Below are 57,671 nucleotides of genomic sequence, written 5' to 3'. Positions count from 1 at the left end.
AAATCATTACTTTTAGAAAATATTTTAAACCAAAAATCTCTAGTGAATACTCCTTATATACAAGTTTACTCCCTAAGCGATATTACAAATCGCTATAAGAATGTCCTTACAGACAAAAGATTGGCTATTTTGGATATTGGTCCGAAACACAAACAGTACTTTGTAGTGGACAAACCTTACCAATTTACAACCTTTGGATTGATATTAGTAACAGGAGGTAGATGTGAAATAACGATTAACCTAGAACCTACTATAATTAAAAAGGACGACTTATTAGTAGTGCTTCCCAATCAATTCTTTGAAATCAAAAGATTGACAGAAGATTTTTCTGTTAAGGCTGTTTTTATAGATCCAGATTTATTCTCAGAAGCTGGTTTTCATGTCAAATCTCATAGTTTAATCTCTTTCTTATCTTCTGAATACCCAAAGGTTATTACCTTAACAAAGGATGTTTTTAGAGTGATTAGAAATACACTTAAGAGATTAACACAACTGAGTTATAACAGTGACAACATTTATGGAAAAAACCTCATCATACATCACTTTTCTATCTTGATGTATGAATTAGGCAATTACTATAGTAAAGCTGTTTTAGAAAAAAATGACATTAAGCTACTGCGCAAAGAAGAGTTAGCCAAAAAGTTCATTTATTTAGTATCTACTCATTTTAAAAGAGAACGAAGTGTACAGTACTACGCAGATGCTATGTTTATCAGCAGAAAGCACTTAACGAAAATCATCTCTGAAGTATTCCAAAAAACACCTAAACAAATCATCTCTGACACTATTATTCTAGAAGCTAAGATCTTACTTAAGAATCCCAAGTCTTCTATCACGGATATTGTTAGTGAATTAAATTTTGCTGATTTATCTGTATTCAGTAAGTTTTTTAAAACCTATACTGGAATTTCTCCTACAGATTTTAAGAACAACTAGGTTAGACAAGAGTCAGTGTTAACCTAATACTACAAAGCAATTCTGTATCATAGTTCTTTCATTAGTTCCTCAACAATACCATGCTTTAATCAAATTCAAACCTATTTTGTATAATTACTTCTCGTCTATATGTATATGACTTGTTATGGGCTAATTTATTTAGAAGGTTTTGGTATAAAAGCGTCTTTTAAACAATTTTAAACGTTTAATTATCTATTCAAAAGTGTCATAATATTCGGATATTTGGACTGTAAACACTAACAACAATAAGAGTTGAGGCAAAACAACTCACTTGAAATAAAGACGCACAACAATATGAATAAAGCGACAACTCAAAAAAACACATACGCTAATATCACCGCTATTGGAGGTTATGTCCCTAAGCAAAGAAGAACAAATAAAGATCTTGAGAAAGTAACAGATACAAATGACGAATGGATAACTAAACGCACTGGGATCAAAGAACGTAGAATATTAGAAAAAGGACTTGCTACCTCCGACATGGCAGTACACGCGATAGAAAACCTACTTGTCAATTACAATAAAAAACTTACAGATATAGATGCAATTATCGTGGCTACTTCTACCCCAGATATGCCCATGCCAGCGACAGCAAATATCATCTGTGAAAAATTAGGCATTGATCATGTATGGGGATTCGATATAAATGCTGCATGTTCAGGATTCTTATATGCTCTAGACTTAGGAGCATCTTTAGTAGAGAGTCAACGTTATAAAAATGTGGTAGTAATCGGTGCTGATAAGATTAGTGCTTACGTGAATATACAAGACCGTTCTACGAATATTTTATTTGGAGATGGAGCTGGTGCCGTATGGTTAGAGCCTTCTAAAGAAACTGGAGTAATAGATGCTTTAATGCAGAGTAATGGACAGGGAAGAGCCTTTTTAAATATAGAAGCTGGAGGTTCATTACACCCCTATTCTGAACTAGAAGAAGATGACGATAAAAAATACATCAAGCAAGATGGTAAAGTCGTTTTTAAACAAGCCATACAGTCGATGAGTGAAGCTTGCTTAGATGTTCTAAACCGAAACCAGCTTACTATAGAAGATGTAAATTGGTTAGTTCCTCATCAAGCAAATAAACGAATTATAGATGCTGTAGGTAAACAGATCAACATACAAGAGGATAAAACGCTAGTAAATATTGCTAACTATGGTAATACTATAGCGGCAACAATTCCATTGTGTATCTGGGAAAACACAAGTAAAATAAAGAAAGGAGACTTAGTATTGTTAACAGCTTTTGGAGCAGGTTTCTCATGGGGAGCAAGCTTACTGCGTTGGTCAATCTAAAGTACATCTAATTAAAAAAGTCCTCAAAGTAATTACTCTACTTTGAGGACTTTTTTTTATAATTTCTTGAAATATTAATTAACTCCCTATAATCTCAATACTTATACTTCTAGTTAATAAATATTAAGTTAAAGAAACTTTGCAGGATAGTCAATTCCCTTAGCATCTAAAAAAGCTAAAAGCTCTCTGTGTTTACTCTCTATATCAGAGATACATTCACATGATATAGGGCATATCAGAGCAGGTGATATCTCTAATATCTTAGCTATCTCATGTAATACTTCATTCTTTAAACGTGTCTTTCCACTTTCTATATCAGAATATGCCTTTTGTGATATCCCTAATCTCTCAGCTACATATTCTTGTGAATATCCTGAGTTTTTTCTAATACTTTTTATCTTATCTGCATCCATAGCCGTGTACTTTAAATCCGACATTCTTCTAAACTACTAAATTTCAATTTAATTCTTAAACAAAAGTACCACTTTTCTACGTATAAAGTAAAACATATCAAAATATTACTTAATTTTGTTCTACAAATTTTCATAAACAACAAGCCAAGTCTAGCTCAAAATGATTATAACTTCGATTTGAATATAATTAGTCATATAAACTAGTCTTAGAAAACTGCTTTCCCCAAGCAGTTTTTTTTTATTTCTATACCTCCCTATTTTTCAATATTGTTCATTTTTATAAAAAACACTGTTCAATATCGAACAGATCTTTTTTTTACATATACATAAACATCTGTAAAACAATGATTTACATCTTTTAATTTTAATTGGCACGCAAATAGAATTATCACTTACAACTAACAAAGTAATGATAACAATGAAAGCACTATTTATAACAACTGCATTATTCTTAACAGCTTTAAGCGTAAGTGCTCAAAATAATATAAAAGGTATAGTACAAGCAGCAGATAAAACTCCTGTAGACTTAGCAGAGGTTTATCTAATAGATACTAATGGAAACTTAGTACAGTCTGCTCTTACCAATGAAAACGGTTCATTCGAGATACACGATATAGCTAATAATACATACTCTTTCCAAATCCATAGCTATGGTGTTAAAGCGTATGATAAAAATATAGAAGTTAACAAAGATCTAGATCTAGGGGTATTATCTATAGAACAAGATACTAAACTAGATGAAATAGTAGTAGAATCGACAAAAAAAGTATTTGAACGAAAAGTAGACCGTACAGTATTCAATATCGAGAACTCTGTACACGCTACGAATAACGATGCTGTAGATTTATTAAAACTAACACCTAGCCTTAAAGTAGACAATGAAACAATCTCTATAGTAGGTAAAAGTGGTGTGCGTGTAATGATCAATGATAAACTAGTTCAACTATCTGGTGAACAATTACTACAGTACTTAAAGAGCATCCCTTCTGACAATATCAAAAAGATAGAGGTAATCACTACTCCACCTGCTAAATATGAGGCAGAGGGAGACAGTGGGCTTATTAACATTGTACTGAAAGAAGCGTTACCTGATGCATGGAGTAATCAAATCAGTGCTGGGTATAAACAAAGTACTAAGAATTTGTTTAGATTAAGTAATAGTTTTAGTTATAACAAAGATAAAGTATCTATTAAAGCTGGGGTAACTGGTAGTAAAGGAGGCTATAATGTTGTAGAAAATTCTAAAGTATACTACCCTACTGAGATTTGGAATGGTGAGAATACTCGTTATAACAATAACGACTATATCTCTGGTAATTTCCAAGTTGACTATCAACTGACAGAAAAGACTTCTATGGGTGGTCAGTATAATGGAGGGAGCGGAAGTCCTAAATTTGATGATGGAGGACTTATAACTGTTAATAACCTTGTTGATAACCCTGTAAAATATATCAGAAGTCAAGCTAAAAACGACGGAGTTGATAACACACATTCAGCTAACATAAATTTTATGCATAAGATTGATACTCTAGGAACTAAATTCACTGCAGATGTAGATTATTTTAAATATGTAAACAACAAAGAGAGACTTTTCAACACAAAAACAGAGGCTGTTGATAACTCTATTAACAAGCTGTTTATAGCTGAGTCCACAGGAGATCAAAAAATAGAAAACTTCAGTACTAAAATAGACTTTGAACAACCACTAAAATGGGCTAAATTATCATATGGTGCAAAAGCGAGTTTCGTAGTAACAAAAAATAAAACAAACTTCGTTGACTACTCATCAGGAGTAGCCATAGAAGACTTAAAACAAAAAGACAACTTCGAATATAAAGAGAATACACAAGCACTGTACTTAAATGCGTCTAGAGAATTTAATGATAAATGGACAGTACAGTTAGGATTAAGATTAGAGAACACTCAGACTACAGGTACTTCTGTAGTTTATGATACAGAGAATAAGAAAAACTATACCAAGCTATTCCCTACAGTATATATAGCATATAAAATGAATGATGACAACACATTCTCTATTAACTATAACAGACGTATCTCTAGACCGGCATTTTGGGAATTAAATCCTTTTAAATGGTATATCACAGAGTACAGTGTAGCACAAGGAAACCCTTCTATCACTCCAGCTTTTACAGATAAAGTAGAGTTTAACTATAATTACAAAGGAAAACTTGACTTCAGTGTATCATACTCAGATACAAAAGACAGCTTTACTCAGTATCCTGTAATAGATGTGGCTAATAATAAAACGCTTTACCTACGAGATAACGTAGCAAATCCTACTAGATATAGTGCTAATTTAAGCTACACATTTAATACTTTCCCTTGGTTACAATCTCAAAGTGGTATCTATGTATTCTATGCAGAATCTAAACTTAGCAAAGATGTGAACTTAGATATGAATAGTGGAGGGGGATATTACTTCTCAACTAATAATACATTAAACTTAAATACGTCTAAAACATGGACCGCTCAAATAGACTTCTGGTACCAACCGAGTGTAAAAATGGGTATATGGGAAATAACTCAAGTTTATGCATTAAACTTAGGAATGAAATACGCTATGCTAGATAAAAAGCTAAACCTATCAATATATGCTAATGACATATTAAAGACTGGTTCGCATACAGCTACTACAAATACAAATAATATACGTCAAGAATATTATAACTACTATGACCAACGCTATATAAACATAGGTGTTAGCTACTCATTCGGAAATAGTAAGATTAAAGTAAGAGATCACCAAGGTGGTAATACTGAAGAAAGAAACAGAAAATAATACAATACAACTAACTAACGATGAAAAAACTATTTACATTACTATTAACGATCCTGTGTAGTCAGATTATACTACCACAGTCTTCTATAAAGGGGACTGTGCTAGACCAAACGAGTAAGCCTGTGGACTATGCTGAAATACAGTTACTACAGTTTGATGAAACTTTTGTAAAACAGAGTTTTACTGATGAGACTGGGTTATTCGTCATAGAACATGTAATACATGGAGATTATATATTAAAAGTCTATTACTTAGGTAATCTAGTGAATGAACAGAAGCTAACAATAAATAGCAATATTGATCTTAAGAACATTCAAATCAAGAATGAACAACAGTTAGACGAGATTGTATTAACTGCTGAAAAGAGATTAGTAGAGCGAAAAGTAGATAGGCTCGTGTACAATACAGCTAATAGTGTGGCTTCACAAGGAATGGATGCGCTAGAAGCATTAGCTACTACTCCTATGGTCAAAGTACAAAACGATAAAATCAGTATCAGCGGGAAAAACAATGTACGTATCATGGTAGATGATAGAATGTTAGAACTGCAAGGTGATGCACTAACAAACTATCTGCGTACACTGCGCTCTGATGATATCGAAAAAATAGAAGTAATAACAACTCCCTCTGCTAAATATGAAGCGAGTGGAAATGCAGGTATTATCAATATTATCTTAAAAAAGAATAAACGCATGGGAGTGTATGGAACTGTAAGTTCTAACTACTCACATAACAACTATAACTCTGGCGGTGGTAATGGTAGCTTAAACTATCAGAACAAGAAATGGAGTGTGATGCTAAAAGGCAATATAAATAATAGTAATAATGCCAACACAAATGATAACACTTATCTAGATGACAAGAGATACTTAGGCAATAAATCTTTAAATGAATCTTCTTATAAAAATAGAGGAGCTAGTATAACAACTAACTATCAGTTAACAGACAATGCTGTTATAGGTGGTTCATATAATTATACTAAATTCTCTGGTGATCCGAGAGCATTTACAACTTCTACTTATAAAAGTTATCCATTTGCAGAAACTGATTCTATTATTAATTCAGTCAACCAATCTTATACTAAAAATAACTATCATACAGCGAATCTCTTCTTTGATCAGAAACTAGATACACTAGGGAGTAAAATAGCTATTGGTGCAAACTATTTTTCTAATTCACCTGATCAATCATTCGATATTAAAGAATATGATGCAAACTCAATTCTTAATAGGTATAATACTTATACCAACACGCTTAAATATAATGTATATAGTATAAATGCAGACTTAAACTATCACTTACCTTGGGCTGAGATAGAATTTGGGGCAAAATACACTACTTATGACAATAAAGCTCAAGTAATCTATTTTAATATAAAGGAGGGGAATACTTTATTAGATCCTCGTAGGAGTAACCGCTTTACCTATACAGAAGATAACTACGCAGGATATGTAAGTTTAACTAAAAAACTTTCTTATAAATGGAACGTTAAAGGAGGAATGCGTTATGAGCAGACAGAAGCTAAAGGCGATCTATTAGACACGAATGAACAATTTACAAAATCTTATGGTAAATGGTTCCCTACTGCCTATATATCGTTTACCCCTAACGAGACACACTCATTTAGTTTTAATTACTCTAAACGTATTAACAGACCATATTCTAATGTTTTAAACCCGTTTAAGTATTATTCTAATAGTTATACGTATCATCAAGGTAATCCAGAACTAAACCCCTCTTATACAAATAACTATGAATTAAGCTACGTATTTAATGGTGCATTATCAGTTAATCTTAATTACTATCATATGACTGATCAATTTGATTATATGAATAAGTACGTAGATGGTGTATTCATGAGTTCGACATATAATATGTTGAACAGTGATAACTATGGTATCGATATCTCTTATAACAATGCAATAACAGCTTGGTGGGAAACAAATACAGGATTAGAATACATCCTATCTTCTCCATACTATAGAAATGCTGAGGCTACACAAATAGGTCTAAAAGGAAACCTATTTGATTACTATTCACAGAATACATTCTCTGTAAATAGTTCAAAGACCTTAAAACTATTGCTTAACTGGTATCACCAAATACCACATAAAGAAGATAATACAAAATATGGTTCTTACAGTTCATTAACATTAGGAGCCAAACTAGCATTACTAGACAAAAAGCTAAATATTAATATAAATATGCAAGATATTTTTAATACCGGAAAAAGTAGAGGTACTTCATATTACAAAGACAATTTACAAACATTCAGTAACTCATGGAATTCACGTAGATTCAGTATTAGTGCATCATACACATTCGGTAACTCTAAAAACAAAAAAGCAATAAAAGAAGCAAACTTCGAAGACAAAAATAGAAGCAATTAGTTAGTTAAATTCAATTATTACGAAAAGGCTAGTATCTCTTCAATACTAGCCTTTAGTTTTTAATAAAAAAAGAGTACCTAAGTACTCTCTCTTATCTTATAATTCTGCATTTCTGCCTTCTATCTTATTATTCGCCTTGAATTGCTTAACATTGTCTAAAGTCACATAAGCGATCTGAGATAAAGCTTCATCTGTAAAGAAAGCTTGGTGAGCAGTTACTAGCACATTTGGAAAAGATGTTAACAATTGTAATCGTTCATCTTCTAAAATTGTACCTGAGAGATCTCTAAAGAATACTTTTTCTTCTTGTTCATACACATCAATTCCCAATGCTCCGATCTTCTTACTTCTCAAAGCTTGTATAACAGCATGCGTATCAATCAACTTACCTCTACTTGTATTAATCAACATCACGCCGTCTTTCATTTTATTGATATTCTCTTCGTTAATGATATGAAGTGTCTCTGGAGTCAATGGACAGTGTAGTGATATGATATCAGATTTAGAGAATAACTCATCTAACTCTACATAACGCACAATATCATCTTTAAGCAAATCTTCATTTTTATAGATATCGTATGCTAGCACCTCAGTACCTAACGCTTTCATCATTCGACAGAATACCGCTCCAATATTACCAGTACCAATAATACCAACTGTTTTCTTATAAATATTTGTACCCAATAATCCATTCAAAGAGAAGTTCTGCTCTCTCACACGATTATATGCTTTGTGTATTTTTCTATTAATTGTAAATAACATCGCAAGAGTATGTTCAGCAACAGCTTCTGGAGAATAAACAGGTACACGACATACTTTTATATTGTGCTTATGTGCTGCTTCTAAATCTACATTATTAAATCCTGCACAACGAAGTGCAATATACTTTACCTTCTTAGCCACAAGGCTTTCTATCACCTCAGCATCTACCTTATCATTAACAAACACACAGACAACTTCTGTACCTTCTGTGATAATGTTTACTGTTTGTTCATCTAAACCTGTTTCAAAGTATTCAAATTCAAAACCAAATTGTTTGTTCTCTTTATTAAAGAAAGTTACATCATAAGGTTGTGTTGAAAAAAAAGCAATTTTCATATCTTACTTGTTTTACATTATTATTCTTAATTTCCAAAATCAGCTAAACTGATTTCACTTATTAAAGTTACGGATAAAAACTCGCTTTAACACAATATGCGACTTCCTTTCGTCCAGAATTTTACAATAATCATACAAATCTCTAATATTTAGTGCCAAATCTTCTAAATCTCGTTATTCACACTATATAAACTTTGTAAATAAAGTGCGTTTAGCAAACAATCAAACCTTTTTTATGTCTATTATTTATAGTTGTTCTACACCATATTGTAAGCATCCATAATCATATCCTTTTCCAAATAATATTTTCAATTAAACGCTTAGTACTTACAATATTTTTTCATTATTTTGTGTTCTTTCTCTAACCCTAATAAAATAAGCCTTTTCGCTAGTATAATGATTGCAAAAATTCAACTTAAATTAAATAACGACGTTCTACTTACTGTCATAAAAATGGTTAAACATACAGATGATTATGTTGTAGAAAATGTAACTGATGCCCTTCTAATAAGCATCAAAGAAGATTTAATCTATAAGTTAGAAGACAAAGCCAAAACAATACAAAAACAGGTATCCATATTAGACCATAATAAAAAACATTCTTTAGTTTTAAAATATCACGAAGCATACTCATTATTCAAACTGCTAGATGCAGTCTACGAAAAACAATTATTCAATGAGAATCTACATATTAAAAAGATAAAAAGACTCATTACTGAACTTAATACTAAATTAGACATCTTCGCTAAAGAGGAAGATATTACTATTATAGATGAAGAAATATTAGATGATATCCATACAGAAGAAGGTAATAATGGTCAAATAAACACAAAATTAATAGTAGAAGAAATAGAAAGTAGTCACAATATTGAACAAATTGAGATTCCTATTCTTTTTGATTTTACAGAAGCTTTTGCTGGTGAGCAGATTGATGAAGATTCTCTTGAGATAACAAAAGAAATTAAAGAAATCGAACCTGTTCTTAACACAGAAGATTCTATTAATCATTCCAACATAGGTTCTGAAACTCTAATTTCGATTGATGAGACAGAAAGTATGAAACAAGAAGCGATTGAAAAAATAGCTATTACGAGAGAACAAGAGATTATCTTAGAAGAGAGTGTTACTTCTATAGAACATTTTCCTACTCAAGAAACAATATACGATACTGAAAGTGATTTATTCTCAACTAATATTCCTAATAGTCAACCTAAACTTGATTGGGAAAGAATAACGACAGAAGATGGTATCGAAACAAAGGAAGGCAAAATTACAGGCGAAAAAGTTGCTTTTAGCAATCCTAAATACAATGAATTATTCTCTATTGCAAAAACAGGAATCAATGTAGAAGCCTCAGACTTAGTTAACGCACCAGCAACTATAGGAGATACCCCACCTACTTCAAGAGATGTTATGCAAATAGAAATATTTGATTTAGAAATTGTAGAAGCCGATCCAGTAGATAATGATAATAAGTCAAAAAAGAAAAAAGAAAAAAAAGTAATCGATAATGAGCAAGCTGGTCAAATCAGTTTATTTTAAGCTTTTATCAAATGAAGTTATCTTGATTTTCTAAAATTCCATATACTACAACATTAAAAGTCATGGGAGACTGAACAACACAATTAATGGTAGGTATGTCAATTCTATGGAGCAAATAAAGTTAAGATAACTCAGAAGGGTTTAATAAAATAATTGGTTTGTTTTCAAGGTATTGAATACCAATATTCTTTCATTTTCTTTAGGCCAATACTCTAGATCATTGTTTTAAAATAAAGTCATCTTGACTTTATAAATATAAAATTACAGCAAAAAACAAAGGTGTGACAAAATCTTCAATTACTACAATATGTCTTTGTAAAATATTGAATATTAGTGTTCAATAGTTTTTCTTCAAAACATATCTTAATAAGAAAGAAACAACATCTTTATGCATACAAAACAACACCGAAACATTACTAATAGAGATTGATAAAAAAGGATTTTGAATTAAAAACACAAAAAAAGCAAGAACTACATAAAGTAGTCCTTGCTCTAGCTATCTTGTTATCTTGTATTTAAAAGACAAGATCTTTAACTCAAAACCTTATCTACTTCTTGTTTAAAATTAGTGTTGTTATTACGCATATCGAAACGCGCTGCATACTCATAAGCCGTTTCTTTAAAATAAGCATACAAATCAGCTTTTTGATACACACCTGACTCTCGATAATAAGGCAATAGTGGTGATAGGTTTAATTCTATTTGTCCCGCTTCTTTAAATAAAGGTCCCATAACCTTAGCAAAGTTATAAATATGCACATCCTCTGCTCCTATTTGCCATTCAGCTACACGGCTAAAGAATGTCCAGACTTCAGGATAATTAGTCTTATACATATATGATACTAATTGCCCCATAGAATAGCCTACAGAACTATCATATTGATCGTGAGCATGGTATTCTTCTAATGCTTTCTCAAAGTATATACTCGCTCTATCATCTCCTTCATCATATAATTTATTAGCAAAGCTACAGAATGTTTGAAACGGCATAGAATAGCAAGTAAGTTTCTTATTGATTAGATCTTGTGCTTTAATCAATGATTCATCAATAAACCCTAAATCAAGTAATGTCTCCACTTTAGTGTCTAACTCACAAGCAGGACAGTTAGCCATATCATCTACAATCTCAGCATCTGCCAACTCTATATACTTCTGAGCTAACCCATAATCCCTTAAATGAAGTGCATATCCAGTCACTACATTATAATAAGCTCGATCACTATATCCGTTCTTTTTAAGACGTCTTCGTAAGTCATCCCCTATTTCTTTAATCTGTTCCGTTGAAATAGCCGCATTGCGATAAGCAGAACAGTACATCCATTTATACTCCCATAAGAACTCAGATTCATCAAAGTAATCCTCATTAGAGTCACTCGCATTTAATATCCATGCAAATGCTGGAAAACTCTCTTCACACTTAGAAGTATTTCTCTCTTTTTGAATTAACGTCAATCTCAGATCAAATCCCCAATCCAAATCATTGTGTTTATCAGCAATGCCAATGGCCTCTTTTAAAGCCTTTACTTTGTCTGTAAAACTAGGTAATTCCTCTACTTTAAGTAGTATTTTCTGTATCTCTAGATTATAATTCATATCTATACTATTATACCATTCATAACTTTTAATTCCATATATTTTTTTGAACAGAAATCACTGCCATTTCGCGCATCGAATCTGTGCCCTAGCTCTGTCGCTTTAGTATCAAAATAAACAAACAACTTATTCATATCATAAATGCCATTAGGCTCATAATATGCTACTCGTGGAGATAGCTTTAGTTCTTTTGTTTTAATTTTTGAACAAATAATAGCAGCGTGTCTAGTCAACATAAAGTGTAAATCATCCTCTGCCCCTATCTCCCAATCAGCAATGCGCTCAAAAGTCTCCCATAGCAAATCATCTTCTAACGCATACATCGTATACATAAAACGAACCATACTATAAAGCATCGAACTATTGACCTCTTTTAAAGTTTCAAAAGAAGCTTTAGCTTTATCTAAATATATTTGCGCTCTAGCATCATTAGCTTTAGCCATGCAATATCCCATCGCACAATATGTCTCAAAAGGTAATGCGAAGTTTCTCAACTTCTTTAATTCTACTTGCTCCATTAAAATAATCGCTTCATCAAATCTCTTCATTAAGACTAGATTCTCAATGCGATAATCATACTCCATAATCTCTACATTCTCCTCGTCAAAAGGTTCCTGCATAGCAAGTTTAATGTACTCCTCTCCTTTTTGATAATCTCCTAAGTTCTGCACATACTCCGCCATAGTGAAGTAATATCCTCTTTTAGTAATCTGATTTCTATCTAATCTCAAATACAAATCATCAGCAATAGCTTGAATTTGTTCTGTAGAAAGAGCTGCATTACTATAAGCAGAACAAAGCATCCATTCATATTCTAACAAGAACTCTGATTCATCAAATCTCTCAGGGTATTGATCACACAGATTTAATATCCAAGCAAAAGCCATTACACTCTCACCACAACTAGAGGTAGCGCGCTCTTCGTGTATTAAACTATATCTTAAGTCTACTCCCCATTCTAAATCGTTATTCTTATCAGCTATCTGTATACCTTGACGTATTAAGCTCATACATAACTCTGCATCCTCTATATTCTCGTCAATTTGTAACAGTAATCTTTGTATCTCTAAACGGTACATCATTTATTAAAACTTAGGTAAGAAATTAGACATCCCTAATATCATAAACTGATATAGTGCATCATTAAAAATATCCATTTCTTTCTTATTGATTGTATATCCACCTAACATTAGCGCCTGTACATACACAACATTAATCAAAGCCTCAAACAACTCTTCATCATCTATCAGCATCACCTTCTCTACTAACTCACTCTGTTGATTAAAACACAGTGTAGGCATTACTTCCTCTTTCTTTTTAAAGTGTTGTAATGTACTCGCGAATGGATTAGCTGTCTGTGATAAACTCTGAATATTCTTAGAAGTCAAAGCATCCTCATTCGCTATATAAATAGCTGTAGTATCCTTAGGTTCGAACCTCTTCACCTCAGCTCTACAGAAGTTTCTCTTCAGTATTTTATTAGCCTTCTCTATAAAGCTATCGATACGTTGACTATCATCTATCGCATCTTCAAACTCTTCTAAGATATCATTAGGAGCAATGCGCTCTAAACTCAACTCTGTATGAGATCGCTTTAACTTCTCAATTAAATCTGTCTCATAGCTATAAGCAGCGTTAATCACTAGCTTATTCTGAGAACCTGCGATACGGCGTATCTGTCTATAATCATCTAAAGATGGTGTATAATATATATTCTTATATGAACTCTTAATCTCTCCGAATGCCATCATACCATGATTGGTCTCAAATGGCAAATAGTCTTCGAACATTGTCATAATCTCATTATCAGAAGCAGCTAATGCTTTAATAAACATATGGTGAATACTGATAATCTGCTCTAACACTTCTGGATTAGTAATAGACAATGTCTTTAAGTAGTCTTTAAAACATTCACTTAGCTCTTTCTTCGCTTCCTGAAGAACAGTATTGTTCATAAGTGATTCGCGAGAAGCAGTAGGCTGTAATCCATTCGAATTAAATATACAACGCACAAAAGAAGTCCACTCAGGCAATAGATTAGTCGCCTGATCACATAAATACATCTTCTTCAGGAATATCTTGTGCTCCTTAGTAGCTGTAGTATTCACTTTATTAGGAATAATATAAGCTACCCCTTGTATCTCACCTGCTTCAGAATAAAGTCTAAATGCGTCTAAGAACTTAGTCTTAAACACATCCTTACCATACGCCAATAACTCTTCTTTAGAACTATTAGTATCTAACCAAACGGGATTGCCATCTAAGCATTGCTCTACCACTCCGTTCTCTATTAAGTTGACTTCGATTGGTAATGCACTTCCATAGAATAATACATTTTGCTTTACTTCATCACGCTTAAACAAACTGCGCCAAGCCTTCTTAGCATCTAAAATCACTTTAGTGCCCACCTCATCTAATAGCGGTATGATCTCTACATCATACGTACCATCGGCTCTACCTGTCCATCTTACAGATTCATCTTTATACAGTGATCTAGATTCCACTACGATTGCTTCACTCACCACTAGACAAGATAGTAAGCCTATACCGAACTTACCGATCAAATCTTTATCTGCTAATTCTCCGCGTTTAGAACTCTGCCCGATCACAGATAAAAACTGATGTACATCATCTTGAGTAAGACCCACGCCATTATCTTTAAAGATAAGGCGTTCTCCTTCAAATGTAATATCTATTTTTCCTTTGAAGCTTTCGTCGATTCCTTTGCGAACCGTTACTGCATCCATTCCATTTTGTAGAAGTTCTCTGACGAATACTGTTGGTGAGCTATAAATATGCTCTGACAACAACTCTATCATTCCCTTCATATTAACTTGAAACTGGTATTGTTTCTGATTTTCCATTATCTTCTTCTTTTACGAGGACCTCCTACGATCTTCTGTGCATCCTCATTTCCATTTTCAGCTGCCTGTTGATACCATTGCATTGCTGATTCATCACTTTGAGGAACTCCTTCTCCTTTTAAATAGCAGTTTGCTAATTCGTATTGAGCCATATCTAAACCTGCTTCAGCTGCTTGCAATAAATAACTTACTCCATACTCGGCATCCTTCTCAGTACCTTCTCCTTTTACTAACATCGCCCCTACATATCCTACAGCCTCCATATTTCCTCTATCTGCTACTTGTTTTAAATAGAAGAAAGCCTCTACTAAATCTCTTTCCGTACCATTGCCATAGAAATAACATAATCCTAAGCGGAATATAGCTGAATCATACTGTCTATCTGCTGCTAGTTTATAATAATGAAATGCTTTAACATCATCTGTCTCTACCCCTAATCCGAACTGGTAACAGATACCTAATCCCTCAGATACGTAATTCCTCTCTTCTGCCATCATATAATATTCGAATGCCTTATCATACTCTTTTTCTTCTCCATATCCATATAAATAGTAGTCACCAAGAGAAAGCATCCCTAAAGGAGAGCCATTTTCTACAGATTTCTCAAACCATTCTTTTCCTTGTACCACATCTGTTTCGGCTAAGTATCCATAAGAATAATATACCCCTATTTTATACTGAGCATAGTTAAATCCAGCTTCAGCACCTTGCATCATATATTCAAATGCTTTTTCATAATCTGGTTCTCCACCATCTATTCCTTCTTCATAAAACAAAGCAATATCCACATTAGCATCTATGAAACCTAGTTCAAGCGCTTTAGTAAACAATGCAAATGACTTCTGTAAGTTTACATCTCCACCCACTCCATATTTATAAAAACGAGCTAAGTTATATACTCCTTCAGACATATCTTGTTCTGCTGCTATCTCGATATAAGATCTAGCTTTATCATAATCTGCTTCTCCTAATGTACCATCCTCATAGATCATTCCTAAGCGAATAGCCGCATAAATATACCCATCGTTTAAAGCCTCTTCATATAGAGTCACTGCAGCAGGTACATCTTGCTCTACACCTTCACCGCGTTCTAATAACATCGCCATCTCTACTTTACAGTAGTTAGAGTTAAAGTATTCGATACCTTTCTCGTAATACATTATTGCTTTTTCTAAATTAGGTTCTCCTGCATACCCAAAACGATAGTAACGTCCTGCAACCTCGACACCTGAAGCATTATTACGCTCAGCTGCAAGTTCAAATAAATACAACGCTTTCTCATAATCAGACTCTTCTTCGAACTCTGCATTTTGATATCCTAATCCTAATCGATAAGGAGCATAATCATTACCCAGCGCCATTGCTTGCTCTAATAAAGACTTAGCCTCTACTACATTTCGCTCTACCTCTTCAGAATCTAATAAAACAAAACCTTTCTCAGACATCGCTCTATCATATCCATACTCTATACCCCTGTCTAATAAACTTATTCCCTCAGCGATATCTTTATAATCTGTATTATATAAATAAATAATAGCAAGCTCTAAAGTAGCTTCATTCGAGTAATATGAAATTGCGTTATCAAACATTTCAATACCCTTGTTGTAATTAGACTCTACCCCTTCAGTACGTGGATAGAAATAAGAATATCCTAATACATATCCAGCATGTGCTATACCATAATCATAAGCGTCAGCAAGTAATTCTCTACCTTGGTCTTCCGTATATCCTAGTCCTTCAAAACGACCATTACACGCCATCATTCCTAGTAGATATTTACTATATGCACTATTATTAGCGACACCATCTTTTAATGCAGCTTCTGCTTTCTCATTATCATCCTCTCTTAAATAGTAATCTGCTAATATATATAAACCACGTTTTTGGTTATTAATCAGATCGTCATACTTCGCTAACACATTCTTTCCTTCTTCTGCTGACTCACATCTTCTAAACTCTATATTAAGTAAGAATAAATTAGCGATATTAGCTCTCTTACCATGTGATGCTGATTCTATTAATGCTATAGCTTCTTCTTCGTTTTTCTCATATCCATTAGTACCATAGTACATTGCATATCCTGTATAGCATTTACATAAATCATCTCCTAGTGCCAGCCCTATACTTAAGAATTTAGCAGCTCTTTCCTCATCTCTATATCCATATCTTGAATTGATAAACAACTCATACTGATAAGCGTATGCTGCTGCATATCCACGTTCAATAAAGATTTCATTCAATGCCTTCACATCTGTAAACCATGCCTCATAGTCTTGATCATTTAAGCTCATACTACTGTGCATACAGTTAGAATCTTCATTAAGTTGATTATATAATGCCTTTATGATTTCATTATTCTTTCCTACCTGCTCAGCTAACATACATACAGCATGCGCCCTATACCATTGGTGAGGATTATTGTAGTCATTTTTATTTATAAACTCTTCTGCATGCTCTGTAATAGACTTACCATCATTAGCATACTCACTTACATAACTTAAATATTCTTGATTGAATTGTTTCATAACTATCTTTTTAACAATCTTACTTTTAGTTTTTGTTCGATTAAACACAAATGTAAGGAAATGGCAAATAACAATATTGATAAGATATTCTTAAAACAACACTATACCATCCGCATTTAGTTAATTAAAATACTAATAATATTCCAAAAAAAAACACTTTGAAGTTAAAAACAAACGAAAAACTTGAACTGAATAAATAACTCACAATTAATGCATAAATACACCGATAGAGCCTCACAATTTGTCAACTATTTCCATGAACTAAGAATAAGTAACAGCGACACTATCACCTTTTTTACGTATTTCTTGCCAAATACGAGCATAATACTTGCTATAATAGCCTATTTGAGCAATAATACCTTACGAATTGGATAAGCATTTTGCACCTGGCTTAGATAGAAACGAATCATAACTAGTCCTTAAAGCTTTTTCATATAAAAACAAAAAGCCATATTATAACTAGTTAGTAATAAAAGAAGTGTATTAAACACAACAACACTGTTGTGCTTATAATTTTAAATAATTAGTATTTACCCTAGAAGAAGATATAAGAGACGCTAATAGCCCCAAAACAACTATAGAACTAAATACTACGAAAATATTTACCCAGTTAAAAGATACTGGATAGGCTAAACCTTCGCGAATAGAAATAAATCCAAAAGCAACTTGTAATGAGACAAAAGCCACTCCCAGAATTAACCCTATAAGACTCCCTACTACACAGATAATCATTCCTTGAAATAAGAATATCTTGCGAAGATCACTTACAGGAACGCCGATTTGATTCAGCGTTTTAATATTTGGCTGTTTTTCAAGGATAATCATAATCATTGCTCCTACTAAAGTGAATAACGCCATAATAACTACTAACACAAATATTAAATAGACAACTAGGTTCTCCATATTAAGCATACGATAAAGCCCATCATTTAATTGTGTTTTATTCTTAATAATGTATTGATCTCCTAAGACATCGTTTATTTTTTGAACTGCCTTAGCCTCTGAAACTCCTTCTGCCAATGCTAATTCAATATTTGTTACCTCATTAAAAGGGATACTCAATAGCTCTCTTGCATTATCAATGTCAACAAATACATATTTGTTATCTAAATCATCATTACTTAGCACATAAACACCTGTAGGCCACAAATGCTTTTTTAGAAAAGCTTCTTCAGGATTCTCGATAGTTCCTTTACCTGGTTTTAATGCTACTGCTTCAAAAGCATTTTCAGTATCAAAAAGTCCCATAGATAATAAATACGACATCCCTACACCTACAACAGCTTCATCAGTATCTGGTTCTAACCAAGTTCCGTATTCTATTTTTTCATCAAAATCTGTAACATTCGTAAAATCAGAATCCACTCCTTTTATTATAGATACAGCTTGCTTATCCTTAAATGTGAATAACAGTCTATCTTCTACAACCTTAGCAACACCAACAAAAAGACCTGATTCTTCTAGATCTAAAATTTGTTTGTCTTCCACAACAAAACTTTTACCTACAGGAGTAAAAACCTTCAAGTCAGGATCTAAATCATCAACAAATGAAAGGCTATATGATTTCAATCCACTAAATACTGACAAAACAATAAACATAGCCATAGCACTAACTACAATACCCACAGAGGCTATTGCTGTAATGACGTTAATTGCCTTACTTTTACTTTTACTAAAGGCATAACGTTTGGCTATGTATAGGGAAAACTTCAATCTATTTTTTCTTTCTCTTTTCTAATAAATCACGATTAAGGATTGGGTTCTCCTCTCGTTTAAGTGCTTGGTCGATTTGGTCGATATACTCTAAACTGTCATCCACATAAAACATCAAGTCTGGCACCTTTCTCATTTGGTGTTTTACTCGTTGTGATAATTCGTGTTTAATAAGTGGAGCATTTGATTTAATACCTTCTAGTAGTTCTTTCCCTTTATCAATAGGGAATATACTTAAGTACACTCTTGCTACTGATAAATCACTAGTAATATTCACTTTAGAAACCGAAATAACTAGGTTAGTTATCCCGTTCTTGCGCACCTCTCCTTGCAAGATATCTACGATATCTTTTTGCAATAGGGCTCCCATCTTCTTTTGTCTATTAGTTTCCATGGTGCAAAAATACAATTTTTTAAATAGTAAACTTTTTTATCTTTGTTACACAACCAAAAAACACTAAGAAATGCGCAAAATAGAACACATCGGTATCGCTGTTAAAGACCTTGAGGCTTCTAACTCTTTATTCGAAAAATTATTCGGAGCCCCTGCTTATAAAGAAGAAGCCGTAGAAAGTGAAGGAGTAAAAACTTCTTTCTTCATGAATGGCCCTAATAAAATAGAACTTTTAGAAGCGACTAATCCTGATAGCCCAATAGCAATGTTCATCGAAAAGAAAGGTGAAGGTATTCATCATATCGCTTTTGATGTAGAAGACATCGAGGCTGAGATAAAAAGATTAATAGCCGAAGGATTCACTGTATTAAACGAAACTCCCAAAAAAGGTGCTGATAATAAATTAGTTGCCTTCTTACACCCTAAAAGCACAAATGGAGTACTAATAGAATTGTGTCAAGAAATTAAATAATTTCACTTAATTTTCTTGCAAGTACCAATAAAATACCATAATATTGCACCCGTTAAACACGATTTAACTGGTCCTATAACTCAGCTGGTTAGAGTAGCTGACTCATAATCAGCAAGTCCCTGGTTCGAGCCCAGGTGGGACCACCACGAAATTTTTCGCTCAAAATGAGCGGTCCTATAACTCAGCTGGTTAGAGTAACTGACTCATAATCAGTAAGTCCCTGGTTCGAGCCCAGGTGGGACCACTAAAATTTCAGAGAAGCATCTATTGTAAAATAGGTGCTTTTTTTTTGCCCTTTTTTCACCTTTTTTTTCATCAGTACAACAAAAGTACAACAATTTGTTTTACCCCATAAAGATAGTAAAGTTTTCATTTTCTTGCAGTTAGTTATATTTTTAGTACTTTTATTACTAACCAACAACAAGACACTATGAATACTATTATTGAAACTCCGTTTTTTTTCTTTCACCAAAAGTTAGAAAAGTTAGGCTCTGTAACTCTTTCCAAGAAGTTCACCTATATAACTGCCGCATTATTACCAATTATATCCCTGGTAACATCCACTTTCCAATTACCCTATTTTTATAGTATATCTAAATGGTATACCCTTTTGCCTTTAACTGCATTGATTTACTCAATATTATTATTAAGTGCTGCAATTAATTTTTACAAAGGGCAGAACATATTTTTAATTAGTCATCTAAGTTTGATATATAAAGAATCTTTTAAATCATTTAAAAATTCTAAAGAATATCTACTAACACTTCCTTCTAAAAAAACAATTACAATTTATAATACAACTCCCTGTAAAAAGAAGCAAGAGCAAAAAAAAGACAATGTATTTGTTTTTAGCACAACACATGAGACTCTAATCAAAGAAACCTTGCATGAATTAAAGAAAGAAATTATTAATGATGACACAACAATTCAAGATTTTAAAAAAGTCATAGGATCTTGTATTAGCAAAAAAACAGATAATCCTAATTCTTTTATTAAGTTAGAACTTCAATCACAACATTGCGCCATGTTCTTAGAAGCTTTCTTTATACCTTTTGTAGAGTTATTTACTTTACACAAAACCAACCTTAAAGAAAGTTGTCGCTACTTTCAATATGCAACCTTAGAAAACTATTGTACCATAAAGTATGATTCAATAAGTAAAAAGAGTAGAAAGTTAATTACAAACGCTCATAAAGAAACTTATGCTAAAATCTTAGAAAATGTAAAAAGTCAGTTATCTAAAAAACTGTCCTAAGACTAAAATTAAATGTCGGTTCACCGACAAACAACCATTTCAAGTAGCTTCATTACAATAGTTTAGCGTCATAATCCAAAAAACATTTATTATGACAACGCTAAAAATCATTCAAGAGCTTAACGAGATCAAGCTAATGATTACTAAAGGTAATCAGTTTCAAAAAGAAATCTTCACTATTAAAGATTTGATGGCTTATACTGGCTTTTCAGACAGTACTATTCATAAGTTAACTTCTAAAAACTTAATTCCTCATCACAAACCCACAAACGGCACTTTATTCTTTGACCGCCTTGAGATAATTGAGTGGATTAAACAATATAGAGTCTTTACCGACCAAGAAGTTCTATCACAATTTTCAAAACAGTTAAAAAAATAAAAGCATTGATAGCCCTACTATCAATGCTTAAATAACTATTTCGATAACAAAAGAAAACAGTAGTAAATATAGCTACTTCTTTCTGAAAATTTTTTGATATGAATACAACTGCAACAGAATATATTCGAATAGGAACAGAGTACTATGCGATAAGAAAGAAGAACGTCAACGGTAAAGAAATCATTGTTGAACGTAAACTGTGGAAAAAGTCTGAAATCATCACTGACTTTGGAAAGGATATCATCAAAGAGTTACCCAAATTCTTTGGTTATAAATGTGAACCCTGTCACATTAATTACACTCATTTTATAGGAGATTACTTTAATTCCTACTCTCCTATTTTATATCACATTGACACAGAAAGCCCATTATCTATAGATTCCCTTAAACAGCAGATACCTATTACTAGTTATTTTCTGCATCACATCTTTGGAAATCAATACTTACTTGCAATAGATTATTTTAAAATTCTACTATTCTATCCAGAGCAAATATTGCCAATTATAGTACTTGTATCTAGGAATCGTGAAACAGGAAAAACCACATTTTTAAATTGGATAAAAGAAATCTTTGATAAAAATGCTGTATTTATAAAGGCTAATGCATTTACAGAAAAATTCAACAGTGAGATGGATAGTAAACTTCTCTTATTAATAGAAGAAGTAAAATCTGAGAACAAAGATATTGTTGAAGCAATTAAATACATTTCAACGGCTATGTATCAATCAATTGAATACAAAGGCCAAGAGAAAATTGAACAAAGATCATTTCTTAAGATTATCATGACAAGTAATCACGAACATAACTTTCTAAAGATAGATAAAGAAGAAACAAGGTTTTGGGTTATTAAAGTCCCTCTTATTAAAAACAGAACTACTGAGTTTTACACCAAACTCATTAAGGAAATTCCCATTTTTTTAAACTATCTCTATAGAGTTCCTTTCTCTACAGAAAACAAAACCCGGATGTGGTTTACTCCAGAGACTTTACACACAGAAGCTTTACATAAACTAAAACACGATGTAGATCTTCAAAACAAGAACCTAGTGCTTGATATACTTGATATTATATTCAATGAATTTGATATTGATCAAATAGATACCACTCCTTCGGATATTAATGCTCTGCTGAATTATTATAACAGAGGTCATAATATCACAATGAGAGAGATACAAACAACACTTGAAAACATAGCCTTAGTTCGATCAACTAACTCAAATAATTATGAACGAGTCAAAATAGAGGATAATACTTTAAAACGGACTATTCACAAGGGTAAATATTACAGGATTTCAAAAGAAATACTTTTAAATCAGATGACAGATGACATAAAAAAGTAATAAGCTATTTACCAACAACTTAAGTATTAATAAATCATAAACTACTTGTCATCTACGACTCATCTGCGCTCATCTAATGAATGTAATTCACTATTAGTACAATTATGATCAGATGCTCAGATGACAACTAAATGACATACAGATACCACTTTAAACACTATAAATCAACAACATACAACCAAACAACTCAAATTATGAATATTCAAGAAGCAAAAAACATATCGATTATTTCTATTTTAGATAGCCTTGGTATAAAACCAACTAAAATCAATGATAAACAAGCCTGGTACCACTCTCCTTTTAGAGCAGAAAATACCCCTTCGTTTAGTGTGAGTATAACTAAAAATGTATTCTATGACTTTGGCGATAGTACATATAAAGGAAATGTAATTGACTTTGTAATGCTATATTACAAATGTGATGTAAAAGAAGCTCTAAAGATCTTAGCAAACAATTCTTTTTCTTTTCACCAGCAACTTTTTAATTCACCGGTTAATACAGATGAGAAAGATTATGAGATTACAGCAATTAAACCTCTGAGAAATAAATATCTTATATATTACATCAAGCAAAGAGGCTTATGCATTAAAACAACTCAAAAGTACTGTAAGGAAATACATTATATTCTTAAAGATAAAGCTTATTATGCAATAGGTTTTCAAAATGAACTTGATGGGGTAGAACTCAGAAACAAATATGTTCAAATATGCTTAGGCTCCAAATATCCTACCTATATTAATAATAATTCATCTACCGTATTTTTATTTGAAGCCTTTATTGACTTTTTATCCTTTATAACTCTTAAACCTAATTTAGAATATAGGTTTGATTACATCATTTTAAACTCCGTTAATACTTTAGATATCACACTTATTCAATCCTCGAACAAGTTTTTATATAAAACCTTAGACGATTCTAAAACATTTGAATCTAAATATAAAACCATAGTTGCTTGTTTTGACAATGATACTGCTGGAGATAAAGCAACTGAGAAATTAATTTCAGCATTTCCATTAATTACAAAAGATGCAAGAGTTAGATATAAAGATTACAAGGATGTCAATGATTATTTACTGAGTATTAACCGCGATAAACTGACGTGAGAATCATCGAGATGTGTCTTTGTCCTTACAAATTGAAAATTTGAACCGGAACAAAGACCACTCGTTTTTCTCCCGAAGGTCGCAAAATTGGTGAGACGATGAAAAGAGAACACAAGATAGAATTTAGAGTTACCCTTACTGAATCTCTGCTTATAAAAAACAAAGCAAAGAAAATTGGTTGTAGCGTTTCTGAATATTTACGAAGTACTGCCCTGGGGTATTCTGTAAGTTATAAACTAACTCAAGATGAAATTGAAACTTACAAACTACTAAACAAATTTGCTGACAACTTTAGAAGAATAGGTAACCTTTTTAAACTTGGAGATACCACGAAGGTAAAAGAATCCACCATTGAAACAGCAAACTTAATTAGAGCTCACCTTGAAAAACTAAAGTAATATGATAGCTAAAGCAAAAACATGTATTGGAGGAGCAGCACTTTTTAATTATGTAATTAATCCAAGTAAAGGCTATGAACTTGCTAGAAATAATCTTTCGGGGGAAACTCCGAAAGATATGTATCAAACCATGCAGATTCTACAAAATCAAAACACTCGCTGTAAAAACAATACAATCTCCGTTGTTATATCCCCTACTATTGAAGATAGTAGAAAAATGACAAACCAAGATTTAGAAAATCTCGTAAAAGATTTTTTAGTTGGTTTAAAATTAGATCCCAAAGACGCGCAATACATCGCTTACTTACATACTGAAAAAGAGCACAAACACATTCACATTTTGATTAACCGTATTGATGAGAATGGAAAAGCACTAAAAGATAACTATATCGGATTTCAAGCACAGAGTATTGCTCACGAAATAGCCCTAAAATACAATTGGACTTCAATAAGACAAGAAAATCTAAATAGAAAAGAGCTTTTAAAAACTAATCAGAAACAGACAGCTGAAATAATAAAAAAGGCTCATTATTTTGTTTTAAAAGAGCGTCCTAAAAACTTAGATCAATACATCAATATGATGCTAGCACATCAAATAGAAGTAAAACCAACTGTAAACAAACAAGGTAATATTCAAGGATATAGATTTATTCATTTACCAACCAACACAAACCTAAAAGCAAGTGAGGTTGATCGGAATTTAAAACTGAATGAACTCTTTGAAAATAACATACCAAAACCAAATAATGATTTATTTCATACTGTATTATATAAAGACCAAGACAAACAAATCTGTTTTGAAAATTGGAATACAAATACAGTAAGTCTATTTAGTTTTTTAAACGCTTATGGAAATTACTATGAGGATTATATGCCTGATATAACTAAAAAGAAAAAACGAAAACAAACATTAAATCTTTAACTATGGCAAAGAGACAACCTACACTCACAGAACTCACTGAGTTACTATTTCAGCAGGTAGTTCACTTGCAAGAAAAACTCAAGCAAAATATTACTCTGCAAACTCAGCTTTCAAACAGGATAAATAATATTGAAGTAAAAGTAAATGTGTCTGAATTACACAAAATTGAGTCAAATAATAGACAAAGATTACAAGATGATTTCACTGCATTTCAGTCCACACTTTATGATACTAAAGAAGACCTTTTAAAAGTATATAGGGCTATTAGTCATAAAAAGATGTTCTACATCATAGCCCTTAATATTTTTCTTTTACTCACAAGTGGTTTATCAATTTACGTTGCGATTAAAAAATCAATTCATTACTCTGATTATAATCAGTTAATAGAAAATAATAAGAAATCGAATCTTGAATTAATGTATCTGAATCAATTCTTTAAAGAGAATCCAAAGAACTTTGAGGTCTATAAAAAGTGGAAAATCACTTCTGAAAATAACACAAAAAAGTCTTTATAGTACATTGATTTTTAGTTTTAGTTTTATTTTTTATTAACAATTACACAAAGTTAGGCAATGCCTCGCGGTTCGCTAGCAAGAAAACCCCCATAAATGCTTGACTAAAGTCTTCGCTTTATTGCGCCCGTTTCTTGCGCTTGCTAAGCCATTACCAACTGTTGCTCCATAATTAATTTAAAAATTTAATATTATGGAAACTACAGTTTTAGACAAACAATGGCTTATCGCTTCAGAAGTAGAATTAATTTACAAATCAAAAGTAAAGGCTTCACAGAGACCTCAAATTACATCTTCTTACAATGCATATCAAATAGCATTAAAGGCTTGGGATGGTAATAAGATTGAATTGTTAGAACAGTTTAAAGTTCTTATGCTTTCTAACAACAATAAAGTACTTGGAGTATTAGAAGCTTCCTCAGGAGGAATAACCGCAACAATAGTAGATTTAAGAATTATTTTCTCAGCTTTACTAAAGGCTAATGCTACAGCTTTTATAATTATTCACAATCATCCATCTGGAAAGTTAACTCCAAGTGATCCTGATAGACAAATTACAAGAAAGATAAAAGAAGCAAGCAAGATACTTGATATTACTCTTTTAGATCACTTAATTATAACCGAAGAGAGTTACTACTCCTTTGCAGACGAAGGCACCTTATAGGTGTCTTTGTTTTTTTATATATTCTTAATTACTCTAGTTTTTCACTTTTGTATTTGACTCAAATGAATTTACTTAGAAGCTAAAAATACCCTTTATCAAATAAACATCAAATAAGAAAAAAGCTAATTTTAAGTAGTTTAACTTTTAAAACTAGGTTTGTATCAAATAACCATCAAATAAAAAAACAACTGATTTTAAGCAATTTCAATTCTTAGTTAGAATCGGGCATTTCTAGAATTCCTTAAAACTATACTTATCAATACGAGAACCTAACAATAATTATGTTACCTTAAATAAAAACTGTACCTCAAACCGAACAAGATACCTGCAAGATAAAGCAAATATAAAAAGGTATATAACCTTAGTGTATTACAAAAAAAAGCTAAAAGAGCAAACAGTATATATATTTCTTTTTTAGGCCATTTAATTACACAATTTAAAAAAACGCCAAAAGTTCACTACTTTCATACAAATCAGTTTGATTACAAAAAATAGCACTTTTATGTAAGCAAAAAATATTGATTACAATTTTTGAAGACTAACTAGTTTGATTACAAAAAACAACACTTTTATGTAAGCAAAAAATATTGATTACAATTTTTGAAGACTAACTAGTTTGATTACAAAAAACAACACTTTTATGTAAGCAAAAAATATTGATTACAATTTTTGAAGACTAACTAGTTTGATTACAAAAAACAACACTTTTATGTAAGCAAAAAATATTGATTACAATTTTTGAAGACTAACTAGTTTGATTACAAAAAACAACACTTTTATGTAAGCAAAAAATATTGATTACAATTTTTGAAGACTAACTAGTTTGATTACAAAAAACAACACTTTTATGTAAGCAAAAAATATTGATTACAATTTTTGAAGACTAACTAGTTTGATTACAAAAAACAACACTTTTATGTAAGCAAAAAATATTGATTACAATTTTTGAAGACTAACTAGTTTGATTACAAAAAACAACACTTTTATGTAAGCAAAAAATATTGATTACAATTTTTGAAGACTAACTAGTTTGATTACAAAAAACAACACTTTTATGTAAGCAAAAAATATTGATTACAATTTTTATACCCTAACTAATTTCATTAAAGGTTCAAAAGAATACATCGCAGCTCTACGCCCTGATGATTCTTCTCTTAAAACTAAATAGCCATTATCAACTAATTTTTTAATCATTAGTACTGCTGTTGCATTCGGGATCTTTGTGGTACTAACAAATTTATTATTTCTAAATACTGGATAAGTAAATATAAAATCAAGTATCTCTATATTCCATTTTGAAGATAGTAACTCAGAGAATTCAGTTTTTGTAGTTTCGTACAAACTCTTTATACTCTCAGCTATTTCTAAATTTTTAATCGCTTGATTTTCTACTGCTTTTAAGAAAAAAAGAATCCATTCATTCCAATCCTTTGTTTTGGAAACATTACGCATTTGTTCTATATATTCATCTTTATTTTCTTCAAAATATCCACTAATATAAAAATGAGGTTCTGAAAGAATTTTTTCTCTCCATAAGTTCAGCGTAATTAACATTCTTCCAATTCTTCCATTTCCATCTTTAAAAGGATGCAATGCTTCAAACTCCAAATGCATAATAGCAGTTTTAATTAACGGAGGAAAATCACTATTTTCTAAAAACTTAAAAAGCTGCTCTAATCCATCAACTAGATTTTCTGGCCTAATAGGAATAAACTGAATTTCTCTTTTTAACCTATCCGCCAAATAATTTTGTTCTTTCTTAAATTCACCAGGAGATTTATTTGCTCCTCTACCTAAATATAATAACTGTTGATGCATTTGCTTAAGAAAGCTTAATGAAAAATCATAGCCACTTTCAAGTGCACTTTGAGCATTTTTCAAAGCACGCTGATATAAGATAGTTTCTATTACATCGGCTTTAGCAGTAGTGATATCTTCACCTTCATGATCAGCCTCATATTGAAGTATCTCATCCATTGTGCTAATTGTACCTTCAATTCTAGAAGATAGTACCGCTTCCTGATTTCTTAAAGGAGCTAATAAAATTTCAGTGTTATGTAGGTTTTTTAACATTTGATCAAAACGTGCCAATGCATCAGTAGCCCTCACTAATTCTTGAATAAAAAGAGCATAATTAATACTCTTTGGAGGAAAAACACCATAATGATAATCTACCGCTTTCTCTAAATTATAATTCATACACTTTTATTTTGATTACAAAAATACAAATAAAAAACAAAACAAAGCCTCTTGATTACATAAAAACACACATTATTGTAATCAAAGTATTTTTACTAAATTATAATGTAAAATAGAAACAGATAAATCTCTATTAAAAATCAAATAAGCTTCCCTCTTTACAAAACACGTTTTATCAGTTCCCACAAACATAGTTAAAACAAATTCTCAAATGCCTGATCAAGCTCTTCTCTATTAAAATCCTCTACATAAGCTTCAGTAGTTTTAATAGATTGGTGCCCAAAGGCCTGTTTAAGCATATATAAGTTCACCCCTTTTTTTAATGATAGAGTAGCGAAAGTATGACGAGCTGTATAAAAGGTAATCTTTGTTTTAATCCCGCATTCCTTTGCAATGATATTTAATTGCTTATTATAATAATCCCTAACACTACTTTTTCGTGCTCTTAGTTCTTCTTTAGTATATAAGCTTAAATCTTTATCCAGGATTGAAAAGATGTAATCTGTATCAAATGGCCTATAGATTCTGAAATAGTTTAAGATAGTATCCAAGTCTTTATTCTCTGGTATCTTTACATTAATAGCCACGCCTGTTTTATTTCGGATATAACTAAAACGATTAGAGTTTATATCATCCCATTTTAATTCAGCGATATCAGTAAAGTTCATTCCTCGACAAAAGAAACTAAATAAATAAGTATACAACACCTTAGCTCCTTCAGTATTTTCTGAAAAGTCATAATCAAGTAGCAGCTGTAACTCTTCTTTTGTAAGTGCTTTTTTTATCTTGGTTGATTTCAACTTAGAAATCACATAATCTCTAAATGGATAATTCTCCAAAGATGCTATTTTTGATTTAATAGCAGAATTATAAATAGCACGTATATTACGCATATATATACCTATTCCTCCATTTGTACAGCCTCTTGATCTTAAGTCTGCTTCAAAGGCTACTAAAAAAGAATAATCAATTTGTGTAAACTCATATTTGATCACCCCAGGCTTAAAACGTTTTAAAGCCTTTAACGAATCATTATATGAACTTGCTGAACTAACTTGACCTGCTTCTTTGAATTGCTCAATCCTATTTTGAAAAAAAGCAACAAATTTTACAATCTCAACCTTCTCTGGTCGAAGTAGAGAATCAAATACTTCAAGTGTAAATTCTTTTTCTTGTTCAATCATCAAGTCCAATACTTTTGACGCATCTTGTTTTAGCGTACTTAATATTCTATTGGCCTGTAAAAAATTTGGAAACTTAGAAGTAAACTCCCCCACTTTTGCATTCCAAAATTTAGGTGCAGTACTGTAAGGTGTTTTATAGAATTTAGACCTCCTATTAATAGTAACTCTAAGATTAATTGGGTAAGTTCCATCACTTAATTTTGTCTTTTTTAATACAATTTTTAAACTCGTTTTCATCATAAATAATTTTAAAGTACAACATACGTACAACAAATCGGTACTTATTGTGCAAATAGATGAAACAAAAATATTTTAAAAATTTTGCAACTAGCTAAAAATCAGTCGATCTGAAATAAAATGCAATTAAATACAACATTCATTTCTCCGGCTCATAATCAGCAAGTCCCTGGTTCGAGCCCAGGTGGGACCACAAAAGAACCCCTCATTACCTTGGTAATGAGGGGTTTATTTTTTTTAGGGGGTTGGTTAGGGGACAATTTAAAAGCTAATTTCTCATATCAAATAATCATTTTTTATTACTACTTCCTGCAAAATAGCCGATTAATAGACTTATAGCTGCTGATAAAGCTGCAATTACAGTATTATCATAATTTTCTTTAAATAAAATATATGCACCAAATATCAAAATTAATAGTAACAATAACCCTCCTACAATTAAAGAATTAGTATGGCTTCCAGAAAACTCATCAACTTTACTTTGCCCAGTAGACGCACTAACAGTTCCACCTGTAGACACTACTCTATTATTGTTACCAACAGGAATGCTTCCCCCTTCAGAACTTGAGCCATAATCTTCTATTCCCATATTGTTAGCATGAATTTTCTAAAACCACTTTCTTTTTGTGCTTCACTACGAAACTTAATATAAAAATTTTTTCCTTCCTTCGTTTCTATCTTCATTGGTATAGATATTTCAACATATGTATTCGAATACCACTTCTGCAAAGTATAGTGAATAAAATTATTTTCTTGATTTAGCTCAAACATAGTTCCAAATTCATCTCCCTCATCTACAAAGCTAAATTGAAAACTAAATACAAAACCTTCCTTATCAACGTGAAATATAAGATCATCCTTATCATTTAGCATTAAAATTGATTCAGAATACACCATATGGCGACTCTCTCCTGTTTGTTTGTTAATTGATTTAATCATTTTTATTATTTTTTATTACTTTTCTCTAATAACACCTTCTAATTCACTTCTTTCAAACACTCCCTTATTTGTATACTTTTCTAAAAGAGATTGTATAATTAATTCATCAGCAAAAACACAGTTAGGATGACCTCTTACAACTATAGAATCTAAGACTTCTCTTTTTATACTAATATCTATGAATTTATTTTTATTCAAATATTTCCCGAATCCACTCGAAAAATACTCCATCTGTAAATTATAATCATTCTTGCATTCTTGCAAGGGAGGAAACGGAATCGCGAACAAATAAAATCTCGCTTCCTTCTGAAACTCCCATATTGTATCTTTAAAAGAAACTAAATTCTTAACGTGCTTTATTGCAATCCCTTTATCAGATCTTTCAATAGATTTTTCTTTTTCTTCTTTATAATTCTCTGTATAATTAATCTCTACAAAAAAACCATCTTCTAACCAGAAAGGATTACATATCCAATAATTATCTGTTCTAAGTTCTTCAATAGGTACTGGCATTTTATAAGTAAAATCTTTAATCTCCATTCCCTTAAAATTTCCATTTTCATAAGTATACTCTTCAAAAAAATTTTTAGGTAATTGAATCCTTATCCCCTTCATATTAGTATACATATTCCATAATGCTATATTCTCTATAGAAGATTCTGTCCAACAAGAAACAAATAAATAGTTTAAAACATACTCAGGCATTCCTCTTACTTCGTGCATATCATCAAGTAAATCTATTCTAGAAAAACGAATCTTACCAGTCTCTAAAATTAGTGCTAGAGATTGTATCGATGTATAGTGATATATATATTCCATTTTTACGTCTTAATTTTAAATAAAAATACATATAATTTAAACAAGTTAAAAGGAATTAAAACAACATCATAATAATGACAGATTAAGGCATTTATATTCATTCAGAAATTGACTACATTTGCATTAGAAAACATTACGAACAAGCGTAATCTATCGTTATTGGTTTATCAGAAATTGCGACCTTCAGATGACAGCCAAAATAGCGATAGACTTACGCCCGTGCCTTATATTGGCGTGGGCTGAGTCTGTCTGGCTGTTGGGTTGTCGCAAACCTCTGATAAGGACATGATCTTAGTTCCACGCTTTTTTTTAACCTATAAGGCTATGGCAAATCTATTTGATAAAATTGGTCAACTTGAACCACTAAAGAAAGAGTATATAGGAAATGAACCAGAAGTATTGTTCAATTGCTATATGCCAAAATCTCTACGAGAGAATCTAAAGGTAAAATCCGCTAAAGAAAGAATACCAATGAAAGATTTAGTGATAAATGCTTTAAAAGGATTCTATACTGATCTATAACTATTTTTCTGTATGTCCTCTAAACACGATTTAAAATACAAGTCTTTGTAAATATTCTAGCTCTTCTTTATTCAATTTAATAATGTATGAACTACTGAAGTTTGATTTTTTCTCTACTTTCTCTAAAAGTTTTTTTAGCTTTTGGGTAAGTAGCATATTAGTTTCTTCCTCTCTCTTAATAATATCATTTTTACTATCTAAAAGCTTAAAATAAGAGCCCTTGTCTTTGAATGAATTTTCTTTTAATAGTTTATCTTCTTCAGCTTTTTCTAAAGCAACTTCTTCACGAATCTGTTTTAAAAGATCTCCCTTTAAAATCTCAGAAATGATAGTAACCTCTCTTAAATTGTAATCATTCTGAGTCATTAATTTGTTGATTTTTTTAAAATATAAATCTCCAAACCACTTGCGAAAACTATCGTCTCTTTTGATAAAATCTTTATTGATTTTATCTAAACTTGCTTGTAAATTTAAGTTGATATTTGATTGTGGACTCAAGCCATTCTGAATGAAAAAATCAATCATATCTACAACACAATCATTAATCTTTTTGTATTGATATTCTTTACAAATCTTGTCTAGTTTATTCTTTGTTGAACCTTTAATTCTTATTGAAGTGTCTTTAAAATCTTGCATACACATATTTGTTTTAAAATGAGTTGATTACTAGATATATTGCCCTTTTTGTATTCTTTGTTTCTAAAAAAATGTATGCTTACTAACCACATAAATAACTATAATATAAATAGTTATATATCTACGCATACAAAAACATTGTTTGTGCCTTTTTTAAATAAATTATAAATAATTAATATACAGGAGTTTACATTTCGTACTGCGCTAAAGCGCAGTACCCTCTTGCTATTACTAAGCCGAGAAGAAAATCTGAATAGAAAGCTATAATTCATTAGACTTCATCATTAAATATTCGTTCAGATCTTTATACCCTTTGAACAAATAACGAATGTCCTTTGTCAGATTCTCGTACTTTTTTTGGAAATAAATAGTTGTCTCATTCCCTGTCAAATCATTATCAAAACACAAACAAATCTTATTATATTTCACTATTAGTTCTAACACTGATTCCTTCTGAGAAGTGCTATTTAAAATTATAAAATCAAATCTATATTCAGTCATAGGATATAATATAAGAAGGCTCAAAAAGTCTATCCAACCTTCAAATAAAATAACTTGATTACAATCGTTTTCTATCGTAGTAATTCCCTTGTTACCTAAACATCCTTTGAAATATTTGTTTCTAATTTCATAACCTTTTAACACGTTTTTAAACCCTATCCCAAAGTATATTTTATTATCTCTCTCGTAATGTATTTCTTTACAATATCTATGTAGTAGGGTAAGGTTTAAGCCTCTCTCTTCTGCATATTTGGTCAATAACTTATTCTCAACTGAACTTATACTTGTAATCTTGTAGGTATCTTCTTTTTCACTAGCACTACTTTTGTAAATGGGCTGGTGAAAAGAAAGAGACTCATTTTCTAAAATAACTAGGGCTTCCTTTATATCACAAGTATAATACCGCATAACAAAATCTAAAACGTTACCTCCTTTTCCTTCTCCGTGATCATACCAAAGGTTCTTTATAATATCGATTTTAAATGAAGCTGTCGTCTCATCTCTAAATGGACTTATGTACCAAATTTCACGATTAATCTGTTTGACTTTTTTAGCTCCTACTTTATCCAAAATAGACTCTAAACTTATCTTTTTTGCTTCAATACATGTCATAACTCTACACTCCTTAAATTTTACTGATTTTTTGATGAATGATGACAGAACCTTATAAGCTACTAATAATTAATTAAATACGCTGTCATCAAACTGTCATCATTCATCAAACTAGTATTAAAACCCTCATCAAACTAAATTTGATGAGAGTTTGATGAGACTTTTGATGAGACATAAGTAACTATATAACAAAAGATTACACTATCCCTCATCACTCTCATCAAAATATCTAGCAATTTTGCTCAGTTCAATACTATAAAATCTTCCTGTTCTATCTAATCTTGTAAATTCTCCATAAGAATGATAATCATATCCCAAATATTTATATGAATTCTCTGATGCTGTAAATCCCCAATTTTTAAAAATCTTTCTTATATCATTAGGTTCTATATTACTTCTCTTATTTATCTTCTTAATAATCGCAGAGACCTCCACTGGTGCAAGAAAGATTTCTTTTTCATCAAATCTATCTGCAAGCTCTCTTATTAGCTGTAATACTTCTTGTTGTTGTTTATTCTTATCGGAATTCATTAGTTTCACCAATGCTTCTGTACGTATTTGCTCTGGAGTAAACCACATACGTGTTTTCTTAGTTGTAGAATAGGGAATAGTGAATAGATAATTTAAAAAATCAGGAATCTCCTTAAAAAGTAAGTCTATAAATTCAGGGTTCTTTTCTATTTGTGGAATCTTACGAACCCAAAAACGTATCTCTTCCTTGTCAATTTTCATAAACGAATCTTCAAAGTTACTAGTCATTACAAACTTGTAAAAAGATTCTACTTCCTCTTTATCTCTACCTTTCCTCTCAATTTTATTTCTATCGGCAGTACTTAAGAACTTTATACGTTCTGTTATTTGTTGATTATCAGTAACCACTTCATCTATAAGAACTAATAATTTACCATCTAAATCTGAATTAAAGTTGTTTACAAAAGATTCTGCATTGATATAGGTAGCATTAAATGAAAATATCTTTCTAAGATACTTAAGCATAGTCGACTTACCTGTCTCTCTAGCCTTAGAGACTAGCACAAGTACTGGTAGAACTTGAGTAGGGTATTCAAGTAGAATTTTAAAATAGTCAAGACCTAAGTGGTATTGATCTCCAAAAATATGACGTATAAAGTCTAGCGTGTATTTTAGTTTACTTTCTAAGAAAGCCAAGTCGTCAATAGACCGTTGTACATCGTAGTCTATAGGGTGGTAGATGTTGTAGAAGTCTGCTATCTCTCTGCTGTAATTGATATGTTGTGGAATACAACAGAAGCCGTAATATTTCTTAATATTGGAAATAAAGTCTTTTCCAAAATCATTTACAATAGTCTCCTTATTCCAAGGAAGCATTATCTTTTCAGTTGTTTTGTTTAGTGTAGGTCGTTCTATAATGGCATAGTACGCCGTACCCACACGAATAAATTCGGCAGAATCTAAGTTCATAATAAATAATAGATTATAATCCTTATATTTGCACTATAAGGATTTAATTAAAGAATAAAATTCTAAGCGTTTGGTTTTTGAAGGAAGCAAACGCTTTTTTTATGGATTTAAGAGATGTTGATTTTTTAAAGCAACTTGAATCAATTGCTTTCTTGAGAAGATAGGTCTACCATCAATTTCATAGTAAGGAATCTTTCCTTTATTCTTCCAATTGATAATAGTTTGAACAGTTCTATCAAACATACTAGCTACTTCTTGTTGAGACATTCGATCGTCTCCTGTTGGAAAAAAGGTATTTACTAATACCTCTTGAGATTGATTAGACATACCCTCGCTTTTTTCATTTAAAACATTTGTACTCATTTGAATCGATTTTAAAACATTTGAACACAGCAAAGATTAAATTATACTCAAAAAAAAACAGAACACATTAATACACACTATTATTAATCAACAACTTACTATACTCTTTTTGTTTAATACTTGCCCAATCATTTATATAACTATTGTCCTTATTAAAACTTTTATTACTTAAGGTTTCTCTAGTCAACATATCGTATATCGTTCTTTCTTTTAAAGAGTTCGCTCCAAAATACAGCGACAATAATCTTGGTAGTTTAGTAGGTAACTTGGTAATTAGATCTCCATTTTTAAAATATAGAAATATCGCAATTATATAATTTAAACACTGTCGATCTTGTGCTACTAATCTATTTAAAACGGAATGTGCATAGTTTAATTCAAGTTTACTAAATCTAGAAGGTCCCTCCGTACAATTAGACCAAAAGAAATCAAATACATTTTTATCTTCAAAATAAAATTCATCTTGACAAATGAATTTAAAAAACTGATACAACATAAACTTTATATACTCTATATCCTTGCAATCTGTATTTACATTTATCAATTCATCTTCATCTATTTTTTCTAAAGGGATTGACTGCAAGAAATACTCTTTCGATTTACTAATCTCACGTATCTCATCTAGCCCTATATTTACCATAGGATTAAATCTATAAATGCTGTCACTACTAAAATTTAAATGATTGACAACAGGTATAAAATACATGTCTAACTTATTCATTAGATCATCAACTGTAGTATGTAAGAACATAACTATATTAGGATGTCCTCCATTCTTTTTAATACAGATGGATAGAAAATTAACAAACAGATTATGAGCTATTTTCTTCTCATAAATAAAGAAATACCCAAAAGCATCCCTTATCGTAATAGGCTCTTTTAAATGTTGCTCAAGCACTGCTACTGTTTGAATAATTTCAGTATCAACATCATAAATACTCTCTTTCACATTTATAAAATCCGATATACTCAACAACTTCTTTTTTACACCTATTAAAAAAGCCAAGTACTCAGTTTTAGAACAACTTTGTTTTACATCTTCAAAATCTCTCTTCGAATTAATAAAAACCTTACTAAACTTATACTCTCTTAGGAAAGAATAAGTATTTTCTAAATGATTATTTTCTTGCAACCTAATCGCTAACTCACATATAGAATAATAATCAAAATGCTCACTAATGCTATGGCATAACTGATTATTATCAATATCAGCATTACCTTCTAAATACTCTATTACTTGAGTAGTATATGATTTTAAAATAAGTTGTTGTTTATTTTCTTTTTCACTAGCAAAAAAGAACCTCTTAATCACATCTATAAACTTTCCCATTTATTCAACTCTTTTTGTTTAAATGACTCACCAACGTGGACGTATCTTCTAAAGCTCCTCTCATCTTTATGATTGGTCGTACTTTTAATTACCCTCTCCGAAATCCCTAAAATGATACTATTTGTTATAAAAGTCTTTCTCCCAACATGTGAAGTAATTACATCACACTTTCTGACTTCTGTATCTATTCTATTGGCGCCTATGTAGCGAGTTAATCTAACTTATCAGTAATTCCAACTTCTTCACAACATTCCTTAAGTCTCTCATTCAATTTCTGAGAAGTAATTCTTGGTACAGGGCTATAAGGAGTATCTCTATACTTTTCCAGTATCTCTTTTGCATACGAGATTAAATAAACCTGGTGATGCACAGTCTTAGTCTTAACAACTGTATAGTTCAAATAGTCCTCAACTATATTACAATCTCTAAGGGAGTAGATATCACTATGTCTCTGTCCTGTAAAACATAAAAAACAAAACATATCACGAGCTCTCTCCATAGACCTATTTTCAAAATTATGATTATAAAGCTTCATCAGCTCATCCATAGTCAAAAACACGACTTCTATTTCATTATCAACTCTTTTAATCTTTTTAAAGTCCAAACTATTATGATAACCTCTGTTAAATGCCCACTGCATAAATGCTTTTAATGTAGCTACTAACTTTCCGTAATAATTGTTCAATGTTTTACGCTCAACAAAGCAATATTCCATAAAAGCTTCCTCAAAACGAAAATCTATTGTGTCAAACCGCATAATATACTTTGATGAAGTAGCGAAATCCATAAAGAACGCTTTTACGGAATTATATTTAGTTATAGTTGACTTAGCCTTAGAAATAGTAGAAACTCTAATATACTCACTAAAAGCATCAAAAAAACGGATAGATACACTAACTGTCTCTAACTTATATTTTTCCTCAAACATTTTCTCAGTAAATGGAATAGAATTAAATCTAAAAAAATCGAAGATATGCTCTACTTTATTGATTGTATTAGTCAGTATAGCATTATACTCTTTGTAATCCAAATACAACTCATTATCATCTCTCTTTACATTTCGGATTTGGTTAATCTCAGCATCCCAATCATCGAGTTTTGTCTTGACACTTATGTTCTTTCTTATCCTAACTTTTGGAGCAGTAACAACTAAGCGAATAGGAACCATTCCATCTTTATCTATCTTATCTTTTCTCAGCTCAAAATAGTACTTCATTGTTGTTGTTTTTTAGGGGGGCTTGCCAAGGGGGCAACGTTTTTACATAAAAAAACAGGAGATTTTCCTATTTTTAATTTTCATCGATCAAAATCCTAAAAACATACTCTAAATCTCCATTTTTTACGAAGGGGCAAATTAGGGGTTTAAAATATGATTAAAATGAATTAAAATCAGTTCAAACGAATTAAAACAAATCATATTAAACTGATTATCAATAGGTAAAACTATATAAAAACGAATTAAAAAACAAAACAAGTTCAGGTGGGACCACAAAAAAAGCATCTATTACATAATAGGTGCTTTTTTGTTTTTATAACATATTGATTCTCTCTAAAATCTTATCTACCCACTTATCATCATCTGTTGAGACTATGATAGTTGTAAAGTTGTGTCTTTTTCCTTCAAGCTCCACTCCTACCAAATCATCTATATGAACATCTATGCCAAATGCAGGTGGATACTTAGATATATTTTTTCTCTTTTCTCTTAAAACTTTATCATGCTCATGTTGATTAATAATATAATCTACAGAAATACCATATAACCAAAACATCCTTCTAATTTTCGCTTTACTTCTAAACGAAGTAGTGTATATCCCAACCTTATATCCCTTAGCCTTTAATTGTTTGAATAAAACTATTGTTCCTAAACGTATTCTTTCTGCTCCAATTAACTTTCCCAATAAAGGTTCTTTCTCTAATGCAAATCTACTCTTAGAAATAATCGTATCATCTAAATCAAATGATATCTTCATTAACTTTCTTCTTACTATTTATCTTCCTACCCATAACACACTATCGCAGTCGAATGACTAAAAGTCACCTCATAATACTTAGCTTTACCACTAGATACTACCTTTAAATAAAGCTTCTTAAACACCATATTATCAGCATGCATTCTACCAATATTTAACAATTTAGGATTTCTGAAGTTATCATTATAATCCTTAAGTATAAACTCATCAAACTCTTTCACTGTAAGTGTTTGTATCCTTTGCATAGCAGGTGGCATAAGCCCTCCTTTCACTAAGGTAAACTCATAGACATCAATCTTATCTCCTTGCCTGCGCTTAAAGTGCCATACATCACTAGAATTCATTACTTTAAACTCTCCTAGTCCTTTCTCATTAACATCTATCACCATCGGTTGTTTAATAATAGACTGCCCCAGCACACTTCCTACAGAAAGAACGAATATCAAAAAAACTATAAATCTTCTCATACTATGTTAATAAACAAGCAATTTAAACAATTCTCTCTGTACTATAATCCTTTTATTCAAAATAGTAAAGCCGCAGTTCATATTGAATCGAACTACGGCTTTTATTATTTTGATTTTAGAATTACAGTATCCACTAGAAGTTCATCTTCTGTAGAGAACCATTTGGAGTAAGTACATATATTTCCTTCTTTTCTTTTTCAGCTGGCACACCTTTAGCTTTAATCTCATCGATAGTCAACTTCATTTCATACTCTACTTGGATGACAGGTTCCATAACCTCAGGATTAATCACGAAATCATAATTCTTATTCTCTAAGATAGAATAATAAGTAGTTAGTTTCTTATCTTGATTATTCACATTTCCTGAGCGTTTTCCTGCTATAGAAGAACTACTATATGCATTATATAAACTATAACGCTGCACAGGGTACACTACATTAAAACCATCTTCAAGATACTTATTATAAGCAGATGTAGGCTGTTCTTCTAAGGTATTAACTAGATTAACACGTTCTTTCATCAATACCTCTCCTTTCAATCTCATTTGTTTTCTTACCTCTTCTAATTTACTAGAGATATAATCTACTTTCACTAAATCATAGACCTCAAAGGAAGCAAATAAGCTAACCATTTTATCTAACTGAGCTGCATCGTGGTATTTAATATGAATATTCTTACACAACTCGAATCCGACAGGCACTTCATTATAAGTACGCTTACTAAATATTTTTTTTTCTACCTCATAATCAAAGGTAGGCACCATCGAAATCATATCTATGAAGGTCTCTACATTGCCTAATGTCTTCACGGATTGCTGTATCTGCGAGATGCGCTCATCCATAAGTTTAGTCGCTTCATCCGCTGTTTTCCCGACTTGGTTAATAGAAAATATAGCGACGTAGCTATCTGCATTCACATTGCCCAAACCTCTTACTGTCAGAACTTTTAAAGCATTAGGGGTATTGAGTCTAAAATTAGAATCTCCTGCATTACTCATAGGTGCCCCTTGCCCATAAATGCTATTTCCTGCAACCTGTGCCATAATCACAGAAGAACACAAAATAGACCACATAATTAATATTTTTTTCATAATTAATTTATTATTTAAACTAATTTAACATTTTAAACTTAACAACATATAAAGTAATCATATATTATTTTAAGGCAAGACTATCTTAAATAAAAAAAGCATCCGTATTGTCTTCTACAAATGCTAATTTATTATACTATATATCATTTAATCTACTATCAAACTACAAATCAAACTTACTCTTTCCGTTAATCATCCTAGAGATAATTCCGTTATCTGCACTTAATTCTGCTAACCACACACCAACAAAGTGAATTACCAAGAAACTGATAAAATAATAGATTGAAGCTTTGTGTATTAACTTAAGATCAACTTTAGGTAAAACATCAAGATCAAACTCGATAATTAAACCAGTCAATAGTGAAATAACGACACAGATATAAAACAATAAATAAATCACCGCTTTAAGGCGTGTATTGAGTGTTGCGCCTATTTTAAAGGGATTTAAGAAAGGAACCTTTCCTAATATAGCTAAAACAAAACGCAAAAAAATCAACACAATTAATGCATACCCTAAATAGATATGCCAATCCCACATTGGTTTACGTATCCGTTTTGCTAATACTACCGCTTGTTCTGCAGTCATATCAACCCCCTGCGAATTGATATAATCAATAATAATATCACTGACCCCTGCTTTATTAAGCCAAGTCAATCGCAATAATATTGTTACTAATAATCCTATCATTACTAATGCAATACTCCAATGCAAAAAACGAAACAAGAAACTATAACTATCCCCTCTACCTCTCATTTTTAATATTTTTAACGTCACTTAAAACACAAAAAAGTTAATTTATAAAAATTAACATATTCAAATATATAAATAACAAACAATAATACACACAAAAACACCAAGTAATATAAATCAAATATTAAACGCAGTACACAAGTACACAATATTTTAATTGAACAGACGTTACTTACTATACAAGAAAGCCTAGCTTTCCTATAAATTATCACTTTAATATTGTTTTTAAGAAAACAAGTTCCCTACAGGTATCAAAAATTTAAAATAAAGTATTAATATTTATATTAAATTTGCAAGGTGAAAAAACAAATTGTTATTTGAATCAAAAAAAAATTGGAATGAAAAAGATATTACTTTTAATTGTAATACTAATGTCAATTAGTACTTCTTATGGTCAACGAAAATCTAAAAAAGACGTTGAACAACTAAAGAAAATAGAGTTCACAGATGTAACTGAAATTCTAACTCGTAAAGATGAACTTAAACTAACAACTAAGCAGTTAGCTTCATTTTCTATTAAGAATGAATATATCAAACGTGATTTACAAAGTTTGAACTCTAAAACAAAAATGGAAGACGTAGAGAGAGGAATGCATGAGCGAAACCTTTTTACTGGATATAATCTTTTTATTGACAGAACACTAGATGAAGATCAATTAGAGAGCTGGAATAAAATCAAAAAGGAAATAGCTGAATCAAATGCTGTAGAAACAGATTTTAAAACAGAGTTAAAACAATTAGATTCACAATACTCTATAGATAGTAAAGAAATATACAGAAAGTATAGTAAAGATCGCAAAATCTATTACGCTAGAAGAGGAGTCGCTAAAAAACAGTACGAAACGGATAAAGCTCGTTTATATGCTAAGTATAACCAAACAATGGAAGAAGGTGAAGAGGGCGAAAAAGTACTAACATTAGAAGAAATCGCAATGCTTGCAAAAGAATATGATGAAGCATATAGCAATCAAGCACAATCAAGTCCTTTAGAATATTTAGACATCAAAGAAGAATATCCTACAGAGACAGAAGAAACTACACCAGAGGGAGATTTTTAATCTCTCTTTTTTTTTGTGCTATTCAAAACAAATATGGTACTAAAAAAACAATAATGTCCGAATACCACCAAAATACAAGAATATTAAGCGTCAAGCATTCATCTTTTTTAGTTTACTTTGCATAAAAAATATATTATGTCTTATATCAGCAATGTTATTAGTGGAAAATGTCCTAACTGTGGTAAAGAACACATCTTCCATGACAAAGGAAATCCAATTACTTTTAGAATGCCTAAAATGACAAAAGAATGCGGATCATGTGGCTATAATTTCCATAGAGAAACAGGTTTCTACTTTGGAGCAATGTACATGAGTTATGCATTAACTGTAGCTGAAATGGTAACGGTAATGGTACTTCGTTTAATACTAAATTACTTATTCGATTTGAATATCACTATGTTACATGCATTTATTGGAATTGTATTTGTTATTTTTATTATGTGGACATTTAATTATCGCTTGTCGAGAATTATGTGGTTAAATATGTTTTATAAAAAAGATGAGGAATAGTCTAGGTTTATTAGAATAAAAGTTATTATATTTGCGCCACTTAACAGAGAAACGGGTGTAGTTCAAGGGTAGAATAGCGGTCTCCAAAACCGTTGATGGGGGTTCGAATCCCTCCACCCGTGCAAGCGCAAAAAAAAGCTCCTTAATATTACATTAAGGAGCTTTTTTTATCCATTATACTGAGTAAATACCTAATTATATTTTTTTAAGAATTCTTTCGGAGTATACCCTACTTTCTTTTTAAATACTTTTGAAAAATAAGAATAATCATCATATCCTAACACACTCGCTATCTCATTAAAACTTTTACCTGTATAAATAAGCATTCTCTTCGATTCTAATATTACCCTATCAATAATGATATCTGTTGTAGTTTTATCCACTAGTGTCTTACATACCCTATTAAGGTGCTTCTGTGTCATATTCATTTTATCAGCATATACAGCAGCTGATTTCTCTATATGAAAATTCTTTTCTAATAAATCTTCGAAATGTTGAAGATGATTATTATACTGCATATTGGAAACAGCTACGAAAGAATCTCCTGCTAATAATAATCGATTAAACTCTATATAAAGTAACGAAGCTAAATTCACAAGCACTGTGTTTTTTTTCCATTTATTGTGTGATACTTCATTTACTATACGCATAAACAGATCTCTAAGCATATCCATATCCAAACCATCTACCGTTAATCCATTAGGATAATAAGTAGAGCGAAACACAGGGTACTCCCTGATAGTCTCTCGTACAAAGAATAAATCAAAAAAATCCTGAGTGTGAAAAAATATATATCCATCGATGTCATCTGATAGCACCCAGCTATGTGTCTGACCAGGAGCTAACATAAACACAGCTCCAGGACACACTTCATAACTGTGAAAATCAATCTCATGAGTACCATTCCCTTGCGTAAAAATAATACATACATAAAAATCATGTCTATGGGGTCTCTCTATGTGATTATGATTAGCGATTAAATGTTGTGGAATAGTATTAGCATAAAAGTCTGCTCCCTTTACATCATCTGTCAGATCCCGCATTTGTAAAATAGTAATATCTTCCATGTATTATATAAATTTATATAAACAAAAATAACATAATTACCTTACATATAACTAAATCACAACCGCCTTAGAGATATAATATATATCACTATTTAATCTCCTTAATCACCTCCATCAAGAAAAACACCTTTCTATACTTTTTTCTACAGCATACTACTTTTAATCAATATTTCTAAAGTCATTCTGAGGTGAATTTTTTTACATCATTATAGTTATTATCGCTTAATTTTTTTAAACTTTTTTTTATTTCAAACGCCTTATTAAGTACAAAAATGGATTTACTACACTCACTAAGCTATTTTTTTTCTCTTAATGCGCTATAGAAGTTCTATAATTAATCTATAAATTACTTTTTTATTTATTTTTTTTATTTACATTTTATGTATTCACCTAAATATCAACAACATACCAATTACAACCAAATTAAACTGCTTGCCTCATCTCCCTTTCAGCTCAATGTATTCAAGGCTTAGTACTACATTCTAGGACAATACTTGGACAATAGTAGGACAATAACTGGCTAAAACATCTTTTTGTCCAACAATCCACTTATTATACTTCTACTATTCATCTCTAACCTAAGAATAACACTTCATTCACTTTACTAACAGGTATTATGAAAACGAATAAAAATTTCAATGCACTTGATTCACTTTTTGAAAGACAATGCTGTACAGGATAAATGAGATTAACTTAAACTTCATTATCTTTATCCCAAGTTGAATTAAACAATTGTTATGAAATACATATTATCTATTCTTACAGCAATCACATTAGTATCATGTGGAGGTGAGTCTAAAAAAACTGATTTAGAAACTATCGATAAACAATCAGCACGAGAGGTTACTCTTAAGTCTGTAGTCGTTGGCGATAGCATCTTACACATCACTAGTCAGAAAATCTGGGCAAACGGACAACTTATAACACAAAAGACAGACACACTAAAAACTGCCAAAGAAGCAAAGGCTTGGGGAGATAATACAACTACCTCTTTAGTGAAAGTGCCAATTTATGTAACTGTAGAATAATATATTATGAACAGAAAAAGTAGTAAAGCAGTGAGTCTAGTACTTATTACTGCAGCATTAGCATCGTGCTCTAAGACTCCTGATCAAGAAGAACAAAATAAAGAACAAGAGCAGAAAGTCTATATGCGTGCAGACAGCTCTGCTCCGTATACAGATGTGACACAACAATATAACCAACAGCGCAGTCATAGCGGTGGTGGTATGGGAAGTGCTCTATTGTGGTATATGGCTTTTAGACCTATGATGGGTGGTGGTATGGGATATGCAAGTCAAGGACTTTCTCATCAAGCTAACGTAGGAACCAACACAGCCAAATCTAATGCTGTCAAGAAACATACGTCTTCTAGAGGTGGTTTTGGATCAACAGCTAAATCAAGTAGCGCAAGTTCATAAACGATGAGAGTAAAATACCTAACTGCTGATGCGAATTGGCAAAAGAGATTAGAAGATAATGGATTTGGTTTTCATACTGATGAGAATAATGTACCCTACTGGATAGAACATTATTATTACAGTATAGATGCGCCATTTGCAGATAAAGTATATAATGCTACTACAGAACTATGGCAGATGTGTCTAGAGGCTGTAGGACATGTGATCACAAATAAACTATATGATCAGTTTCAGATTCCATTATTCTTTCATGAACATATCAATCAATCTTGGGAAAACGACGTTCCAAGTATTTATGGCCGATTTGATTTCGTTTATGATGAAGTCAAACAACAATTAAAGGTATTAGAGTTTAATGCTGACACTCCTACTTCTTTATACGAGACAGGAGTAGTACAGTGGCAATGGATGCAACATTATTTTAGTGAGCGAAAAGACCAATTTAACTCTGTACACGATCAACTGATTGCCTCATGGGCCACACTTAAGCCATATCTTAAAGGGGATACACTACACTTTAGTTGTATGCGTGAGACTCTTGAGGATTTGACTAATATAGAGTACCTAAGAGATACAGCTATACAGGCAGGTATTCATACCAAGCTGATCTTTATAGATGATATTGGTTGGAATGGGGAGTCTTTCACTGACTTAGAGGAGGAGACGATCACTGATATATTCAAACTATATCCTTGGGAATGGTTAATCTATGAACCTTTTGCTCTTCACATTCCAAATGATGTAGCACAAGCCAACTGGATAGAACCATCATGGAAGATGATTCTGTCTAACAAAGCGATTATGGCTATCCTATGGAAGCTATACCCTAATCACCCTTTACTATTAGAGACATATTTCGACACTCCTCATAGTATGCGCGATTATGTAAAAAAACCACTGTTATCAAGAGAAGGAGCTAATGTCACAATGTATCAGAACGGTGCTATCGTAGAGGCTACACCTGGCGATTATGGTGATGAAGGATATATCTGTCAGGCACTAGCTAATCTTCATAAAGAGACTACGGGCTATTCTATCATCGGTAGCTGGATTATCGGACAAGAATCGTGTGGTATTACCTTTAGAGAGAGTGATAATAGAATCACGACAGATAAAAGTAGATTTGTCCCACATATCATAGAATAATATTTATACATTATACCTCTGATACACTACAACACTTAAGATTGTATCAGAACATTAATCCCCTACTATATGACACCCGAATTTATCTACGACCAAAAATATAGCAATACAACATTTGGTTTTAATGACATTTCCTTTAGAGAATTTGAAAACTGTAAGTTTGAAAATTGTGACTTGAGTGCATGTTCATTTTTAGCAACCATCTTTATTGATTGTGATTTTATCAATTGCAATTTTAAAGATGCAGAAGTAAACTATGTTGGTCTTCGAAATGTCAACTTCACTGCGTGTAATTTTACACGTGTTAATTTTGCTATGATAGATCAAGTGATATTTGAGTTCACATTTACGGATTGTAACCTTGAGTTTGCACAGTTCTATGGGTTAAAGCTAAAAAAACAGTTATTCTCTAACTGTAGTATGATTAGCGTTGACTTTATGGAAACAGACCTAACAATGGCATTATTTGACAATTGCAACTTGCATAGAGCAGTATTTACTAAAGCTAATGCTGAGAAAGCAGACTTCTACACAAGTTATAATTATGAGATAGATCCTTCTTCTACTAAACTTAAGAAGGCAATATTCTCTAGTCAGGGATTAGCAGGATTATTGACAAACCATCAGTTAGTTATAAAATAAAACAACTAATACATCATTTAAATAAGATAAATTAGTATATTTAGGTATTAATTTATCTTTTTTTATGATTAAAATTCCCAAACGAATAAAAAAAATATTGCTAACTATATTGATCGTTTTTGGTCTTTATCAAGGTGGCAAATATGGTTTAAATCGTTTTATATACACACAACTTCCAGAATTAATAGCTGAGAAGAACACTACACCTTATAATTTCACTTACGAAGATATAGAGTACTCTCCTGCCTTAAGAAGATTAAGTATTTCAGGAATTACGATAACACCTAAGGATACACTATCCCACAAGAACACGACTTATATCAAGGGCTCTCTAGACGAAATAGTCATACAAGGAGTAGCAATGAGAGAATTACTAAAGACAAAAAATCTTCGCGCTAATAAGATAAAGTTTGTATCACCTAACATCACAGTGATACAAGGCGATAGCATTATAGACAATCAACCGAAAGTAGACATCACTAATAATGTGGACATATCCTCTATCATAGTAGAGGCCGCGCACGTACTTATTAAAAACAGAGCTAGTCATACACGCTTAAACGAAGTGTATAACTTTAGTGCTACGATTAATGGAGTACACTTCGATCAAGAGGTTAAAGAAAAGGCAATACCTTTTGGATATGAGACGTATTCATTGAGCTGTGACTCGATATATAATAAGTTAAACGATTGGCATAAACTAACGTTAGGCAAAGTCTCTATCTCTCCTACCGAATTAGAAGTAAGTCAACTATCTGTCAAACCTTTTAATAAAACACTTACAACGCCAGGACTAGAGAAGAACCTACTAGCTGTGGATATCCCCCATTTAAAATTAAAGGGCACTGACTGGGGATATAAGAATGAGAAGGATTTTTTTATACATATAGCTTCTATAGAAACAGACTCTACTGCTATACAAATCAAGAATAACAAACTAAAAGAAGATATCGCAATAGCAAAAAAACAACCTACTAAAAACAAAAAGAAAGGTAAAAACAATAATACTCCTACATCTGTAGTGATACAAGATACCATCCCTAAGCTTGTCCCTTTTGACTTACTCATCGGAGAGATTAAGATCAATAAACTTTCACTAGATGCATTAGATACTTGGAAAACAGAGAAAATGAATATCCTTATCAGCAAAGTCACTAATGAAGTAGATAAAAAATTAAATGTATCTAAGGTACTAATAGATTCTCCTATCATCACTTTCAAACCTAACCACACACAAAAAAAACCTAAACAAATAAAGAAACTACTAATGGATCATATCTCGTTAGATTCATTAGAGATAAATAAAGGTTCGTTTGCGTTGCAAGAAAGAGATAAGAAAACACCTAGCCTAAGTATCAGTGATGTAAATACTGTAATACTTGATATCGATATAACTAACGTTACGTCATCACAGAAGATTCCTTTTTCTTATGGCAAGACCAAGTTCTCAACAGGGACAATAAAGTACAACACACATAAATATTACGACATCACAGCTAGTAACCTTCTGATAGATAACAAAGAACTTAAGCTATCTAACTTCGCGATGAAACCAAAGTATTCGCGAAAAAAAACAGTGAGCATGTTTAGATATGCTGATGATATCTTTACATTAAATGCAAAGGATATCACACTAAAAGATTACTCATGGAACTTTGATAAAGCGGGTATATTAATGTTTAAAACAGAGTTAGTAAACATCAATCAACTAGATGCAAATATCTTTAGAGATAAAGCTCCTACTTTTAATATGAGTACTAAACCCATGTTTAGTAAAAAGCTACGCGATATAAAATTTGGTCTACAGGTAAATAATGTAGCGATTAAAAACTCTAAACTAGTCTATGAAGAGACAGATAAGAACGCTGTTGCTCCTGGTAAGATAATGTTTCACAACTTTAATGCTACGATAAAAAATGTGTACAGTGGTTATGGACAAACTAAAGTTCCTACTACTGCCATTGCTGTAAATGCAAAATTTATGAATGCAGCTCCTTTACGAGTAGACTGGACATTTAATGTCCTGAATAAAAGTGATCAGTTTAATATACAAGGTAAGATTACTAACTTTCCTGCAAACTCAATGCAACCTTTCTTACAGCCCTATGTCAAGGCTTCTACTCAAGGTAGCATTAGTTTAGTAACGTTTAATTTTTCAGGAAACAACCGTTCTGCTACAGGAACATACGGTATGGAATACGAAGATCTACGAGTAACTATTTATAAAAAAGATGGACAAAGTAAGAAAAAACTTCTGTCTGCTGTTGGAAATATATTTATTCGAAAAAGCACAAAAGACGAGGTAAAAACAGTGAATATCAAAACTGTCGAAAGAGCACAAGAAAAGTCTTTTTTCAACTATCTTTGGCTTTGTATTATGCAAGGTCTTAAACAGACAGTATTATAAACAACACACACAAAACAATATGAAAACAGCCTTAATCACTGGTGCTACTTCAGGGATCGGTAAAGCTACCGCACAGGCATTAGCTCCTAATCACAGACTAATCTTATGTGGTAGAAATACAGCAAACCTAGCCTCTATCGAAGCAGAACTATCTAAAGTAACCGAAGTAACTACACTTACATTTGATGTAAGCGACAAGAAAGGAACATTCGATGCAATAGCGAATCTACCAGCTCAATGGCAATCTATAGATGTACTAGTAAACAATGCAGGGAACGCACATGGATTAGCTACTTTTCAAGAAGCTAATATGGATGATCTAGAAGCAATGATAAATATCAATGTCATGGGGATAATCTATGTGACTAAAGCTATCCTACCACTTATGATGGGTAAAGATAGTGGACACATAGTGAACTTATCATCTATCGCAGGAAAAGAAGCTTATCAAAACGGAACTATATACTGCGCGTCAAAAGCTGCTGTAGAGGCTTTCTCTAAAGGTCTTAGATATGATTTGCTATCTGAGGGTATAAAAGTAACTAATGTCGCACCAGGTGCAGTAGAAACAGATTTCTCCTTAATTCGCTTTAAAGGGGACAGTGATAAAGCTTCAAATGTTTATAAAGGATATACTCCATTGGTCGCAGAAGATATAGCAAGTGCTATAGCCTATATCATCAACTCACCTGAGCATATGCAAGTAGCTGATATTACGGTGTTTCCAAAGGCACAGGCAGGTGCAACAACCATTCGTAAAAAAATATAAAAATTATAACATTACTAATTGCAAAACCAATACATTTGCATCGCAATTATAGTATGTTAATCTACTAAAAAAATGAAACAAATAATAGCAATAAGTCTCTTACTAGGACTGAGTTGCACTTCAAGTTGGGCATTCAGAAGTCACTTTACTTCTCTTAATTTACAATTGGATGAAATTGTAAAACTTGACACAGTATATATTGATTTAAAAAATGACCCGGATTTTAAGTTTCAAAATAACTTGAGATGGTATCAAGATAAGAAACTAGAATTGTTTGGAATTAAAAACAGTAAAAATGAGATTTACATTGAACCCTTATTTTATCAAATAGAATCTTTCATAGAAGGGGTTTCTATTGTTTCTGCTGATGACTTTCAAGGAGCAATCAATGATAAGGGAGAAGTTATTATTCCTTTTACCTATGAAGAACTCCAAACTAGTAGTGAATACAAAATAGCATTCTATGAGGGAGGAAAATGGGGATTCTTTAATACAGAAGGAAAAAAAGTAATCCCTGCTATTTATGATTTTGTAGGTGATTTTTCAGATGGATTAGCTCTAGTTTCTAAAAATCAATTATTTGGTTATATAGATCATAAAGGAAAGGTTATTATTCCATTCCAGTATGATTATGCTAGTAATTTTGAAGATGGACAAGCTCAAGTAGAAGTGAAATTTCAATCATTTACGATTGATAAAAGAGGTACGAAAGTAGCAAACTAAAAATATAATCCCAAAATAAGCATTATAGCAATTCTTCTTCATAGCTCTTTTATTAGTTCTAAACCATACTATAGTAAGCTTTAATCTAATTCAGAGTTATTTTGTATAATTACTTTTCATTTATATGTTTATTACTTATTCTGGGGTAAAAAAAACGGTAGACTGTACAAAGGTCTACCGTTTTTTATTTTACCCAAAATATGCTTTAGTCAAATACTACAAAGCAATTCTACTTCATAGCTCTTTCGTTTTATATGTCTATCACATAATCTGAAATTCAAGTAATAATTGATAAGAATCTAAGTCAAGTAAAAAGCCCCAACAATTTTTTAACTTACTCCTATCAAGGTGACCAACTAACCAATGTTATAGTCCGTTGTATTTAATACCTAACATAAACCATCTACCAGGCATTGGCACAGCTCCTGCCTCTATATATGTTGTATCAAATATATTCTGTGCATCTAAGTACACATTATATTTCTTCATATTATAATTTACCCTTATATCGGTAAGCCAGTAGCTTTTATAACTAATACGTTCATTAAAGCGATTCGCTAAAGTGGCGCTAATATTATTATAAGTATAATTTACAGTTCCTACTAACTGGTGTTTCAAGCTCTCTATGGCATATTTAGATATCTTATCTGCTTCCTTATTCTCTATTTTAGGCGATAAATAAGTATAAGACACCCCTAAGTCCCAATATGTGTTTTGAGTCCCTATCTTATACTTAAAGGCAGTATTAAAACCTTTTGTTTTGTTCTTTGAGGCATTATAGGGTTGATATGGTACCGTTGTATCTACTCTTATCCAATCAATAAAATCATTGATATCTCTGTAAAAAGCAAATGCTTCTGCTCTGAATCCTTTATTTACATATTTACCCCCAAACTCTATTTGATATGCTTTCTCAGGTAGCAAGTCAGGATTACCAATATTCCCTGGACGTTGATCTAAATACAAATCAGTGAATGACGGAATTCTACTAGCTGTACCCGCATTAAATACTGCCTTCCAATTCTCATTAAATGTATAACTAGCATCTATACCAGGAAAAACTTCCCATCCGTATTTGGTATTATAATTTACATAAGCACCTACATTGACATCAAGTCTATTGAAGAACTCTTTTTGCATTTCAGCATAGAGTCCATAATTGCTCTTACTGTGATCTCCGATATTCGTAGAATTTATCTCTTCGTATCTCATCTCTCCACCAAAAGAAACTTTAGCGAAATCTGTTAGATACTCCCCTCTTAGATTAGCAGTAATTGCATGTGAATAATGTCTACTACGAGCTTTGCTCAAATTATTTCTAAAATATCTATAATCATCAAAGTTATATCGGTAAGCTACACTTGGCATTAATGTAAAGCGATCATTTACATAATGACGTGAACTAATATTCAACATCGATGTAGACACTACTTCTTTAGATTCTTTATCTCCTGGTGCAGCATAGAATCCATTTGCACCAAACGAGCTACGTGTATGTCCAGCTAGCACCATAATAGCGTTATTCTCATTAGGAATATAATTACCTTGATAGAATATTTTATTATTGTGATAAGCTGTATTATACCGTGTACCATTACCTGAATCATGACTACCAAAAAGCATATGGTTATCTTTCTTGCGTACTAATGTTCCACCTAACTGTACACCTCTATTATTATATAACTCACCATGATCTCCTTCCTTATCCTTCTTAAAACTAGAACCTATATAAGTATTAGCAAACAATCCATCTTGTTTAGGGTTACGCGTCACGATATTAACTACACCCGTTAAACTGTTCACACCATATAGACGTGCAGAAGGACCTCTTACAATCTCAATACGCTCGATAGCTTCTAAAGGTATAGGAATATTCAAGCTATTATGTCCCGTCTGAGGATCGGATATCTTTTGTCCATTTAACAATAGAACATTTTGTTCAAAACTACCACCATCAATACTAAAGTCCGTCTGTGTACCAAATGGTCCACGCTGGCGGATATCTACACCTGTAGCATAACTCAGTAATTCATTAACGGATGATACAGGTAATTGCTTTATCTGCTCTTTATTAATAAATGTAATATTTCTATTCTTTAATGAGCTAGGTAACTGCAACCTTTGATTATAGATAACTATTTCTTCTATTTTAATATCTTTAACTAGTTCTACTGACTTATCTTTTTCTTGTGCAAAAGCATAGAAAGTACTAAACACAGCTAAAACCACGTAAACATTTTTCATATAAGTATTATTCTTTGTGCAAAAATATTTTTATCTATTACATTACTAGTAGTCCACTTTGAATATTGTACATAGTCCAGTACACAATGCCTTATAAACAGAGGTATGAAAAGAATTTTATATTAAAATACTAATTATTTACACTAAAATATTAAATTTGTTTTAAAATTGATAAGAAATGAAACAGCTAACTTTCTGTTTTTTGAGTCTAATAATACTTACTTCTTGCAAGAAGTTTAACTCATTTACACAGACTTTAATCCTAAATGACAGCATACAAGTAACTGCTATTGAAGACGAAGCACTATTACTTATAGATAGTCTATCTATAACCACATTACCAAAAGAAATTCAAAAGTTTTATACAGAGAATTTATATCAAATAGGATGGAGTAAAAGTATCAACCGAGAACAATTATTAAATACTTTGGATTTAGCTTACTTAGATGGTATTAATAACAAAAAATATAATACAACTGAGATCCACAATTATCACGATAATTATTTAACATTATCAGATAAGGATAAAATACAAGCAGACTTCCTATTTACTAAAGCGTACTTCAGAGCTAGCAATGATCTATATAATGGAGTTCTAAATCCAAGAAAGCTTTACAACGATTGGGACATGTTTCCAAAGGAAATCAATACTGCTGCTACAATGCTACTAGCATTAAATAGAGAAAGTATCAATGAAACATTTGACAGCCTTAGATCACCTAATAAAATGTATACTGATCTAAGAAGAAAATTAAAAGAATACTACATTCTTAGTCAAGATACCCTAAAAGTAATAACAAATAAGCATCCAAATATTAATGATACTATACCAGAACTAGTAAATATAAAGAAGCATCTGAGATTTATCAATTATTATCCTGATAGCTTAGCTGCAGATTATATAAATAATCCATTGGTTATTTCTTCAATCAAGAAATTGCAAAAGAAAAGTAAACTTATAGAAAATGGTATTGTTGACAAGAAAACGTTAGATGCGATATTAAAAGAAGAAGATTATATTAAAGAAAAAATAATTGTGAATCTAGAAAGATGGAGATGGTTCCCCCGAAACTTAGGCGAGAACTACATCTTAGTTAATATTGCAGATTTCAGTCTAGTTGCAGTTAAAGATGGGGATACAATTAAACAGCATAAAGTAGTTGTAGGTAAGAATGCCCGAAAAACTCCTATACTTACTTCAGTATTAAAGACTGTAGTGATAAATCCTACATGGACAGTACCGCCAACAATTCTTAAAAATGACCTAACACCTAAAGCATCTGCTAATCTAAGCTACTTTTCTAATGCTAGATTTACTATTTATGAAAAAAGCACAGGTAAGGTAGTTTCACCAGAAAATTGGGATTCTAGTAAAGCTTCGTCATACAGATATGTACAAAAAGCAGGTGTAGGTAATACTTTAGGTAGAATCAAGTTTATGTTCGATAATAATCATGCAGTATACTTACACGATACACCTAATAAAACTAATTTCTCCAAAACACAGCGAAACTTAAGTTCAGGCTGTATTAGAGTTGAGGATCCCTTTGACTTAGCACAGTTCATATTTGATGTACAAGAGAATGAAATAACAAAAGAAGAAATTACTAAAATATTAGATTCTCAAAACACAAAGAATATATCTACCAATAAAACACAAATTGGTATTCACCAACTTTACTGGACATTACAAGTAGAACCTAAAGGTAAGACAACAGTAATCGGAGATGTCTATGGATATGATAATGATCTCTATAAAAAACTACAGTAACTAATGTACTACAAACAAAACCGCCTGTAAGAAAATTCTTACAGGCGGTTTTGTTTTATAATCTTTATATTATTATACGATCTTCGAACTATTTAAATATTGATTACTTGGATAATAGATAAATAATAATGATTTTTCTTTAATCATATCTATTAACTCCTCATTTACTTCAAAAGGTACAGCAGGACATCCATAACTACGACCTAATTTACCTTGCGAACGAACTAAACTAGGAGATGCATAATCCGCTCCATGAATAACAATTGCTCTTTCCCTAGCTTTGTCATTTATACCAGCCTCTAATCCATCAAGTCTTAACGAAAACCCATTTCTTCCAGTATATGTCTCACCAGTAGTATAAAAACCTAAACTGCTCATATGAGAGTTAACACGATTTGAAAAGGTAGTAGCATACTCTTCCCCAGTCTTTTTACCATGAGCAACTAACGATTGTAAAAGAATAGTATTTTCTTTCATATCGATTACCCATAAACGTGGCTTAGCTGAAGATAAGCTAAAATCTACTATAGTTAGTTTTTCGTTTTTAACTTTTCCAGATTCAGCCAATTGGTAATACCCTTTTAGAGCTTTAGTAAACACTCCCTTAGATGGGGCAATAAAGTTATTCAAATCAAGATTTGAATACAAACTATTTGCAGTGCTCTCAAAACTACTTTCCTTTGAATCTACTGCGTTATCTGCAACTTTTTCTACTATATTAATATATTCACTCGACGTTGGTAAAGTATTACTTCCTACTACATTTCCAAAAAAAGCCATTGAGGCAAATAACCAATAAAAATTCTTTTGTTTCATATAATCATCTCATTTATAGTCTCTAATTCTATCATTCAAGAACGTAAAATTAAAAAAAATATTATACCATCCAAGTAATTTTTATCATATTTGGAAATATGTCCTATTATTTCGCTAATCAAATATGTTAACTTTATAGAAGTATACGTAAATTTGTATATCACAACTAATTTTTTTAAACGTCACTATTATGAATAAGAAAGTAATATTAATGATTTTGGATGGTTGGGGACAAACCCAAGATCCAAAAGTTTCTGCAATAGAGCATGCTAATACTCCATTTATAGACAGTTTATACACAAAATACCCAAATACATACGTACTTACAGATGGTCTTAACGTAGGATTACCTAAAGGGCAAATGGGGAACTCTGAAGTAGGACACATGAATCTAGGTGCTGGTAGAATAGTATACCAAGATCTAGTTAGAATTAACATGGCTGTAGAAGAGAACACTATAGCTAACGAACCTGCTCTAAAAGAAGCTTTTGCTTATGCAAAACAAAACAATAAAAAAGTACACTTCTTAGGTCTTCTATCTGATGGTGGAGTTCACTCTCATGAGCAGCATCTTTATGGACTGATTAACGCTGCTACTACAGCAGGATTATCAGACATCTATGTGCATGCATTCACTGATGGACGTGATGTAGATCCTAAGTCAGGAGCTGCTCATGTTCAACAATTACAAGACAGACTAAGTGCTTCATCTGCAAAATTAGCCTCTATTATTGGTCGATACTATGCTATGGATAGAGATAAGCGCTGGGAACGTGTAGCTAAAGCATACCATTTATTAGTAAACGGTACAGGTATTCACTCTACTGATGCTGTAAAAAGTATTGAAGCAAGTTACCTTAATAATGTAACAGATGAGTTTATCGAACCTATCGTAATGGTGGATGAGAGTAACCAGCCTGTAGGTAATATTGAAAAGGATGATGTTGTCATTTTCTTTAACTTCCGTACTGACCGTGGACGCGAACTGACTACAGTCTTATCTCAAGAAGATCATCCAGATCACGACATGAAGAAACTTGACTTATATTTCGTAACACTAACAAACTACGATGACACATATAAAAATGTCCACGTCGTTTACGATAAAGATAACTTAGAGAATACGCTAGGTGAAATATTAGAGAAACACGGTAAAAAACAGATCCGTATCGCTGAGACTGAAAAATATCCTCACGTAACTTTCTTCTTCTCTGGAGGTAGAGAATTACCTTTCGAAGGAGAACAACGTATTTTATGTCCTTCACCTAAAGTAGCCACTTATGATTTACAACCTGAGATGAGTGCTTACGATCTTAAGGATGCACTTATCCCTGAACTTAAAAAAGGAGAAGTCGACTTCGTATGTTTAAACTTTGCTAATGGAGATATGGTAGGACATACAGG

52 protein-coding genes and 3 tRNA genes (1 of these 55 cut by a window edge) are annotated in these 57,671 nt (G+C 31.7%); 29 read left to right on the top strand and 26 right to left on the bottom strand.

Annotation, left to right across the window (positions count from 1 at the left end):
* Window positions 1–42 precede the first annotated feature (42 nt).
* A complete protein-coding gene (locus tag LNQ81_RS18210; RefSeq protein WP_229945669.1) occupies window positions 43–936 on the top strand; it encodes a helix-turn-helix domain-containing protein in 894 nt (297 codons plus the stop codon).
* 315 nt (window positions 937–1,251) lie between these two features.
* On the top strand, window positions 1,252–2,253 hold the full coding sequence (locus LNQ81_RS07835; protein ID WP_229945667.1) for a beta-ketoacyl-ACP synthase III: 1,002 nt from the start codon (window positions 1,252–1,254) through the stop codon (window positions 2,251–2,253).
* Between the two features lie 128 nt (window positions 2,254–2,381).
* Here LNQ81_RS07835 and LNQ81_RS07830 read toward each other — a convergent pair whose 3' ends face one another.
* Window positions 2,382–2,666, bottom strand: a complete 285-nt coding sequence (locus tag LNQ81_RS07830; protein ID WP_229945666.1) for a helix-turn-helix domain-containing protein — start codon at window positions 2,664–2,666, stop codon at window positions 2,382–2,384.
* A 418-nt stretch (window positions 2,667–3,084) separates the two neighbouring features.
* On the opposite strand from LNQ81_RS07830, the gene LNQ81_RS07825 reads away from it, so the two are divergent.
* Both LNQ81_RS07825 and LNQ81_RS07820 read left to right on the top strand, forming a co-directional pair.
* Entirely contained in the window at window positions 3,085–5,466 is a 2,382-nt protein-coding gene (locus tag LNQ81_RS07825; RefSeq protein ID WP_229945665.1) for an outer membrane beta-barrel family protein, read from the top strand.
* A gap of 20 nt (window positions 5,467–5,486) precedes the next feature.
* The gene (locus LNQ81_RS07820; protein WP_229945664.1) at window positions 5,487–7,856 is read left to right on the top strand and encodes an outer membrane beta-barrel family protein; all 2,370 of its coding nucleotides are present in this window, start codon (window positions 5,487–5,489) and stop codon (window positions 7,854–7,856) included.
* Between the two features lie 96 nt (window positions 7,857–7,952).
* Here LNQ81_RS07820 and LNQ81_RS07815 read toward each other — a convergent pair whose 3' ends face one another.
* On the bottom strand, window positions 7,953–8,954 hold the full coding sequence (locus LNQ81_RS07815; RefSeq protein ID WP_229945663.1) for a 2-hydroxyacid dehydrogenase: 1,002 nt from the start codon (window positions 8,952–8,954) through the stop codon (window positions 7,953–7,955).
* Between the two features lie 396 nt (window positions 8,955–9,350).
* Here LNQ81_RS07815 and LNQ81_RS07810 point away from each other — a divergent pair, with 396 nt between their 5' ends.
* Entirely contained in the window at window positions 9,351–10,496 is a 1,146-nt protein-coding gene (locus LNQ81_RS07810) for a hypothetical protein (protein WP_418887949.1), read from the top strand.
* Between the two features lie 531 nt (window positions 10,497–11,027).
* Here LNQ81_RS07810 and LNQ81_RS07805 read toward each other — a convergent pair.
* From LNQ81_RS07805 to rbfA, 6 genes are all read right to left on the bottom strand, one after another.
* On the bottom strand, window positions 11,028–12,089 hold the full coding sequence (locus LNQ81_RS07805; protein ID WP_229945656.1) for a hypothetical protein: 1,062 nt from the start codon (window positions 12,087–12,089) through the stop codon (window positions 11,028–11,030).
* 2 nt (window positions 12,090–12,091) lie between these two features.
* On the bottom strand, window positions 12,092–13,171 hold the full coding sequence (locus LNQ81_RS07800; RefSeq protein ID WP_229945655.1) for a hypothetical protein: 1,080 nt from the start codon (window positions 13,169–13,171) through the stop codon (window positions 12,092–12,094).
* 3 nt (window positions 13,172–13,174) lie between these two features.
* Window positions 13,175–14,953, bottom strand: coding sequence for an HSP90 family protein (locus tag LNQ81_RS07795; RefSeq protein ID WP_121966985.1), 1,779 nt, complete (start codon window positions 14,951–14,953; stop codon window positions 13,175–13,177).
* Window positions 14,953–17,478 carry a tetratricopeptide repeat protein gene (locus LNQ81_RS07790; protein ID WP_229945653.1) on the bottom strand — a complete coding sequence of 842 codons (2,526 nt, stop codon included), beginning with the start codon at window positions 17,476–17,478 and terminating at the stop codon, window positions 14,953–14,955. The genes LNQ81_RS07795 and LNQ81_RS07790 overlap by 1 nt, the downstream gene beginning before the upstream one ends.
* Window positions 17,479–17,985: 507 nt before the next feature.
* Window positions 17,986–19,191, bottom strand: a complete 1,206-nt coding sequence (locus LNQ81_RS07785) for an ABC transporter permease (RefSeq protein WP_229945651.1) — start codon at window positions 19,189–19,191, stop codon at window positions 17,986–17,988.
* A 1-nt stretch (window position 19,192) separates the two neighbouring features.
* Window positions 19,193–19,585 carry a 30S ribosome-binding factor RbfA gene (rbfA, locus tag LNQ81_RS07780; RefSeq protein WP_229945649.1) on the bottom strand — a complete coding sequence of 131 codons (393 nt, stop codon included), beginning with the start codon at window positions 19,583–19,585 and terminating at the stop codon, window positions 19,193–19,195.
* Window positions 19,586–19,655: 70 nt separating this feature from the next.
* On the opposite strand from rbfA, the gene mce reads away from it, so the two are divergent.
* The 11 genes from mce to LNQ81_RS07725 all read left to right on the top strand — a co-directional run bounded on the left by mce (window position 19,656) and on the right by LNQ81_RS07725 (window position 26,630).
* Complete coding sequence (gene mce / locus LNQ81_RS07775; RefSeq protein ID WP_229945648.1) at window positions 19,656–20,057, top strand: methylmalonyl-CoA epimerase; 402 nt, start codon at window positions 19,656–19,658, stop codon at window positions 20,055–20,057.
* 69 nt (window positions 20,058–20,126) lie between these two features.
* Window positions 20,127–20,203: transfer RNA gene (locus tag LNQ81_RS07770), tRNA-Ile, on the top strand.
* A 24-nt stretch (window positions 20,204–20,227) separates the two neighbouring features.
* Window positions 20,228–20,301 (top strand) — tRNA-Ile (locus LNQ81_RS07765).
* Between the two features lie 186 nt (window positions 20,302–20,487).
* The gene (locus tag LNQ81_RS07760) at window positions 20,488–21,312 is read left to right on the top strand and encodes a hypothetical protein (RefSeq protein WP_006257445.1); all 825 of its coding nucleotides are present in this window, start codon (window positions 20,488–20,490) and stop codon (window positions 21,310–21,312) included.
* Window positions 21,313–21,403: 91 nt separating this feature from the next.
* A complete protein-coding gene (locus LNQ81_RS07755) occupies window positions 21,404–21,691 on the top strand; it encodes a helix-turn-helix transcriptional regulator (RefSeq protein ID WP_006257446.1) in 288 nt (95 codons plus the stop codon).
* Between the two features lie 98 nt (window positions 21,692–21,789).
* Window positions 21,790–23,031 carry a primase-helicase family protein gene (locus LNQ81_RS07750; protein WP_006257447.1) on the top strand — a complete coding sequence of 414 codons (1,242 nt, stop codon included), beginning with the start codon at window positions 21,790–21,792 and terminating at the stop codon, window positions 23,029–23,031.
* Window positions 23,032–23,225: 194 nt separating this feature from the next.
* Window positions 23,226–24,134 carry a toprim domain-containing protein gene (locus LNQ81_RS07745; protein ID WP_006257448.1) on the top strand — a complete coding sequence of 303 codons (909 nt, stop codon included), beginning with the start codon at window positions 23,226–23,228 and terminating at the stop codon, window positions 24,132–24,134.
* Window positions 24,135–24,232: 98 nt separating this feature from the next.
* Complete coding sequence (locus LNQ81_RS07740) at window positions 24,233–24,532, top strand: plasmid mobilization protein (RefSeq protein WP_006257449.1); 300 nt, start codon at window positions 24,233–24,235, stop codon at window positions 24,530–24,532.
* A 1-nt stretch (window position 24,533) separates the two neighbouring features.
* Window positions 24,534–25,454 carry a relaxase/mobilization nuclease domain-containing protein gene (locus LNQ81_RS07735; protein ID WP_006257450.1) on the top strand — a complete coding sequence of 307 codons (921 nt, stop codon included), beginning with the start codon at window positions 24,534–24,536 and terminating at the stop codon, window positions 25,452–25,454.
* Window positions 25,455–25,456: 2 nt separating this feature from the next.
* Window positions 25,457–25,969 carry a hypothetical protein gene (locus LNQ81_RS07730; protein ID WP_006257451.1) on the top strand — a complete coding sequence of 171 codons (513 nt, stop codon included), beginning with the start codon at window positions 25,457–25,459 and terminating at the stop codon, window positions 25,967–25,969.
* Between the two features lie 190 nt (window positions 25,970–26,159).
* Window positions 26,160–26,630 carry a JAB domain-containing protein gene (locus LNQ81_RS07725; RefSeq protein ID WP_006257452.1) on the top strand — a complete coding sequence of 157 codons (471 nt, stop codon included), beginning with the start codon at window positions 26,160–26,162 and terminating at the stop codon, window positions 26,628–26,630.
* Window positions 26,631–27,713: 1,083 nt separating this feature from the next.
* On the opposite strand, the gene LNQ81_RS07720 is transcribed toward LNQ81_RS07725, so the two are convergent.
* The 5 genes from LNQ81_RS07720 to LNQ81_RS07700 form a co-directional block, all read right to left on the bottom strand.
* Window positions 27,714–28,829, bottom strand: a complete 1,116-nt coding sequence (locus LNQ81_RS07720) for a Fic family protein (protein WP_006257453.1) — start codon at window positions 28,827–28,829, stop codon at window positions 27,714–27,716.
* Window positions 28,830–29,023: 194 nt separating this feature from the next.
* Window positions 29,024–30,253 carry a site-specific integrase gene (locus LNQ81_RS07715; protein ID WP_225600313.1) on the bottom strand — a complete coding sequence of 410 codons (1,230 nt, stop codon included), beginning with the start codon at window positions 30,251–30,253 and terminating at the stop codon, window positions 29,024–29,026.
* Window positions 30,254–30,539: 286 nt separating this feature from the next.
* Window positions 30,540–30,839: a hypothetical protein gene (locus tag LNQ81_RS07710; RefSeq protein WP_229945646.1), complete on the bottom strand. Its 300-nt coding sequence runs from the start codon at window positions 30,837–30,839 to the stop codon at window positions 30,540–30,542.
* Window positions 30,830–31,189: a DUF6864 domain-containing function gene (locus LNQ81_RS07705; RefSeq protein ID WP_229945643.1), complete on the bottom strand. Its 360-nt coding sequence runs from the start codon at window positions 31,187–31,189 to the stop codon at window positions 30,830–30,832. Before LNQ81_RS07705 ends, LNQ81_RS07710 begins: the two co-directional genes overlap by 10 nt.
* A 15-nt stretch (window positions 31,190–31,204) precedes the next feature.
* Window positions 31,205–32,008 (bottom strand): hypothetical protein, encoded by an 804-nt coding sequence (locus LNQ81_RS07700; protein ID WP_229945641.1) that lies wholly within the window; start codon window positions 32,006–32,008, stop codon window positions 31,205–31,207.
* 324 nt (window positions 32,009–32,332) lie between these two features.
* Between LNQ81_RS07700 and LNQ81_RS07695 the strand changes: the two genes are divergently transcribed.
* The gene (locus LNQ81_RS07695; RefSeq protein ID WP_229945639.1) at window positions 32,333–32,530 is read left to right on the top strand and encodes a hypothetical protein; all 198 of its coding nucleotides are present in this window, start codon (window positions 32,333–32,335) and stop codon (window positions 32,528–32,530) included.
* Between the two features lie 30 nt (window positions 32,531–32,560).
* Here the strand turns inward: LNQ81_RS07695 and LNQ81_RS07690 are convergent, their stop codons facing one another.
* The 10 genes from LNQ81_RS07690 to LNQ81_RS07645 all read right to left on the bottom strand — a co-directional run bounded on the left by LNQ81_RS07690 (window position 32,561) and on the right by LNQ81_RS07645 (window position 41,696).
* A complete protein-coding gene (locus LNQ81_RS07690) occupies window positions 32,561–33,166 on the bottom strand; it encodes a BfmA/BtgA family mobilization protein (protein WP_229945637.1) in 606 nt (201 codons plus the stop codon).
* 261 nt (window positions 33,167–33,427) lie between these two features.
* Complete coding sequence (locus LNQ81_RS07685; RefSeq protein WP_229945636.1) at window positions 33,428–34,279, bottom strand: toprim domain-containing protein; 852 nt, start codon at window positions 34,277–34,279, stop codon at window positions 33,428–33,430.
* 201 nt (window positions 34,280–34,480) lie between these two features.
* Window positions 34,481–35,719 carry a primase-helicase family protein gene (locus tag LNQ81_RS07680; protein WP_229945634.1) on the bottom strand — a complete coding sequence of 413 codons (1,239 nt, stop codon included), beginning with the start codon at window positions 35,717–35,719 and terminating at the stop codon, window positions 34,481–34,483.
* 99 nt (window positions 35,720–35,818) lie between these two features.
* On the bottom strand, window positions 35,819–36,082 hold the full coding sequence (locus LNQ81_RS07675; protein ID WP_229945632.1) for a helix-turn-helix domain-containing protein: 264 nt from the start codon (window positions 36,080–36,082) through the stop codon (window positions 35,819–35,821).
* A 67-nt stretch (window positions 36,083–36,149) separates the two neighbouring features.
* Window positions 36,150–37,412, bottom strand: a complete 1,263-nt coding sequence (locus LNQ81_RS07670; RefSeq protein ID WP_229945631.1) for a hypothetical protein — start codon at window positions 37,410–37,412, stop codon at window positions 36,150–36,152.
* A 211-nt stretch (window positions 37,413–37,623) separates the two neighbouring features.
* Window positions 37,624–38,628 carry a phage integrase SAM-like domain-containing protein gene (locus LNQ81_RS07665; protein WP_229945629.1) on the bottom strand — a complete coding sequence of 335 codons (1,005 nt, stop codon included), beginning with the start codon at window positions 38,626–38,628 and terminating at the stop codon, window positions 37,624–37,626.
* Between the two features lie 313 nt (window positions 38,629–38,941).
* Window positions 38,942–39,385, bottom strand: a complete 444-nt coding sequence (locus LNQ81_RS07660; protein ID WP_229945627.1) for a hypothetical protein — start codon at window positions 39,383–39,385, stop codon at window positions 38,942–38,944.
* A 26-nt stretch (window positions 39,386–39,411) separates the two neighbouring features.
* Window positions 39,412–39,852, bottom strand: coding sequence for a hypothetical protein (locus tag LNQ81_RS07655; RefSeq protein WP_229945626.1), 441 nt, complete (start codon window positions 39,850–39,852; stop codon window positions 39,412–39,414).
* A gap of 133 nt (window positions 39,853–39,985) precedes the next feature.
* Window positions 39,986–40,942, bottom strand: a complete 957-nt coding sequence (locus tag LNQ81_RS07650) for an SIMPL domain-containing protein (protein ID WP_229945624.1) — start codon at window positions 40,940–40,942, stop codon at window positions 39,986–39,988.
* A gap of 163 nt (window positions 40,943–41,105) precedes the next feature.
* Complete coding sequence (locus LNQ81_RS07645; RefSeq protein ID WP_229945622.1) at window positions 41,106–41,696, bottom strand: cytochrome b/b6 domain-containing protein; 591 nt, start codon at window positions 41,694–41,696, stop codon at window positions 41,106–41,108.
* Window positions 41,697–42,031: 335 nt separating this feature from the next.
* Here LNQ81_RS07645 and LNQ81_RS07640 point away from each other — a divergent pair, with 335 nt between their 5' ends.
* From LNQ81_RS07640 to LNQ81_RS07630, 3 genes are all read left to right on the top strand, one after another.
* Entirely contained in the window at window positions 42,032–42,751 is a 720-nt protein-coding gene (locus LNQ81_RS07640) for a hypothetical protein (RefSeq protein ID WP_229945620.1), read from the top strand.
* 135 nt (window positions 42,752–42,886) lie between these two features.
* Window positions 42,887–43,261 (top strand): DUF983 domain-containing protein, encoded by a 375-nt coding sequence (locus tag LNQ81_RS07635; RefSeq protein WP_229945618.1) that lies wholly within the window; start codon window positions 42,887–42,889, stop codon window positions 43,259–43,261.
* A 51-nt stretch (window positions 43,262–43,312) separates the two neighbouring features.
* Window positions 43,313–43,383: transfer RNA gene (locus LNQ81_RS07630), tRNA-Trp, on the top strand.
* A gap of 69 nt (window positions 43,384–43,452) precedes the next feature.
* Here LNQ81_RS07630 and LNQ81_RS07625 read toward each other — a convergent pair.
* Window positions 43,453–44,328, bottom strand: coding sequence for a helix-turn-helix domain-containing protein (locus LNQ81_RS07625; RefSeq protein WP_229945616.1), 876 nt, complete (start codon window positions 44,326–44,328; stop codon window positions 43,453–43,455).
* Window positions 44,329–45,065: 737 nt separating this feature from the next.
* Between LNQ81_RS07625 and LNQ81_RS07620 the strand changes: the two genes are divergently transcribed.
* From LNQ81_RS07620 to LNQ81_RS07590, 7 genes are all read left to right on the top strand, one after another.
* Window positions 45,066–45,356, top strand: a complete 291-nt coding sequence (locus LNQ81_RS07620; protein ID WP_229945614.1) for a hypothetical protein — start codon at window positions 45,066–45,068, stop codon at window positions 45,354–45,356.
* Window positions 45,357–45,362: 6 nt separating this feature from the next.
* A complete protein-coding gene (locus LNQ81_RS07615; RefSeq protein WP_229945612.1) occupies window positions 45,363–45,749 on the top strand; it encodes a hypothetical protein in 387 nt (128 codons plus the stop codon).
* A gap of 3 nt (window positions 45,750–45,752) precedes the next feature.
* Window positions 45,753–46,895: a glutathionylspermidine synthase family protein gene (locus tag LNQ81_RS07610; protein ID WP_229945610.1), complete on the top strand. Its 1,143-nt coding sequence runs from the start codon at window positions 45,753–45,755 to the stop codon at window positions 46,893–46,895.
* A 69-nt stretch (window positions 46,896–46,964) separates the two neighbouring features.
* A complete protein-coding gene (locus LNQ81_RS07605; protein WP_229945608.1) occupies window positions 46,965–47,537 on the top strand; it encodes a pentapeptide repeat-containing protein in 573 nt (190 codons plus the stop codon).
* Between the two features lie 97 nt (window positions 47,538–47,634).
* Window positions 47,635–49,944 carry a DUF748 domain-containing protein gene (locus LNQ81_RS07600; protein WP_229945606.1) on the top strand — a complete coding sequence of 770 codons (2,310 nt, stop codon included), beginning with the start codon at window positions 47,635–47,637 and terminating at the stop codon, window positions 49,942–49,944.
* A 19-nt stretch (window positions 49,945–49,963) separates the two neighbouring features.
* Window positions 49,964–50,713 carry an SDR family NAD(P)-dependent oxidoreductase gene (locus tag LNQ81_RS07595; RefSeq protein WP_229945604.1) on the top strand — a complete coding sequence of 250 codons (750 nt, stop codon included), beginning with the start codon at window positions 49,964–49,966 and terminating at the stop codon, window positions 50,711–50,713.
* A 72-nt stretch (window positions 50,714–50,785) separates the two neighbouring features.
* A complete protein-coding gene (locus LNQ81_RS07590) occupies window positions 50,786–51,436 on the top strand; it encodes a WG repeat-containing protein (RefSeq protein WP_229945602.1) in 651 nt (216 codons plus the stop codon).
* A gap of 366 nt (window positions 51,437–51,802) precedes the next feature.
* Here the strand turns inward: LNQ81_RS07590 and LNQ81_RS07585 are convergent, their stop codons facing one another.
* Entirely contained in the window at window positions 51,803–53,680 is a 1,878-nt protein-coding gene (locus LNQ81_RS07585) for a TonB-dependent receptor plug domain-containing protein (protein WP_229945600.1), read from the bottom strand.
* A gap of 178 nt (window positions 53,681–53,858) precedes the next feature.
* Here LNQ81_RS07585 and LNQ81_RS07580 point away from each other — a divergent pair, with 178 nt between their 5' ends.
* A complete protein-coding gene (locus LNQ81_RS07580) occupies window positions 53,859–55,451 on the top strand; it encodes a L,D-transpeptidase family protein (RefSeq protein WP_229945598.1) in 1,593 nt (530 codons plus the stop codon).
* A 72-nt stretch (window positions 55,452–55,523) separates the two neighbouring features.
* Here LNQ81_RS07580 and LNQ81_RS07575 read toward each other — a convergent pair whose 3' ends face one another.
* The gene (locus LNQ81_RS07575) at window positions 55,524–56,267 is read right to left on the bottom strand and encodes a murein L,D-transpeptidase catalytic domain family protein (RefSeq protein ID WP_229945596.1); all 744 of its coding nucleotides are present in this window, start codon (window positions 56,265–56,267) and stop codon (window positions 55,524–55,526) included.
* 190 nt (window positions 56,268–56,457) lie between these two features.
* Between LNQ81_RS07575 and gpmI the strand changes: the two genes are divergently transcribed.
* Window positions 56,458–57,671 carry the 5' portion of a 2,3-bisphosphoglycerate-independent phosphoglycerate mutase gene (gene gpmI / locus LNQ81_RS07570; protein ID WP_229945595.1) on the top strand. It continues 304 nt past the right edge of the window, so the window shows 1,214 of its 1,518 coding nt (coding positions 1–1,214); it begins with the start codon at window positions 56,458–56,460; its stop codon lies beyond the right edge, outside the window.

Origin of the sequence: Myroides oncorhynchi, assembly GCF_020905415.1 — a bacterium.
GTDB classification, from domain to species: Bacteria; Bacteroidota; Bacteroidia; order Flavobacteriales; family Flavobacteriaceae; genus Flavobacterium; species Flavobacterium oncorhynchi_A.
The sequence above is the reverse complement of the archived record's forward strand: the minus strand, read 5'-3'. Positions and strand labels throughout refer to the sequence as shown.

What these genes read in the sequence shown, in the direction of transcription:
- LNQ81_RS07835 (WP_229945667.1), top strand. Translation starts at nt 1,252, where the DNA reads ATGAATAAAGCGACAACTCAAAAAAACACATACGCTAATATCACCGCT.
- LNQ81_RS07830 (WP_229945666.1), bottom strand. Translation starts at nt 2,666, where the DNA reads ATGGATGCAGATAAGATAAAAAGTATTAGAAAAAACTCAGGATATTCA.
- LNQ81_RS07825 (WP_229945665.1), top strand. Translation starts at nt 3,085, where the DNA reads ATGAAAGCACTATTTATAACAACTGCATTATTCTTAACAGCTTTAAGC.
- LNQ81_RS07820 (WP_229945664.1), top strand. Translation starts at nt 5,487, where the DNA reads ATGAAAAAACTATTTACATTACTATTAACGATCCTGTGTAGTCAGATT.
- LNQ81_RS07815 (WP_229945663.1), bottom strand. Translation starts at nt 8,954, where the DNA reads ATGAAAATTGCTTTTTTTTCAACACAACCTTATGATGTAACTTTCTTT.
- LNQ81_RS07810 (WP_418887949.1), top strand. Translation starts at nt 9,351, where the DNA reads ATGATTGCAAAAATTCAACTTAAATTAAATAACGACGTTCTACTTACT.
- LNQ81_RS07805 (WP_229945656.1), bottom strand. Translation starts at nt 12,089, where the DNA reads ATGAATTATAATCTAGAGATACAGAAAATACTACTTAAAGTAGAGGAA.
- LNQ81_RS07800 (WP_229945655.1), bottom strand. Translation starts at nt 13,171, where the DNA reads ATGATGTACCGTTTAGAGATACAAAGATTACTGTTACAAATTGACGAG.
- LNQ81_RS07795 (WP_121966985.1), bottom strand. Translation starts at nt 14,953, where the DNA reads ATGGAAAATCAGAAACAATACCAGTTTCAAGTTAATATGAAGGGAATG.
- LNQ81_RS07790 (WP_229945653.1), bottom strand. Translation starts at nt 17,478, where the DNA reads ATGAAACAATTCAATCAAGAATATTTAAGTTATGTAAGTGAGTATGCT.
- rbfA (WP_229945649.1), bottom strand. Translation starts at nt 19,585, where the DNA reads ATGGAAACTAATAGACAAAAGAAGATGGGAGCCCTATTGCAAAAAGAT.
- mce (WP_229945648.1), top strand. Translation starts at nt 19,656, where the DNA reads ATGCGCAAAATAGAACACATCGGTATCGCTGTTAAAGACCTTGAGGCT.
- LNQ81_RS07760 (WP_006257445.1), top strand. Translation starts at nt 20,488, where the DNA reads ATGAATACTATTATTGAAACTCCGTTTTTTTTCTTTCACCAAAAGTTA.
- LNQ81_RS07755 (WP_006257446.1), top strand. Translation starts at nt 21,404, where the DNA reads ATGACAACGCTAAAAATCATTCAAGAGCTTAACGAGATCAAGCTAATG.
- LNQ81_RS07750 (WP_006257447.1), top strand. Translation starts at nt 21,790, where the DNA reads ATGAATACAACTGCAACAGAATATATTCGAATAGGAACAGAGTACTAT.
- LNQ81_RS07745 (WP_006257448.1), top strand. Translation starts at nt 23,226, where the DNA reads ATGAATATTCAAGAAGCAAAAAACATATCGATTATTTCTATTTTAGAT.
- LNQ81_RS07740 (WP_006257449.1), top strand. Translation starts at nt 24,233, where the DNA reads ATGAAAAGAGAACACAAGATAGAATTTAGAGTTACCCTTACTGAATCT.
- LNQ81_RS07735 (WP_006257450.1), top strand. Translation starts at nt 24,534, where the DNA reads ATGATAGCTAAAGCAAAAACATGTATTGGAGGAGCAGCACTTTTTAAT.
- LNQ81_RS07730 (WP_006257451.1), top strand. Translation starts at nt 25,457, where the DNA reads ATGGCAAAGAGACAACCTACACTCACAGAACTCACTGAGTTACTATTT.
- LNQ81_RS07725 (WP_006257452.1), top strand. Translation starts at nt 26,160, where the DNA reads ATGGAAACTACAGTTTTAGACAAACAATGGCTTATCGCTTCAGAAGTA.
- LNQ81_RS07720 (WP_006257453.1), bottom strand. Translation starts at nt 28,829, where the DNA reads ATGAATTATAATTTAGAGAAAGCGGTAGATTATCATTATGGTGTTTTT.
- LNQ81_RS07715 (WP_225600313.1), bottom strand. Translation starts at nt 30,253, where the DNA reads ATGATGAAAACGAGTTTAAAAATTGTATTAAAAAAGACAAAATTAAGT.
- LNQ81_RS07710 (WP_229945646.1), bottom strand. Translation starts at nt 30,839, where the DNA reads ATGGGAATAGAAGATTATGGCTCAAGTTCTGAAGGGGGAAGCATTCCT.
- LNQ81_RS07705 (WP_229945643.1), bottom strand. Translation starts at nt 31,189, where the DNA reads ATGATTAAATCAATTAACAAACAAACAGGAGAGAGTCGCCATATGGTG.
- LNQ81_RS07700 (WP_229945641.1), bottom strand. Translation starts at nt 32,008, where the DNA reads ATGGAATATATATATCACTATACATCGATACAATCTCTAGCACTAATT.
- LNQ81_RS07695 (WP_229945639.1), top strand. Translation starts at nt 32,333, where the DNA reads ATGGCAAATCTATTTGATAAAATTGGTCAACTTGAACCACTAAAGAAA.
- LNQ81_RS07690 (WP_229945637.1), bottom strand. Translation starts at nt 33,166, where the DNA reads ATGCAAGATTTTAAAGACACTTCAATAAGAATTAAAGGTTCAACAAAG.
- LNQ81_RS07685 (WP_229945636.1), bottom strand. Translation starts at nt 34,279, where the DNA reads ATGACATGTATTGAAGCAAAAAAGATAAGTTTAGAGTCTATTTTGGAT.
- LNQ81_RS07680 (WP_229945634.1), bottom strand. Translation starts at nt 35,719, where the DNA reads ATGAACTTAGATTCTGCCGAATTTATTCGTGTGGGTACGGCGTACTAT.
- LNQ81_RS07675 (WP_229945632.1), bottom strand. Translation starts at nt 36,082, where the DNA reads ATGAGTACAAATGTTTTAAATGAAAAAAGCGAGGGTATGTCTAATCAA.
- LNQ81_RS07670 (WP_229945631.1), bottom strand. Translation starts at nt 37,412, where the DNA reads ATGGGAAAGTTTATAGATGTGATTAAGAGGTTCTTTTTTGCTAGTGAA.
- LNQ81_RS07665 (WP_229945629.1), bottom strand. Translation starts at nt 38,628, where the DNA reads ATGAAGTACTATTTTGAGCTGAGAAAAGATAAGATAGATAAAGATGGA.
- LNQ81_RS07660 (WP_229945627.1), bottom strand. Translation starts at nt 39,385, where the DNA reads ATGAAGATATCATTTGATTTAGATGATACGATTATTTCTAAGAGTAGA.
- LNQ81_RS07655 (WP_229945626.1), bottom strand. Translation starts at nt 39,852, where the DNA reads ATGAGAAGATTTATAGTTTTTTTGATATTCGTTCTTTCTGTAGGAAGT.
- LNQ81_RS07650 (WP_229945624.1), bottom strand. Translation starts at nt 40,942, where the DNA reads ATGAAAAAAATATTAATTATGTGGTCTATTTTGTGTTCTTCTGTGATT.
- LNQ81_RS07645 (WP_229945622.1), bottom strand. Translation starts at nt 41,696, where the DNA reads ATGAGAGGTAGAGGGGATAGTTATAGTTTCTTGTTTCGTTTTTTGCAT.
- LNQ81_RS07640 (WP_229945620.1), top strand. Translation starts at nt 42,032, where the DNA reads ATGAAAAAGATATTACTTTTAATTGTAATACTAATGTCAATTAGTACT.
- LNQ81_RS07635 (WP_229945618.1), top strand. Translation starts at nt 42,887, where the DNA reads ATGTCTTATATCAGCAATGTTATTAGTGGAAAATGTCCTAACTGTGGT.
- LNQ81_RS07625 (WP_229945616.1), bottom strand. Translation starts at nt 44,328, where the DNA reads ATGGAAGATATTACTATTTTACAAATGCGGGATCTGACAGATGATGTA.
- LNQ81_RS07620 (WP_229945614.1), top strand. Translation starts at nt 45,066, where the DNA reads ATGAAATACATATTATCTATTCTTACAGCAATCACATTAGTATCATGT.
- LNQ81_RS07615 (WP_229945612.1), top strand. Translation starts at nt 45,363, where the DNA reads ATGAACAGAAAAAGTAGTAAAGCAGTGAGTCTAGTACTTATTACTGCA.
- LNQ81_RS07610 (WP_229945610.1), top strand. Translation starts at nt 45,753, where the DNA reads ATGAGAGTAAAATACCTAACTGCTGATGCGAATTGGCAAAAGAGATTA.
- LNQ81_RS07605 (WP_229945608.1), top strand. Translation starts at nt 46,965, where the DNA reads ATGACACCCGAATTTATCTACGACCAAAAATATAGCAATACAACATTT.
- LNQ81_RS07595 (WP_229945604.1), top strand. Translation starts at nt 49,964, where the DNA reads ATGAAAACAGCCTTAATCACTGGTGCTACTTCAGGGATCGGTAAAGCT.
- LNQ81_RS07590 (WP_229945602.1), top strand. Translation starts at nt 50,786, where the DNA reads ATGAAACAAATAATAGCAATAAGTCTCTTACTAGGACTGAGTTGCACT.
- LNQ81_RS07585 (WP_229945600.1), bottom strand. Translation starts at nt 53,680, where the DNA reads ATGAAAAATGTTTACGTGGTTTTAGCTGTGTTTAGTACTTTCTATGCT.
- LNQ81_RS07580 (WP_229945598.1), top strand. Translation starts at nt 53,859, where the DNA reads ATGAAACAGCTAACTTTCTGTTTTTTGAGTCTAATAATACTTACTTCT.
- LNQ81_RS07575 (WP_229945596.1), bottom strand. Translation starts at nt 56,267, where the DNA reads ATGAAACAAAAGAATTTTTATTGGTTATTTGCCTCAATGGCTTTTTTT.